Here is a 57,022-nt window from a genome sequence, read left to right as displayed (position 1 = left end):
GGTGGTGGCGACCCGGCGGCAGGTGGCGGCTCGATCGTCGCGGCGCTGGCGCGGCTCGCCGAGCGGGCGGCCGGCGACATGCTCGTGTGGCGGCTGGCGGGCAGCGCGCTCAACGCGCTCGCCGTCTGTGCGGGGACCGGCGCCGTCGAGGCGCTGCACCGCCTGCGGCGGACGATCACGTCCGGGGCGCTGCTCAAGCAGGTCGACACGGCGCTGGCCGTCGCCGCCGCGGGTGCGGGCGTCACCGCCGCCCAGCTCGTCGAGCGCAACGTGCCCCGCCACGGCCTGGCCAACGACGGCACCCGCACCTGGGAGCTCGGGGAGCGGACCGTGACGCTGGCGGTGCGCGATCCGGCCGCCGTGCGGCTGACCGCGGGCACGGGTGCCGGCCGCACCAGGCTGCCCGGCGACGCTTCCCACGTCAGGGCCGTCGCCAAGGAGGTCCGGCGGACGCTGGCGGCCGAGCGGGCCCGCGTCGAGGCGCTGTTCGCCGTCGAGCGCGCCTGGCCGTACGAGGAGTGGGCGCGCCACTACCGCGACCACCCGATCACCGGCGCGGTGACGAGAGGCCTCGTCTGGCAGGCCGGGGACGGCGCCACGTTCCTCCCCGGGGACCCCGCCGACCCCGGCCGGGGCACGGTGCGGCTGTGGCATCCCGGCCGTGCCCGGCCGGAGGAGGTGGCAGCCTGGCGCGAGACGGTGACCGGGCGGCGCCTGCGCCAGCCGGTCAAGCAGGCCTTTCGCGAGGTCTACCACCTCACCCCGGCCGAGGAGGAGGCCGGGGTCGCCTCCATCCGCTTCGCCGGCCACATCGTCGACCAGCGGCGTGTCTACGCGCTGGCCAAGGGACGCGGCTGGCGGCCCGGATGGCTTGACCCCTTCCACGACGGCGGCGCGGCCGAGGCGAAGAAGGAGCTGGCCGACGGAGCGTGGCGGGCCCGGTTCGGCTACGAGGCGGTGGGTGGGGACGACCTGGCCGTGACCGGCGAGGTGCGCTTCGACCGCCGCCACGGCGCCAGGTGGCGGGAGAGCGGCCTGGCCGAGGTGCCGCCGCGGGTGTTCAGCGAGGCGATGCGCGACGTGGACCTGTTCGTGGCGGTCGCCTCCATCGCGGCCGACCCCGACGGTCTCCGGCGCGCCGGAGACCGGCACGCGGCCTACTGGCGCGAGGCGGCCTGCGGCGAGCTGGCGCCGTCGGCCGTGACGCGCGCCGACGCGCTGGCGCGGCTCCTGCCCCGCACCGCCATCGCCGGGCGGTGCGAGCTCACCCCCCGCCACCTGGTGGTCCGCGGCGACCTGCGCACCTACCGGATCCACCTCGGCACCGCGAGCGTCCTCATGGACCCCGGCGACGTCCACCTGTGCGTCGTGCCCGCGCGGCGGCCGAGGCGTGGCCTCTTCCTGCCGTTCGAGGAGGACGGCCTGCTGGCCCTCATCCTCAGCAAGGCGTTCCTGCTCGCGGCCGACGCCTCGATCGCCGACGCGTCGATCCGGCGGCAGATCGTTCCTCCGGAGACGCCGGTCACTTCTTGATGGTGTAGCTGTCGCCGTACACCTTCCAGGTCAGCGGCGGATCGAGGTCGAGGTTGCCCTTCTTGAGGAAGACCCGCTGCGCGGTGTCCACGCGGCTGGTGTCCTCGTGCGCCTCCTCCGCCTTCATGGCCGCCTTGCGGGCGTCGAGGAACGCGTTGAGGTACGTGGTCTCGTTCCCGCCCTGCGCCGGGGGCCTGGCCTTGGCGAGGGCCGACTTGCGGATGCCGCCGAAGCTCAGCCGGTCGCCGCCGGGCCCGTGCATGACCATGGCGTCGTAGTAGGCGAACTGCCCCAGCGCCCGCAGCCCGTCCTTCTTGGCCTGCTCGACCGCTGGGTTGAAGTAGACGCGGTCGCGCTCGTCGTTCTGGGCCCGCTGGAAGACCGGGTCCTTGGCCGCCGTCTTCCAGTCGCGGGTGAAGTGGGGGTCGAGGCCCTTGTGGGAGGCCGTGCCGTTGACCTTGCGGAGCGCGGGCAGGTACCTGGCCAGCACGTTGCCCGGTTTGCGTGCGGTGTACAGTTCGACGAGTTCGAGCATGTCGCCCGTCCCGGAGCAGAACCCGATGATGCCGGCCGTGTACCCGCGGTCGTCCTTGATGTCCTCGATGTAGCCGTACTGCGCCTTCCAGTCGAGCGAGGAGTTCTCCGCGCTCGACACCAGCCGCATGGCGATGTCCTTCTTGTGTGGATCGGTGAGATCGGCGGGCGCCTGGCCCGTTAAGGACAGCGTGAGGGCGAGGGCGGAGGACGCGAGGGCCGTCAACGACATGAGTGGTCCGTTCGTTAGGAAGCTTTCCTAACGAACGGTACTCGTCCGAACGGGGCGCCGGGGGCGAATCCGACAAAACCCGGTCACGGCCGGAGCGCGGCCAATTGCTCCTCGAACGGCACGACCGCCTCCACCTCGTCGCCGGACGCGGCCGGGCGGGGGCGGGTGGCGGCCCGGCCCGTCATGAGGTCCGCCAGCTCTCCGCCCGCGCGCCCGATCCGCTCGGCGAGGCCCTCGGTGAACGCGTCACCGCCGCCGCCCCAGTCCTCCGACGCCGCGTACACGGCCGTCGGCGCCACCACGGCCCGCAGGTAGGCGAACAGCGGGCGCATCGCGTGCTCCAGCACCAGCGAGTGCCGGGCCGTGCCGCCCGTGGCGGCGACCAGCACCGGGGTGCCCGCCAGCGCGTCCGGGTCGAGGACGTCCACGAACGACTTGAACAGGCCGCTGTAGGAGGCGGTGAACACCGGGGTGACCGCGATGAGGCCGTCGGCGCCGGTGACGGCCTCGACCGCCTCGCGCAGCCTGGCGTTGGGGAACCCGGTCACCAGGGCGTTGGCGATGTCGGTGGCGAGGTCGCGCAGCTCGATCACCCGCACCTCGGCGGGCGCGCCGGCGGCCGGAGTCTCGTCCAGGCGCGCGCGGGTGGCCTGGGCGAGACGGTCGGCGAGCAGGCGGGTGGAGGACGGCTGGCTGAGCCCCGCCGACACGGCGACGAGCTTCATGGATGATCTCCTCTTCGGTCTCGGGGTGCGGTCCCGCATCGCGGTCCCGGGTGGCGGTCTCAGGCGGCGGAGGGCTCCGCCGCGCGCGTGGCGTGGGTGGGCGCGCCCGGCACGCCGGCGGGACGGTTCTTGGCGAACTCCCGGCGCAGCACCGGCACGACCTCCTCGCCCAGGATGTCGAGCTGCTCCAGCACCGTCTTCAACGGCAGCCCGGCGTGATCCATGAGGAACAGCTGGCGCTGGTAGTCGCCGAAGTGCTCGCGGAAGGCCAGCGTCCGGTCGATCACCTGCTGCGGGCTGCCGACCGTGAGCGGCGTCTCGGCCATGAAGTCCTCCAGGGAGGGGCCGTGGCCGTAGACGGGGGCGTTGTCGAAGTACGGGCGGAACTCGCGGACGGCGTCCTGGGAGTTCTTGCGCATGAACACCTGGCCGCCCAGGCCCACGACGGCCTGCTCGGGCGTGCCGTGCCCGTAGTGCGCGTACCTCTGCCGGTAGAGGGTGATCAGCCGGATGAAGTGCTCCTTCGGCCAGAAGATGTTGTTGGCGAAGAATCCGTCACCGTAGTAGGCGGCCTGCTCGGCGATCTCCGGGCTGCGGATGGAGCCGTGCCAGACGAACGGCGGCACCCCGTCGAGCGGGCGCGGCGTCGAGGTGAAGCCCTGCAGCGGTGTGCGGAAGCGGCCCTCCCAGTCGACGACGTCCTCGCGCCACAGCTTGTGCAGCAGCGCGTAGTTCTCGATGGCGAGCGGGATGCCCTGCCGGATGTCCTGCCCGAACCACGGGTAGACGGGCCCGGTGTTGCCCCGGCCCAGGATGAGGTCCACCCGGCCGTCGGCCAGGTGCTGCAGCATGGCGTAGTCCTCGGCGATCTTGACCGGGTCGTTGGTCGTGATCAGCGTGGTGGCCGTGGACAGGATGAGCCGCTCGGTCCGGGCGGCGATGTAGCCGAGCAGGGTGGTGGGGGAGGAGGGGACGAACGGCGGGTTGTGGTGCTCGCCGGTCGCGAACACGTCGAGCCCGACCTCCTCGGCCTTGAGCGCGATCGTCACCATGGCCTTGATGCGCTCGCCCTCGCTGGGAGTCCGGCCCGTGGTGGGGTCGGTGGTCACGTCCCCGACGCTGAAGATTCCGAACTGCACCTTTGGTCACCATCCCTGACTATTGAAAGTTGAACAGCCACTCCAGCGTGGATCCGCTCCCTTTTATTCCACAATCCGGCGCCGCGCGGGACTCCGCCTCCGCCGCGTCCTTCGGGGGTGTGTCTCGGCGAGGCGTCTCAGGGGCTCGACTCAGGGGTGCACCGACCCCTCGGCGAGGGCGTTGATGGCGGCCGGGCCGAGCACCCGCTCCGGCGCCCCGCGCTCGGCGACCGCGATCATGGCCTGGCCGATGCGCTCGGTCGTGGTCACCGCCCCCGGCAGGAGCCGGCGCAGCACGGGGTAGAACGGCACCGTCACCACGTACGCCAGCCGGTACCACCGGGTCCGTGAGGTGACCCCGTGGACCGGCTGGATGTAGCCGGGCCGGAACAGGCAGGTCCGCAGCGGCAGCGCCAGCAGCGCGTTCTCGGTGGCGCCCTTGACCCTGGCCCACATCGCCCGGCCCTGCGCGTCGGTGCCCATCCCCGAGACGTACACGAACGTCGAGCCGGGGCTGAGCCGGGCCAGGGTGGTGCCCGCCGCCAGCGTGATGTCGTAGGTGACCCGCCGGTACTCCCGCTCGCTCATTCCGGCCGAGGAGACGCCGAGGCAGAAGAAGCAGGCGTCGTGGCCGGCCAGCTCGTCCTCGATCGGTGACAGGTCGAGCAGGTCGGCGTGGGCGATCTCGCGCAGCTTGGGATGTGCCCGGCCGGTGGGCGACCGGCCGACCGTGAGCACCCGCTCGACCCGGTCGTCGAGCAGGCACTCCCGCAGCACGCCCTGCCCGACCATGCCGGTGGCGCCAAAGATGATCACTCGCATGTCAGGCTCCGTTCCTGGCCCGCATGCTACTCACGATCGGCCCGCCAGGCGCTCCCCTCGGCGGCCCGGCAGGTCCGCCACGCCTTCCGGCGCCTTCCGGGGCCTTCCGGCGCCGACGGGCGGCGCCGGTCAGGCGATCTCCGGGGCGGTCAGACCTTGACCCTGCCGCCCCAGTCCAGGAGCGCGCGGGCGGTGTCGAAGCGGCGGCTGGAGACCGACTCGCCGAGCAGCACGCCCACCAGCAGCCGGCCGTTGCGCTCGCCCGCGAACGCCAGGCTGAACCCGGCCGCGCGGGTGAACCCCGTCTTCAGGCCGACCGCGCCCGGGCTGCCGAGCAGCCTGTTGGTGTTGGCCCAGGTGTAGGAGCGGTGCGTGGCCGTCCTGGCGGCCGTGTGGCGGCGCGTGCTCGCCACCTGGCGCAGCAGCGGGTCGCGCAGCGCCTGCACGCCGAGCACCGCCTGGTCCTTGGCGGTCGAGTAGCCGTCGCTGCCCGGCATCGGCAGGCCGTCGGCGTTGACGTAGTACGTGTCGTTCATGCCGAGCTGCTTGGCCGTGGCGTTCATCCTGGCCACGAATCCGCCGACCCCTGGGCCGTAGGTGCGGGCCAGCGCGTGGGCGGCGTCGGCGCCGGAGGGCAGCATCAGGGCGTACAGCATGTCCTTGACCGGGAGCCGGTCGCCGGCGCGCAGGTAGGCGGTGGTGCCGCCGCCTTCCCTGGCGTAGCGCGTGTCCTCGGGCCTGACCTCCACCAGGTCGCCCGGCTTGGCGGACTTGAGCACGAGGTAGGCGGTCATGGTCTTGGTGAGGCTCGCGATCGGCATGCGCCGGTTGGTGGCCTCGCCGAACCGGACGGCGCCGGTCTCGGCGTCGACCAGGATGGCCGCCTTCCCGTACACGGTGGGCGGGTCAGCGGCCACGGCCCGGGAGGCGGGCACGGAGGCGGGCACGGAGGCGGGCACGGCGGCGTGTGCTGTGGCGTGTGCAGAGGAGGTCTGCGGCGGCGCGGTCTGGGCATGGGCAGGCGCCGCGACGCCCGCGACCAGCGCGAGGGCGCCGGCGCAGAGCAGCAGGGGAGCTTTCCGGTCATGCATGGGTCACAGCCTGCCGGAAAATTGATGCCCGTTTGACTGTTTTGGGCGATTTGTCTGGTTTAAGCGTTGCTTGTCGGGCCTCCACCTGGGCTTTCGCAAAGGTAAATCTTTAGGGTGGCACGCCCTACAGCGGCCCCCGCCCCCACGGGCCGCGGATGGCGTACGTCCGGCCGGGCGGGTCGAGCGCGGCGGTCGAGCCGAGCTGGTTGACGAACAGCGTGGCGCCGTCGGGGCTGAAACAGGCGCCGGCGAACTCGCTGTCGTCGGCGATGTTCACCGCGAACTCGAAAGGTTCGCCGCGCCGCGGGTCGAGCCCGATCAGGCGGTTGACGTTGACCAGCCCCGGGGCCAGCGGATGCGGGTCGGCGTCGGCCGAGCCCGCGTCGTCCTCGCACAGCACGATGCCGCCCCGCGGCGTGAACGTGAGGTTGTCGGGCGAGTCGAGCTGCTTGCGCCCCGGTGACTCGTACACCAGCACCAGCGTGCCCCCGTCACGGCGGCCGGGGACGTAGCGCCAGACCTGGCCATAACCCTCCAGGTAGCCGTCGGCGCCCGGCGCGTCGCCGTTCTTGGCGTCGCCGCCGCTGGTCGAGTTGAAGAACACGCCGCCGTCGCCGTACCAGCAGCCCTCCAGGCGGTTGAACTTCGCCGCGCCCTTGGCCAGGCCCTGCTGGGCGCACGTGGGGGCGCCGCCCTCCAGGTCGGGGTCGGGGTCGTCGATCGTGACCCACTCCACCGGCAGCCGCGCGCCCGTCGTCTGGCCCTCGCGGCAGTCGTAGCCGTCGACGCCCCTGACCTTGAGCATCTCCAGGACGCCGCCGGCCGACAGGTCGAGCGGGTCGCGGGGGCGGAACCGGTAGAAGCCGTCGGGCCGGCCCGCGTCGTCCTCGGTCTCGTACACGTAACCCGTGCGCGGATCGACGGCGACGGCCTCGTGCGAGAAGCGGCCCATCGCGGTGAGCGGCATGGACGCGGCCGGCCTGCCCGGCTCGGGGCCGCGCAGCGGCACCTCGAAGACGTAGCCGTGCTTGCGCTGCCAGCCCCGGGCCGGCCCGGCCGTGGTCTCCTCGCAGGTCAGCCAGCCGCGCCGGTGCAGCATCATGCCGCCGGCGCAGTTGACGATCGTGCCGTTGAGGCTGACGAAGTGCCGCACCACCTCGCCGCTGCGCGGGTCGACCTCCAGCGTGGTGGTGCCGCCGACGCCCAGCTCGTCGTAGCGGGCCGAGCCGGGCACGTGCACGCGGCCGACGGGCGAGCCGGGCCCGGTGCGCACCTCGTGGTTGCGGACGAGCCGGACGGTGTGGCGGCGGGTGCCGGGAAAGGCGGCCATGCCGTCGTGCGCGATGGGCGTCGGCACCCCGTCGGACATGGGCGTGCCGGTGCGGCCGAGCACGGTGTAGGAGAAGCCGGCCGGCAGCGCCAGCAGCTCCTCGCCGGTGTTGCGTGACGCGACCCGGCGCAGCGCGCCGTATCCCGCCTCGCCCGGCCGGGACGGCCTGCGGCCGGCCTCGGCCCAGGCGGCGTGCCGGCCCAGCGTCTGCACGGCCAGGCCGCTCGCCAGGCCGGCCGCGAGGGTGCCGCCGAGGAAGGATCGTCGGTCGGGCGCGGTCATGGGCTGCTCCTCGGGGACGTTCATGGAGATGAACGGGGGCTGTCGTCAGCGTAAACGCGATCTTGAATCGCCAGGAGGCCCAATCGGTGTGTCGCGCTCCTGGAGCACCCACCCGGGAGCGCCCCTGAGGTGCCCGCTCGGAAACACCTCGGTAACGCCATTGCATTATTAATAAAATACCAATAATGTCTCTCACCAGCCGGAACGCGAGGTCGTGCGTTCCGTTGGAAGGGAGTCAGCATGGGATCCAAGCTTCCCCGGGTGGTCAGGATGGTGGCCGCCGCCACCGCGATCGGCCTCGCCGCGGCGTGCGGCGGGGGCGGCGGGCAGGCGAGTCCCGCGGCGGGCGGTGACCCGGCCCAGCCGGTCGAGCTCACGTTCTGGTCGTGGGTGCCCGACATCCAGAAGGCCGTCGACCAGTTCAACGCCGCCCACCCCGGCATCAAGGTCAAGCTGGAGACCATCACCCCCGGCCCCGACGGCGGCTACGCCAAGATGCTGGCCGCGGTCAAGGCCGGCAACGCGCCCGACGTGGCCCAGGTCGGCTACGACTCCCTGCCGTCGTTCCTCGTCAACGGGGCCCTCGAGGACGTGACCGAGCACGCCCGCGACGACGCGGCCACGTTCGTCGACTGGCAGTGGCAGACCGGCGTCTTCGGCGGCAAGGTCTACGCGATCCCGCAGGCCAGCGGCCCGATGGGCTTCTACTACCGCAAGGACCTGTTCGACAAGTGGGGCATCGAGGCGCCCAAGACGTGGGACGACTTCGCCGCGGCCGCCGCCACCATCCGCCAGAAGGACAAGGACGCCTACATCTCGACCTTCGCGGCCAACCAGGCGCCGTGGATGATCTCGCTGGCGCAGCAGGCGGGCCGGCAGTGGTTCAGCACCGAGGGCGACGCCTGGAAGGTGACGATCGACAACCCCGACACCCGCCGGATGGCGGCCTTCTGGCAGAAGATGCTGGACGACAAGCTGCTCAAGACCGAGGCCGACCTGTCCAACGCCTGGTACAAGGACCTGCAGACCGGCGGCATCGTGGGCTGGATCGGCGGCTCCTGGGGCGATGCGATCATCCGCGGCAACGCCCCCGACACCTCGGGCAAGTGGGCCGTCGCGCCGATGCCGCAGTGGGCCGGCGCCACGACGTTCACCTCGGCGAGCTGGGCCGGCGGCTCGGCCTCGGCCATCCTCAAGGGCACCGACAACCCCGCGGCGGCCACCGAGTTCGCCGTCTGGCTCAACAGCGACCCCCGGAGCGTCAACACGCTGCTGTCGGCGGGCTACGGCTGGCCGTCCATCAAGGACACCAGCCAGATCACCAACCTCCAGAAGGACGACACCGTCTTCCCCTTCTACGGCGGCCAGAACATCTGGGACGTCTTCAAGGAGTCCGACGCGGCCGTGACCATGGACTGGCGCTGGCCCCCCGTGAGCGACGCCCTCTACGCCTCGCTCACCGACAACGCCAAGGCCGCCGTCCAGGGTCAGGGCACGCTCACCGACGCCTTCGTCAAGACCCAGCAGGCCATGGTGGAGCAGCTCAGGGCCAAGGGCCTCAACGTCGTGACGGGAGGCTGACGGTGGCGGGGGTGCTGCAGCGGACACCGACGACACCGGCCAGGGCGGGCGTGGCCCCGCGGCGCCCCCCGCGTCGCCGGGCGCACGTGGCGGTCTTCGTCGCGCCGTTCTTCGTGGCCTTCGCGCTGTTCTTCCTCGCGCCGATCGGCTACGCGATCCACCAGAGCTTCTTCCGGCTCACCAGCAGCGGCCTCGGCCTGACCGAGCCGGTGCTGGAGTTCGCCGGGCTCGGCAACTACGTCACCGCGCTGACCGACGGCGCCTTCCTGGCGAGCATCGGCCGGGTGCTGCTGTTCAGCCTCATCGAGGTGCCGACCATGGTGGCCTGCGCCCTGGCGCTGGCGCTCCTGCTCGACTCGGCGCGGGCCCGCTTCCGGGCGTTCTTCCGGGTGTCGTTCTTCCTGCCGTACGGCGTGCCCGGCGTGATCGCCTCGCTGCTGTGGGGGTTCCTCTACGTGCCGCAGACCAGCCCGCTCATCGACGTGCTGGCGGCGGCCGGGCTGCCCCACGACTTCCTCGGCCCCGACACGATCCTGCTGTCCATCGCCAACATCTCCACCTGGCAGTTCGCCGGCTACAACATGCTGGTGCTCATCGCCGGGCTGCAGGCCATCCCGCAGGAGCTGTACGAGGCCGCCCGGGTCGACGGGGCGAGCGAGACGCGCATCGCCTGGCACGTCAAGATCCCGCTGGTGCGGGCGCCGCTGATCCTCATCACGGTCTTCACGCTCATCGGCACGCTGCAGCTGTTCGTCGAGCCGCTCATCCTCAAGCCGCTCACCACGGCCGTCAACAGCGACTACACCCCCAACCTGGCGGCCTACAACCAGGCGTTCGGTCAGGCCAACATCCATCTCGCCTCGGCGGAGGCCACGCTCATCGCGGTCATGGCGTTCGTGATCTCGTTCGGCTTCCTCCGGCTGGTCAACCGGAAGGGGAACAGGGCGTGGTGACACGGATCCGCCCGGCCACGGTCGTGGTGCTCGCGCTGCTGTTCGCGGCGGCCGGCTACTTCCTGCTGCCGGTCGTCTGGGTGGTCATCGCCGCCACCAAGAGCACCGCCGACCTGTTCGGCACGTTCGGCCTGTGGTCGCCCGACCCGCAGCTCGGCGCCAACCTCGACCGCCTGTTCGGCACCGGCGACGGCCTGTTCGGCCGCTGGATCCTCAACAGCTTCCTGTACGCGGGGCTCGGCGCGCTGGTGGCCACCCTCCTGTCGGCGGGAGCGGGCTACGCGATGGCGAAATACCCCTTCCGCGGCCGGGAGGCGCTGTTCAACCTCGTGCTGGCCGGGGTGCTCGTGCCGTCCACGGTGCTCGCCCTGCCCACCTATCTGATCTTCAGCGAGGTGGGCATGACCGGCACGTTCTGGTCGGTGCTGCTGCCCAGCATGGTCAGTCCGTTCGGCGTCTACCTCGCCCGGATCCAGGCCCACGCCGCCATCCCCGACGCGCTGCTGGAGTCGGCCCGGCTCGACGGCGCGGGGGAGTACCGCATCTTCTTCCGCATCGCCCTGAAGATCATGAGTCCGGCACTGGTGACGATCTTTTTGTTCCAGTTCATCGGCATCTGGAACAATTACTTCCTGCCCCTGGTCATGCTGTCGGACCAACAGCTGTACCCCGTCACGCTCGGCCTGGCGCTGTGGAACTCCCAGACGTTCCGTGATCCCGCCTTCTTCGAGCTGACGGTCACGGGCGCGGCGGTGTCCGCACTTCTCCTCGTCCTCACCATGGCCTCGCTCCAGCGCTTCTGGCGAGCGGGGCTCACCGCAGGGAGCGTTAAGGGATGAATTTCCTGAGCAACCGGCTCGGCTTCGGCGCCGACTACAACCCCGAGCAGTGGTCGCCCGAGGTCTGGCGCGACGACATCCGCCTCATGCGCGAGGCCGGGGTCACCATCGTCACGCTGGGCATCTTCTCCTGGGCCACCGTCGAGCAGGAGCCGGGCCGCTACGACTTCGGCTGGCTCGACGAGGTCATGGACCTGCTCGCTGCGGCCGGCATCGACGTCTCCCTGGCCACCGGCACCGCCTCCCCGCCGTCGTGGCTGTCACGCCTGCACCCCGAGACCCTGCCGGTCAACCATGACGGCGTGCGCCTGTCGCCCGGCTCGCGCCAGCACTACTGCCCCAGCTCGCCGGTCTACCGCGAGGCGGCCGTGGGCCTGGCCGTCCAGATGGCCAAGCGCTACGGCACCCACCCGGCGCTGAAGCTGTGGCACGTCGGCAACGAGTACGGCTGCCACATCCAGGAGTGCTACTGCGACGTCTCCGCCGACGACTTCCGCGCCTGGCTGCGCGACCGCTACGGCGACCTCGACGGGCTCAACGCCGCCTGGTCCACCACGTTCTGGAGCCAGCGTGTCACCGACTGGGCCGACGTGCTGCCACCGCGCACCGCACCCACCCTGCGCAACCCCGCCCAGGACCTCGACTTCCGCCGCTTCAGCTCCGACGCGCTGCTGGCCTGCTACCGCGCCGAACGCGCCGTGCTGCAGGAGCTCACCCCCGGCGTGCCCATCACCACCAACATCATGGGCATGTGGGAGCCGGTCGCCGACTACGCCTCCTGGGCCGCCGACTTCGACATCGTGGCGCTCGACATCTATCCCGAGCCGAAGGACCCCACGGCCCACATCGACGCCGCCTTCTTCCACGACCAGATGCGCTCGCTCGGCGGCGGCCGGCCCTACATGATGATGGAGACCGCCACCAGCGCCATCAGCTACTGCCCGCCCAACCGCCCCAAGCGCACCGGCCTCAACCGGCTGTGGAGCCACCAGGCCGTGGCACGCGGCGCCGACGCGGTCATGTACTTCCAGTGGCGGGCCTCGGCCGGCGGGGCGGAGAAGTTCCACTCGGCCGTCGTCTCCCACGGCGGCGCCGACAACCGGATCTTCCGCGAGGCGGCCGCCCTCGGCGCCGAGCTGTCCTCCCTGTCCGACGTGGCAGGCGGCCGGGTGCCCGCCGACGTGGCCATCGTCCACGACTACGCCAACTGGTGGGCGCTGGAGCTGGACGCCCGGCCGGGCGAGCTGAAGATCCCCGAGCGGGTGCGCGCCCACTACGCGCCGCTCTGGCACGCCAACGTGACCGTCGACGTGGTGCCGCCCGAGGCCGACCTGTCGGCGTACAAGCTGGTCGTCGTGCCCAACCTCTATCTGTGCACCGACGCGGCCGCCGACGGCCTGCGGCGCTACGTCGAAGGCGGCGGCCACCTGCTCATGTCGTTCTTCAGCGGCATCGCCGACGAGTGCGACCGCATCCGGCTGGGCGGCTACCCGGGCGCCTTCCGCGAGCTGCTCGGGCTGCGGGTGGAGGAGTTCTGGCCGCTCAGCGACGGCGAGCGGGCCGGGCTCAGCTCCGGCGGCGGCGCCGACCTGTGGGCCGACCACATCGTGCCCGAGGGCGCCGAGGTGCTGGCCGCCTACACGGGCGGGCCGCTGCCGGGCCTGCCCGCGGTGACCAGGCACGCCTTCGGCGCGGGCACCGCCACCTATCTCGGCACCCGCCCCGACGAGCACTCCATGCGCGACCTCGTCGCCGACACCCTCCGGCTGGCGGGCGTCGCCCCCGTCGTGGCGGGCCTGCCCGCCGGTGTGGAGGCCGTACGCCGTGGCCGGCACCTGTTCCTGCTCAACCACAACGACCACGCCGTCCACGCGGCCGGCACCGACCTCGCGCCACGCGACGTCGCGGTCCTGCGCCTCGACCGCGACCCCGCGAGCGGCGCTGCGGCAGCCCCGTCGCTCCAGAGCGGTGCGGTGCCGCCCGTCGGGGAGGGCGCGTGAGCGGCCGCTTCGCCGGCCGGCGCGCCGTCGTGACGGGCGGCGCGTCGGGCATCGGCGCGGCCACGGCCCACCGCCTGGCCGCCGAGGGCGCCACCGTCCTGACCGTCGACCTCGCCCCTGCGGGACCCGACGTCACCGGCGAAGGACCTGAGCCCCGCTCCGTCCGTCCCGCGCCGCGCATCGACCACCTCCAGGGCGACGTCTCGGCCGAGGAGACCTGGGACCGCGTGGCCGCCTGGGGGCCTGCCGACGTGATCGTCAGCAACGCCGCCTTCGTGGAGGTGGCGCCCGCCCACGAGACCACGCTCGAGTCGTGGAACCGGCAGCTCGGCGTCGGCCTCACCGCCACGTTCCTGGCCGCCCGCAAGCTGCTGCCCGCCCTCGCCGCGACGGGGGGCGCCATGGTGGTCACCTCGTCGGTCCACGCCCTGGTGGGCCTGCCCGGCCACCCCGCCTACGCGGCGGCCAAGGGCGGGCTGACCGCACTCACCCGGCAACTCGCCGTCGAGTACGGTCCCGCCGTACGCGTCAACTGCGTCGTCCCCGGCCCGATCATGACGCCGGCCTGGGACCGGGTCGACGAGGAGAGCCGGGCCGGCAGTGTCCGGGCGACCGTGCTCGACCGGTTCGGCACCCCGGACGAGGTGGCCTCGGCCATCGCGTTCCTGGCCTCCGGGGAGGCGGCGTACGTCACCGGCGCCTGCCTCGTGGTCGACGGCGGCTGGAGCGTCGTGAAGGACTCGGCGTGATGGCGGCCTACAGCGGACGCGGCCTCCACGGGCAGACGGTCGAGGCGATCGCCGCGATGATCTTCGGTGGCGAGTACGAAGAGGGCGACCCCCTCGACGTCGTCGCCCTTCAAGACCGGCTCGGCGTCAGCTCCACCGCGCTGCGCGAGGCGATGAAGGTGCTGACCGCCAAGGGCCTCATCGAGGCCCGGCCCAAGCTCGGCACCCACGTGCGCGCCCGCGCCGACTGGAACCTCCTCGACGGCGACGTCATCCGGTGGAAGTTCGCCGGCCACCCCGACCCCGGATTCCTGCGCGACCTGCACGAGCTGAGGTCCATCGTGGAGCCGTCGGTCGCCCGGCTGGCCGCGTTGCGCCGCACCCCGGGGCAACTCGACGACCTGCGGCGCGCGCTCGACCGGATGAGGCAGGGCGGCGACCCGGTCGCGGCCGACCTCGACTTCCACCGCGCCCTGCTGGCGGCGGGCGGCAACGAGCTGCTCGTCCGGATGGACGTCGTCATGGGGGCGGGGCTGGCCGGCCGCGACCGGCTCGTGCACGCCTCCAGCGGCAGCGACGACCCGGTGCCCAGCCACCTGGCGGTGCTGGAGGCCATCACCCGGGGCGACGCCTCCGCCGCCGAGTCGGCGATGCGCGAGCTCCTGGCCAAGGCCTGGCACGACGTGGAGGAGCTGCTGTGACGCCCCACGGGGAGGCCGCGGTGCGGGACCTGGGAGAACTCCTTTGAAGATCGCCAGGATCGAGACGTTCCTGGTCCCGCCGCGGTGGCTGTTCTGCCGCGTGGAGACCGACGACGGCGTGGTCGGCTGGGGCGAACCCGTCGTCGAGGGCCGGGCCGAGGTCGTCCGCACCGCCGTCGAGGTCCTGTCCGAGTACCTGGTCGGCCAGGACGCCCTGCGCATCGAAGACCACTGGCAGGTGCTCACCAAGGGCGGGTTCTACCGGGGCGGCCCCGTCCTGTCGAGCGCCGTCGCCGGACTGGACCAGGCCCTGTGGGACATCGCCGGCAAACACTATGGCGCCCCCGTGCACGAGCTGCTCGGCGGTCCGGTACGCGACAGGATCCGGGTCTACGCCTGGGTCGGCGGCGACGACCCAGGCGAGCTGCGCGAGGAGATCGAGAAGCAGGTCGAGGCCGGGTTCACCGCGATCAAGATGAACGGCTCCGGCCTGCTGCCGCGCTCGCTCACCGCCTCCGACCTGGCGGCGGCGGCCACCCGTGCGGAGGTCGCCAGGTCCGTCCTCGGGCCCGGCCGCGACTTCGCGATCGACCTGCACGGACGGGCGAGCGTGGCCGACGCCAGGCGGATCGTGGCGGCGGTCGCGGGGCTGCATCCCCTGTTCGTGGAGGAGCCGCTGGCCCCCGGCTACCTGCACCGGCTCGCCGACCTGACCGCCGCGACGGAGGTGCCGATCGCGCTCGGCGAACGCCTCTACTCCCGCGGCGACTTCCTGCCCGCGCTGACCTCCGGCCTCGCCGTGGCCCAGCCCGACCTGTCCCACGCGGGCGGCATCTCCGAGGTGCGGCGCATCGCCTCGCTGGCGGAGACGTTCGACGTGCAACTCGCCCCGCACTGCCCGCTCGGCCCCATCGCCCTGGCCGCCAGCCTGCAGGTCGGCTTCGCCACACCCAACTTCCTCATCCAGGAACAGAGCATCGGCATCCACTACAACGGCGACACCGGGTTCCTCGACTACGTGATCGACCCCGCCCCGTTCACCTTCGCCGCCGGCCACGCCCACCGCACCTCCGCACCGGGCCTCGGCGTCGAGGTCGACGAGCAGGCCGTACGGCGGGCCGACCGCCACCCGCACGCCTGGCGCAATCCGGTGTGGCGCCACGAGGACGGCTCCATGGCCGAATGGTGACCCCGCCCGCAGCCGACGGACCCGACCACCAGGGGGACGGTCGACACGCCCAGCCGTCGGACGAGCCACATGGCGGGCGGCCGGGTGACCCTGTGGGCGTGGGCGTGGGCGTGGGCGTGGGCGCGGGCCCGGCCGGACCGGCGGTCGGGCGGCGAACGAACCGATGGGAGAGGAACGATCCTGTCCCCGGCAGAGGTTGAGGCCAACACCGTTGCGTTTGTTCGGCCGACGGTTCGTCAAGCCGGTGATCACGACGAACGGGACCTCTGGTAGATCACTTGTGTCGAGCAAGATGATCAAGAACCAGGGGTCCCGTTGCAGGAGAAGTCTGCCATCACCCGCACGATCGAGACAGCCGCGGGCGTCCACGCGCCCGGACATCTGGGCGAGCTGACCCAGATCGTCGACTTCACGCTGGTGGATGCGGTGCTGGAGGAGACCGGGGCACGGGAGAAGCGGTTACGGCTGCTGCCCGCCCGGGTAGTGGTCTACTTCACCCTCGCCCTGGCCCTGTTCGGACACTGCTCCTACCGGGCGACCTGGGGCAAGCTCACCGCCGCTCTGGGCCAGCTCGCGCCGGTGTGCCCGGCCGCCTCCTCGCTCGCGCGAGCGCGACGCCGGGTCGGCGCGGCCCCGCTGCGCCGCCTGTTCGAGATCCTCGCCGGGCCGGTAGCCGGCCCTAGCCAGGCAGGCTCGTTCTACCGGGGACTGCGCACGGTGGCGCTGGACGGCACCCACCTGCACGCCCCCGACGACGAACAGGTCACCTGGCGCTACCCGAAGCGATCCGGGGACGTGCTGGAGTTCGGCTACCCGCTGGTGCGCCTGCTGGTCGTGGTCGAGTGTGGGACCCGGGCCGTGCTCGCGGCCTGTTTCGGCCCCGAGAACCAAGGCGAAGTACCCTACGCACAGCGCTTGCTGGGCTGCTTGGACCGCTCGATGCTGCTGTTGGCGGACGCCGGTTTCGACGCGGTGGAGTTCCTGCGCCAGGTAGGCGCGACAGGCGCGCAGTTCCTGGTGCGCTCCTCCGCCCGGCGCCGCCCGGCCATCCAGCGCCGCCTGCCCGACGGCTCCTACCTGGCCCGCCTGTGCGGCGTCTACCGGGCCAGCGAGGGCTACCGGGCGCTGCCCGTCCGCGTTATCGAGGCGTGGATCACTGTCACCCTCGCCGACGGCACCACGCGGCGTGAGCCGTGGCGCCTGGTCACCAGCCTGGTCGATCACGAGCGCTACCCCGCCGGTGAACTGGTCGCCCTCTATCACCGCAGGTGGCAAGTGGAGACCACCTACTTCTCGATCAAGGTGGCCATGCTCGACGGCCGCGTCCTGCGCTCGCGCAGCGTTGCGGGCCTGGACCAGGAGGTTTACGCGCTACTGACGGTTTACCAGGCCCTCATTCGCACCGCCGCCGACGCGGCGGCCTCCCGGCCGGGTCTGGTCATGGAGCGGATCAGCTTCACCATCCTCCTCCAGACGGCCCGAGACCAGGTCACCACCGCCACCGGCATCCTCCCGCCGGAGCCGGTGGCTCTCGTGGGCGCGATCGGCCGAGCCGTCCTGAACGACCTGTTGCCCGCCGAACGCCGCCAGCGTGTCAAGGCCCGCAGCCGCAAGAACCCGACCAGCAAGTACGGACCGAACGCGGGAAAGCACCCCCAGCAAGCACAGACCTACACCCTCGAAGTCCAGATCCAGATCATGGACCATGGACTTGCATCCCGTCGGCGCCGGTAAACGCAACGGTGTTGAGGTTGAGGCGAGGTAGCGATCATGGACTTGCTCGGAGTGCTCGGCGGCAGGCGGCTGCTGGCCATCGTGCGCGGGCGTGACCCCGAAGCGGCGATGCGCACCGCGCACGTGCTCGTGGAGGAGGGGATCGACGTGCTGGAGGTGTCGCTGAGCGGCGCCGACGCGCTCGCCGTCATCGCCGGGATCCACGCGGAGCTGGGCTCCGACGTCGTCCTCGGCGCCGGGACCGTCCTGACCGCCGCCGACGCGGACGACGCGGTGGCGGCCGGCGCGTCGTTCGTGGTGACGCCCGCGCTGAGCGAGGGGGCGACGCGGGCGGTGTCCCGCGGCGTGCCCGCCCTGATCGGCGCGCTGACCCCGACCGAGCTGTGGAACGCCGCGCAGGCGGGCGCCGCGGCGGTGAAGGTGTTCCCGGCCTCCCTTGGCGGGCCGCCCTATCTGGCAGCGCTGCGTGACCCGTTCCCCACGGTGCCGCTGGTGCCGGTCGGCGGCGTCGCGGCGGACCAGGTGCGGGCCTACCTCGACGCGGGCTCGGTGGCGGTGGGCGTCGGTTCCCCGCTGACGGGCGACGCGCCCCACGGCGGTGACCTCGCGGCCCTGCGCACCCGGGCCCGCCGCTTCCGTCGCGAACTGGACGCAGGATGACCACCGAAAAGGCGGGCCCGGCCGGCGGCCCGCGACCCACGATCCCCGCCGAACGTTCCAGACATGCGGACGAACCCGGCGAAACGCCCGACCGTGATCCGTGGACCGCGACCGGCCAGGTGACCGCTCCATGATCGACGTCCTGACGTTCGGCGAGGCGATGGCCTCCCTCCACGGGCCAGGGCCGCTGCGCCTGGGCGGACACCTGGAGCTGTCCGTGGCGGGCGCCGAGGCTAACGTGGCGATCGGCCTCGCCCGGCTGGGTCACACCGTCCGCTGGACCGGCGTGGTTGGCGACGACGAACTCGGCCTGCTCGTCCTTCGCACCCTCCGCGCCGAAGGCGTGGACGTGTCCACCACCCGAACCGACCCCGCCCACCCCACAGGGCTGCTCATCCAGGAGCGCAGGGTCGCCGCCGTCACCCGGGTCCACTACTACCGTGCCGGCTCGGCAGGGTCGCGGCTCGCTCCTGCGGACGTGGCGGCGGCCCTGGCCGACGTGCCGAGGATCCTGCACGTCACCGGCATCACACCCGCCCTCGGCCCCGATCCGGCCGCAGCGGTGACGCGCGCCGTGCGGCAGGCCCGTGAGCTGGGCGTACGCGTCTGCCTGGACGTCAACTACCGGGCCAGGCTCTGGGACCCGGCGACCGCGTCACGGACCCTGACCCGGCTGCTCCCGTACGTCGACGTCCTGGTCGCCTCGGCGGACGAGCTTCCCCTCGTGACGCCGGGCGACCTTCCCCTCGTGACGCCGGACGAGCTTCCCCTCGTGACGTCGGGCGACCTCGCCTCGCAGCCCGAGGCGGAAGGGCCGCCCGCGAATGGCCTCGCGTGGGAGCGTACCGGCGAGGAGACCTTCTCCGAGGTGGGTGCCCGGGTGGCCCCGCTGCTTGCCGCAGGGGTCGGCGAGGTGGTGGTCAAGCACGGCGCGGCGGGCGCCGAGGCGTGGACGCACACCGCGCGCGTCACCTCCGCCGCTGTGCGCGTCCCCGTCGCCGACACGGTCGGCGCCGGCGACGCCTTCGTCGCCGGGTACCTCTCGGGCCTGCTGGAGGGGCTGCCGCTGGGGGAGCGCCTGCGGCGCGGGGTGACCGTGGGGGCGTTCGCGGTCGCCGCCGAAGGCGACTGGCACGGCCTGCCCGACCGTTCCGAACTCGCGCTCCTCTCCCTGGAAGAGGGCGGCACCGTCCGCTGACCGGTGAGAAGCCGGTACTCCCGCCGTCGCGGCGTCGCCTCGGCCGGCCCGGGGCAGCCGGCAGGCGCCTCCAGAGCGGACGCGGGCGTGGTGGTCCGGTAGGTGTCGTCTCCACCCGTAGGGGGTGCGGCGAACGGGGATATGTGTCTTCGTCATGCGCCGAGTGCGGCGAGGCGCCGTGCGGCGAGTGCGCCGAGTGGGGAGCGCGCCGAGTGCGGCAAGTGGGGAGTGCGCCGTGGGGCGAGTGCGCCGTGCGGCGAGTGCGGCAAGTGGGGAGTGCGCCGTGCGGCGAGTGCGCCGTGCGGCGAGTGGGGAGATGTTCGTCTCCGCCTGGGCGATTGGGTGTGGCGACCTGGACCTCTCTGCCCGTACGGAGGTGTGGGGGGATCGGGCAGTGTCATCTCCCCTGCCTGCACATGAGCGGGAGCGAGTGTCACGTCTCTGCCCGTACGGCGGTCTCCCTGCCCACAGGTGAGCGGGGGCTAGGTGTCCTGTCGTGTTGGACGAGGGCATGACCGTGCCGGCGACGGCCGGTCGGGCTCGGTTGCCAGTTACCTGGTGACCCTGGCGGCGTGTTCCAGGATGCGGGTGTTGACCACGTCGGGGATGTCGAGCGCGACCGAGTGTCCGACGTCAGGCACCCGGCCTCGACGAGCCCTCAAGGTCGGACATGGCCCGATTCTTTCGCATATTGGCTTTCCGGCCACTCCCGGTGTGTCGCGGCTCGCGCAACCATTGCAGGCACCGTTAGAAGGCGGGTGCAACTACAATGGAGGTTTCGACATGCCTATCGGGCTTCTCGCCCTGGCACTGGGGGGTTTCGGCATCGGGCTCACCGAGTTCGGGATCATCGGTCTGCTGCCAGAGGTGGCGGCCGACTTCAGGGTCACCGAGCCGGTGGCCGGATACCTGGTCTCGGGTTACGCGCTGAGCGTGGCGATCGGCGCCGTCGCGCTGACCGCGGCGATCGCGCGGTTCGACCGCAAGAAGGTGCTGCTCGCGCTGATGGTGCTGTTCATCGCGGGCAACCTGATCTCCGCGATCGCGCCGAGCTACCCGATGCTGATGGTGGGCCGGATCGTCGCGGCGCTGTGCCATGGCGCGTTCTTCGGCGTGGGCTCGGTGGTCGCCGCCGACATGGTCGCGCCGAACCGGCGCGCGGGCGCCATCGCGCTGATGTTCGCCGGGCTGACCGTGGCGAACGTGCTCGGCGTTCCGCTGGGCACGCTGCTCGGCCAGCAACTCGGCTGGCGCTCGACGTTCTGGGCGATCACGGTCATCGGCGTGGTCGCGCTGGCCGGGATCCGGGTGCTGGTGCCGGCGACTCCGGCGCCCGCCGAGACGAGCCTGCGAGGCGAACTCGGTGTGTTCCGCAGGCCGCAGGTGTGGATCTCCGCCGCGGTCACCGTGCTGGCCTTCGGCGGCATGTTCGGCGCGTTCACCTACATCGCGTTCACGCTCACCGAGGTCAGCGGGTTCGCCACCACCACGGTGCCCTGGCTGTTGGTGCTGTTCGGCCTCGGCACGTTCGCAGGCAACTTCGCCGGCGGCAAGGCCGCGGACCGGGCGCTGAACACCTCGCTGATCGTGATCCTGGCGCTGCTCGCCGCGGTGCTCGTGGTGTTCGCGCTGACGGCGCAGAGCAAGGTCATGACCGTGGTGTCGTTGCTGCTGCTGGGCGCGGTCGGGTTGGCCACCGCCCCCGGACTGCAACTGCGGATCATGGGGTATGCCCAGGACGCCCCCACGATGGCCTCCGGCGCCAACATCGCGGCGTTCAACATCGGCAACGCGCTCGGCGCCTGGCTGGGCGGGCTGGCCCTCGGCGCCGGATACGGGTTCGTCTCGCCGCTCTGGGTGGGTGCCGGGATCACCGTCGCCGGACTCGTCGTCCTGATGGCCGGATCAGTGTGGCCACACCGCCGCGCCCCGGACACCGTCCCGGCCGTTGCCACCCGCTGACCCGACGCGGAAGACCAGAGCCGGCACGGCCGGACGCTGGGACGGGCCGGTGCGGTCGGACGGGGTCCACGCTGATCAGACTCAGATCCACTTTTCGCGTGAGGCCGCTTCGGCGACCAACGCCGTCCGTCAGGGCCTGGAAGACGCCCCGCCCGGCCCACCGCGGGAACCGGTGCTACACCGTCTGCCAGGCCCCGTGCTGCTCGGGCATGTCCCGCCATCGGCTGCCGGTGCGAAAGCGCCACATCACCCCCTGCAACTGCTTTCGCAGTCGCTCCGGGTACGGGCCGAACCGCCCAATCGGTGCGTGGTGCCTGCTGGCAGGCTCAGGGTCGGGCCTGTTCCAGGTGCCCGTCGCCCAAACCCTGGGCGACCTGCCCGCGGACCTGCGTGGGCGCGGCGTTGGCCGGTCAACGCGCCGGACCGGAGCCACCGCCGGTGTAAGGCTTCGACCAGGGGATGAAACACTTCGCGAGGGTGCCGGACACCTGCTGGTGTGTTCCAGCACCTTTCGCTTAGGAGACACCTGTGCAGGATCCACGCGTGCCCTCCGGCGCGCGCGATCGTTTCGAGGCGCTCTATCTCACTCACTACCCGGCGATCTATCGCTATGCGCTACGCCGTACCGAGTCGCCCGACGACATCGCCGACGTGATTGCGGAGACCTTTCTCGTCGCATGGCGGCGGCTGGACGACGTCCCCACCGGGGAAGCCACCGTGCTGTGGTTGTACGGCGCGGCCCGTCGCGTCCTGGCCAACCACCGGCGTGGAAAGTCACGCCGCAGCGCGCTGGCCTCGCGGCTGCGTGACGAACTTGCCGCCGGTCGGGGGACGCCGTCCGCTCATCCACGAGCCGACGCCGTCCACGCCGCGCTCGTCACGTTGCCCCCGGCGGAGCGGGAGGTACTCGCGCTGACCTACTGGGAGCAGCTGACCGGCCCGCAGATCGCCCAGGTACTGGGTTGCAGCAGTACCGCCGTCCGGCTGCGTCTGCACCGGGCCCGCAAGCGGCTGGCCCGGTTGCTCGCGACAACAGACGAGTTTCACATGACCTCCGTCCTGAGGGGAGAGACCCGATGAGCACGATCGACCGCATGATGTCGGCCATCGATCCTGCCGCAGGCTCCGCCGAGCCGCGCCTGAGCCAGGGGGTCCACGACCTGCTTGCGGAGATCGTGGCGACGCCGCCCGCGCGCCGTCGGCTGTCCTGGCTCCGGTTGCGGCGGAGCAAGTCGGGCCGGCGCCGCCTGGCCTGGGGATGGGTACTGGGGGCGGCCGCGGCCACAGTCGCCGTCGTCATGGCCGTCGTCACGGTGATGGTGAACGTGACCGCTGTTCCCGCACCGGTAATCGTCCCGGCCAGGGGAAACGATGCCCTGCTCCGATTGGCGGACCGCGTCGCACGGCTACCGGACGGCAGCGGAGCCTACTGGCGCAGGTCGCTGCTCAGCAACGGGCTGATCCGAGTCCGGGCGGGCGGCAAGAAGTTCAACGTGCTCCACTCGACGCGGACCGACCTTTGGCAGCCGCGCGACCCCGGCGACCCCACCCAGGTGGTGAGCCGGGAGCAGTCCATCCGGCCCGCCACTCCCGCCGACGAGCGCATCTGGCGGGCGGCCGGCTCTCCAGGCACGGTCCATCGGGTGTGCCTGCTCGGCACCCCCGCGCAGTACTGCAAACAGCTACGACTGCACACGACCGCTCCGGCATGCGAGTACGTGCGGGGGATCGTGCCCGGCGGCAGGCTCGGCGGCGGATGGCTGGGAGGACTCACGCGCACCGACCTCGCGGCGATGCCCGATGACGCCGTCAAGCTGCGGGAGAGACTCCGGGCCTACTGGAAGGGGGAGGAGAGTTACGAGGAGTTCCTCCGCGGAGCCTGGGTGCTGCTGGACCTGCCGGTCAAGCCCTCGGTCCGGGCGGCCACCCTCCGCCTTCTCGCCGCGCTGCCGACCACCACCGTGGGCGGCTCCGTCACCGACCCGCTGGGGCGCTCGGGCATCGCGGTCACCTTCGTCAAGAGCACGGGATTCACCGCCGACTTCGGCGGTGTCGACGTAGCCGAACGGTACTCCACCATCCTCAACCCGCGGACCGGAACCATCCTCGCCGAAACCTCCAGCGCCGCCGGGAGCGTGGAAGGCCTCGCGAAGGGGACGGTCATGCGATACGAGGCGCGGACGCCGGAGGCCGGCTGGACGAACGAACGCCCCGAGCGGCCCCACGGCTGCCGGATCAGCGACCGCCTGCGGCCCTGACCGGTGCCCCGTACGCGGGGCGCGCATGTCAGGCGGTCAGCCACTTCCTACGGAAACGCAGGCACAGGCCGAGCGACTCGTGCCGGGAGGCGCCGGAGTCGCTCGGCAGCCCGGCGCCGCGCTGCTGGCGCTCCTGCTGGTCGGCGCGGTCATCTGGTCCAGCCAGTGGATCCTGCTGGGGGTGTTCGGTGAGCGCGTCGTGCTCGACGCGCGAGTCCTTGCTCCGCATGCATGGCCAAGGTGCCCAGGCGGCCCACCGGCGAGTCTCCCCGGTGTGTCTGCCGCATCTGACAGGAGCCCCGGACGGGGCCACGCTTCCCGACGGGAAGGAACGGTCTGGCCAGTGCCCCCGGATCTCCACGCGCAATCCCGGCCCTCTACCAGGCCGCGCCTCCGCCTGGCAGGCGGCCCGAACTCCAAAGATCAGAACCCAAAGCAGGACCTGGCCGGTACGGTCGGACGAGACCGGCGTGGGTGGGTCGAGTCGGGGTGGCCGGACGGGCGATGTGAGCGGTCGGCGGCGGCGGATCCGCGTATCGTGGCAGAGCGCCGCCCCGGCCCTCTCCGGGGCGGCGCCTGCTGCCCGCCGATGGGCCGGGGCCTCGATCACACCGCGATCACTCTCCGCCGACGGCCACGAAGCCGGAGCCGGCGCGGTAGTGCGGTGACTGGTGGCGGAAGTAGGTGTTGTACACCTGGCAGTAGCGCCCCCCGCGCGCCAGGAGCGAGGGATGGTCGCCCTCCTCGACGACCCGGCCGTGGTCGAGCACGATGATCCGGTCGACGTGCTCGATCGTGGACAGCCGGTGGGCGATGACGATCGAGGTGCGGCCCGCCAGCACCACGTCGAGCCCCTCCTGGATCTGCGCCTCGGTCAGCGGGTCGACGCTGGCGGTGGCCTCGTCCAGCACCACGATCGCCGGGTCCTGGATGAGCAGGCGGGCCAGCGCCACGAGCTGGCGTTGCCCCATGGACAGGGCGCGGCCGTGCTCGCCCACGTCGGTGCGCAGGCCGTGGGGCAGGGCGTCGACCCAGTCGCCGCCGCCGACGGCCGCCGCGGCGGCCAGCACCTCCTCGTCGCTCGCCTCCGGGCGCGGGTAACGGATGTTGTCGGCGACCGTGCCGCTGAACAGGAACGGCACCTGCGGCACCGCGCCGATCTGGCGGCGGAAGCCGCCCAGGTCGAGGGTGCGGATGTCACGGCCGTCGACGAGCAGCCGCCCTTCCTGGAACTCGTAGAACCGGGTGATCAGCTTGCTGAGCGTCGACTTGCCGGCACCGGTGTGGCCGACCAGCGCCACGGTCTCCCCGGCCTCGATGAGCAGGTCGAAGTCGCGCAGCACAGGGCTGCCCGGGACGTAGCCGAACGTCACCTGCCGGAACTCGATGCGCCCCGCCAGCCTGCCCACCGGCTGCGGGTCGGTCTGCACCACCCGTGGCGGGGCGTCGATGAGGGCGAACACCCGCTCGGACGCCGACAGCCCCTGCTGGAACTGCGACCAGAACGCGGCGATGGACGTCAGCGGGAACCAGAACAACGCCACACCCTGCAGGAAGAGGTACCAGTCGCCGGCCGACAGGCTCCCGCCGAGCACCCGGGTGCCGCCGAACTGCACTAGAGCGACCGTCGCGAGCCCCGCCACCAGGAAGAGCACGGGGAAGATGGAGGAGAAGACGAACCCCTGCCCGAGCGTCACCCGGTAGCTCTGCTGGTTGATCGGCCGGAACTCGTCGTAGACCTGCCGCTCCTGGCGGAAGTTCTTGGCCACCGTGATGCCGCCCATGGTCTCCTGCAGGTTGGCGTTGACCCGGCCGAGCGAGCGCTGCGCCCTGCGGGTGCTGGTGCGGGCGACCCGCCGGAACAGCAGCGCGATGCCCATGATGACGGGCACCATGAGCAGGGTCAGCAGGGCCAGCTCGACGTTGCGCAGGAACAGCAGCATCGTCACGAGGCCCACCATCAGCACCTGGCTGATCAGGTCCATCGTCAGCGTGGACACCGTGGCGAAGTCGTCGGTGTCGGACGTCACCCGACTGACGATCTTGCCGGACGGCGTCTCGTCGTAGAACGACAGGTCCCGATCCAGGACCGCGTCGAACGCGTCCTCCCGGAGCCGCAGCACGACGTCACCGGTGACGCGCGCGCTCTGCCACTGGCGGACGAAGTTGAACCCCCACCCGAGCGCCCCGGCCAGCAGCAGCCCCAGCGTGATCTGCCAGCCCACGTCGCCGATCGTGCCGTACTGGATGGCGTCGACCGCCTCGCTCGCCAGGAACGGCATGGCGGCCTGGCTGAGCGAGCCCAGCACGATCATGACGGCGACCAGGGTCATCGCGCGGAGCCTGGGCCGGAAGTAGGACAGGATCCGGCGCAGCAGGTCGCGGTCGTTGTAGGTGCGGTCGTAGTCCTCGGCGTCGAGGCCGTCCATGATGAAGCCCATCAGGCCACCCCTCCCTGCTCGCCCGAGCGCCCGCTCGTCGCGGCCGTCACCCTGCCGTCATCCCCGGCCCCGGCTCCGCCGGAGCCCCCGTCTCCCGAACCGTCGCCCGCCGCCTGCTCGCCGCCGTTGCCAGGGGGCTCGCGGTCGAGGTCCACCTCGTCGTAGTGGGCGAAGATCCGCCGGTAGAGGGGGCTGCGCGTGAGCAGTTCGTCGTGCGTGCCGCAGTCGACCAGCTCGCCGCGCCGCAGCAGCAGCACCTTGTCCGCCCACCTGATCTGCGACAGCCGATGGGTGATCAGCAAGGTGGTGCGCCCGTCGAGGATGCGGCCGATCGCCTGCTGGATGAGGTCTTCGGTGGCCGAGTCGATGGCGCTGGTCGAGTCGTCGAGCACGAGGATCGCCGGGTCGGTCAGCAGCGCCCGCGCGATGGCCAGCCGTTGGCGCTGCCCGCCCGACAGGGTGACGCCCCGCTCACCGATGATCGTGTCGTAGCCGTCGCCCAGCTCGGCGATGAACTCGGCCGCCTGCGCGTCCTCGGCCGCCCGGACCACGGCCTCGTGGTCGGCCCGCTGGCCGAGGCTGAAGGCGATGTTCTCCGACACCGAGCGGGAGAACAGCACGATGTCCTGCTCGATCGTGGAGATCTGCGAACGCAGCGAGTCGAGCCGCCACTCGCGCACGTCGACGCCGTCGACCAGGATCCGGCCCGAGGTGACGTCGTAGATGCGGGGGACCAGCTTGGTCAGCGTGCTCTTGCCGGACCCCGTCTCGCCGACGATCGCGACGGTCTCGCCGGGCCGCACGGTGAACGACACGTTGCGCATGACCGGCTCGCCGTCCTCGTAGCCGAACGTGACGTCGTCGAAGACGATCTCGCCCTTGATCGGGGCGGCGTGGCCGTCGGGCCGCTGCTCCAGCTCGCTGTCGGACGTCATGAGGGCGAGGATCCGGCGCGCGGACACGAGACCGATCTGCACCAGCGAGAACGTGAAGATGGACATCTGCGTGGGGAACCCCAGCATGCCCATCAGGCCCATGAACGAGACGAGCTCGCCCAGCGTGATCGCGCCCGTGCCGTGCAGGTGGAGGCCGTGCCACAGCGCCGCCGCCATCGTGACGGCGAACAGCAGCGTGGGCAGGTAGCGGGCCTGGACCAGGCCGTTGCGGACGAAGGAGTCACGGTAGCGGCGCGCCAGCGAGCGGAACCGCAGCCGCTCCTGCCCCTCCTGCGCGGTCACCTTGATCACTTCGATGCCGCGCACGGCCTGGCTGAGACCCGCGTTGAGGTCGCCGAACTCCTCGCGCATCCGGGTCGCCACCGGGTTGAGCCGGCGCATGTAGCGCCACAGGGCGACCGCGAACACGACCGCGAACACGCCCGGCACCAGCAGCAGCCGCGGGTCTATCGCGCCGATGAAGAACAGCGGCACCAGCCCGGTGAGCCCGGAGTCGACGATCAGGTCGAGCCCTGGAGTGATCATGATGGACAGCTGCCGGATGTCGTTGGCGGCCCGGGCCATCAGGTCGCCGACCCGCTGGCGGTTGTGGAAGGTCTGGCTCTTGCCCAGCAGGCTCACGTAGAGCTCGTCACGCGCGTCGCGCTCCAGCCGCTTGGCCAGGACCTCGCTCGACAACCGGGCGACCAGGTCGAAGACGCCGCGGGCCAGCACGATGGCCAGCAGCGCGAGGGCCACCAGCCCCAGCGCCGAGGCGGCGTCGCCGCGCCGGCCGAGGACGGCGTCGAACGCGGCGCCGGTCAGGTCGGTCACCATGGCGTTGAGCACCACCATGACCACCGACCCGCCGAGGAAGCCGAGCAGCTGCAGCGGATGGCGGCGCAGGTGCGACCAGAGCCAGCGCACCGGGCCCCGCCGATTGTGGCGCGGCCCGGCTACGGAGAACTCCGAACTGCTGGCGGTCACGGGCGGGCTCCCTGAAGGTCGGACCGGTGATATCGAAACTGTTTTCTAGCATCCGGCACCGACGGAATTCCAATGGTTATCGCTCGCCCGGGAACGCCGAAGGGCCCCGGTGTGAACCGGGGCCCTTCGTGTGGTGGACGATACTGGGATTGAACCAGTGACCTCTTCCGTGTCAGGGAAGCGCTCTCCCGCTGAGCTAATCGTCCTCGCCGAGGTGGAGACGGGATTCGAACCCGTGTAGACGGCTTTGCAGGCCGCTGCCTCGCCTCTCGGCCACTCCACCGAGCCGGAAGCTCCGAGCGGAAGACGGGATTCGAACCCGCGACCCTCACCTTGGCAAGGTGATGCTCTACCACTGAGCCACTTCCGCGTCGCCGCCGCGTGATGCGGTGACGAGAGAACTCTAGCGAATCCTGGCCGAGTCCCCAAACCGGAGGTCGCGGGCCTCCTCGGGTGTGCCAGGTGATGCCGGGTGGCCGTCCGGGCCTCCCGCCCGATGCGCCGCGTCCGGCCTCCCGGAGCCCAGGATGGCGGGACGCTTCGACGCGGCCCGAAATGTCCGCGCGTTAGGGTCGGGGGCATGGCAGCCGAGCACGTCGCACGCGACGCCGACATCGCCCCCGTGGCGGCGCTCATCGCCGACCCCACCAGGGCGGCGATCCTGACGTCCCTGCTCGGCGGCCGGGCTCTCGCCGCGGGCGAGCTCGCCCGGCTGGCCGGGGTCAGCGCCGCCACCGCCAGCGCCCACCTGTCCCGCCTGCTCGACGGGGGGCTCGTCGACGTCGTACGGCAGGGCCGGCACCGCTACTACCGGCTCGCCGGGCACGAGGTGGCCGAGGTGCTGGAGGTGCTGGCCAGGGTCGGCGCCCGCCCGCCCGTGCGGTCGCTGCGCCAGTCACGGCAGGCCCGGCTGCTGGAGGAGGCCCGCACCTGCTACGACCACCTGGCCGGGCGGGCCGGCGTCGGCCTGCTGGACAGCCTCCGCGAGGGCGGCCACCTCGACGGGGAGGTGGTCACGCCCGCGGGGGAGCGGCTGTTCGCCCGCCTCGGCGTGGACGTGGCGGCGGCACGGCGCGCCAGGCGGCGCTTCGCCCCCGAGTGCCTCGACTGGACCGAGCGCAGGGCCCACCTCGGCGGGGCGCTCGGCGCGGCCGTGACCAGCGCGCTGTTCGACCTCGGCTGGTACGCCAGAGGTCCGGTGCCCAGGACGGTGACCCTGACCGACGAGGGCAGGGGAGGGCTGGCCGCACTGTTCTCCGGTAAGGAGCTAACATCGCATACGCCGGTTACTTAGCGAGAGAGAGCACCATGCGCGACAACGGAGTCGTGAACGTCGGCCCAGAGCCCCTGACCTTCGACGACGTCATCCGGGTGGCCCGCCACGGCGCCCCCGTACAGCTCACCGACGACGCCGTCGCGGCGATCTCGGCAGCCCGGCAGCGGGTGGACGAGCTGGCCGAGAGCCCCACACCCGCCTACGGCGTCTCCACCGGGTTCGGCGCGCTCGCCACCCGGCACATCGACCCGGCGCTGCGCGCCCAGCTCCAGCGTTCCCTGGTCCGCTCCCACGCGGCGGGCAGCGGCCCGGAGGTGGAGACGGAGGTGGTGCGCGCCCTCATGCTGCTGCGCCTGCACACGCTCGCCACCGGCCACACCGGCATCCGGCCGACCACCGCCAAGACCCTCGCGGCGCTCATCAGCGCGGGGATCACGCCCGTTGTGCACGAGTACGGCAGTCTCGGCTGCTCCGGCGACCTCGCACCGCTGGCGCACGTCGCGCTCACCCTCATGGGCGAGGGCGTCGTCCGCGACGCGTCGGGCGAGCTCACCTCGGCCGCCGAGGCGCTCAAGCAGGCGGGCGTCGAGCCCGTCGAGCTGGCCGCCAAGGAGGGACTGGCGCTGATCAACGGCACCGACGGCATGCTCGGCATGCTGATCCTCGCCATCGACGACCTGACCAGGCTCGTCCGGACCGCCGACATCAGCGCCGCGATGAGCGTCGAGGCGCTCCTGGGCACCGACCGCGTCTTCGCCCCCGAACTGCAGGCCCTGCGCCCGCAGCCGGGCCAGGCCCTCGCCGCCGCCAATATGACGAGGATCCTGGCCGGCTCCGGGATCATGGACAGCCACCGCGACCCCGGCTCCTGCACCCGCGTTCAGGACGCCTACTCCCTGCGCTGCGCCCCCCAGGTGGCCGGTGCGGCCCGCGACACGATCGCCCACGCCGCCAACGTCGCCTCCTGGGAGCTGGCCAGCGCCGTCGACAACCCGGCCGTGCTGGCCGACGGCCGCGTCGAGTCCAACGGCAACTTCCACGGCGCTCCCGTCGCGTACGTGCTGGACTTCCTCGCGATCGTGGCCGCCGACCTGGCCTCGATGTCGGAGCGCCGCACCGACCGGTTCCTCGACGTGGCGCGCAACCACGGCCTGCCCGCGTTCCTGGCCGACGACCCGGGCGTCGACTCCGGCCACATGATCGCCCAGTACACCCAGGCGGCCGTCGTCTCCGAGCTGAAGCGCCTGGCCGTGCCCGCGAGCGTCGACTCGATCCCCAGCTCCGCCATGCAGGAGGACCACGTCTCGATGGGCTGGTCGGCGGCGCGCAAGCTGCGCAGGTCCGTCGACGGGCTCACCCGCGTGCTCGCCGTCGAGGTGCTCACCGCCGCCCGCGCGATCGACCTGCGCGCGCCGCTCGCCCCGGCGCCGGCCACGGCCGCCGTGGTGCGGGCACTGCGCGAGACGGTGCCGGGGCCCGGTCCCGACCGCTTCCTGGCGCCGGAGATCGAGTCGGCGGTCCGCCTGGTGGCGGACGGCTCCGTGGTGGCGGCCGTGGAGTCCGTCACCGGCCCGCTCGCCTGACCCGCCGCCGTCCTGCCCCGCCGCCGTCCTGCCCGGCCCCCGTCAGCGGACCGGGGCGCCGGACCCCGCCAGTGGACCGGGCGTCCGGCACGGTCGGCGGGCACGGTCGGCGGGCACGGTTGGCGGGCACGGTCAGGGCAGGGCGACGACGAGGTCGACCTCCAGCAGCAGCCCCGGCACGAACAGCCGCGGCACCTCCACGGTGGTGCTGGCCGGCGGCGTGCCGGTGATGTACTTGCGGCGTACCGCGCCGTACTCGGCCCGCCTGTCCATGTCGGTCAGGTACGTCCTGATGAACGTGATGTCCCCGAACCCGGCGCCCTGGTCGGCGAGGATGTGCGACAGGCTCCGGAAGACGTGCTCGGCCTGGGCCGTCATGTCGCCCTCGCCCACCACGGCGCCTCCCTCGCCGAGGGCCACCTGCCCGGAGACGTACAGGGTGTCGCCGGCCCGCACCGCGTGCGAGTACATGCCGTTGGTGGCGGGCACGGCCGGCGGGTTCAGCGGCACGGCCCTGCGGCGGGGCACCGGCGGCGCGGCGGACAGGTGGGCGGCGATCGCCGTCAGGTCGTGGTCGCCGAGGCCCGCCGCCTCCGCCTCCTGCAGGCGCCTCCTGGCCGCCGTGGCCAGCGAGGCGCCCTCCCACGCGGCGAGGGACAGGTCCTTGGCCGCCAGGCCGAGCGCGTACCGGGTCTGCCCGGCGGGGGTGCGCAGCCGCTCGGCGAGTCCGCCCAGCGGGGTCGCCGCCAGCACGTCCGCCAGTGCTCCGCGCGGCACGCCGTGCGCCTCGCCGTACGCGAACGTCTCGGCGAGCAGCACCTGGGCCGGGACGAGCGCGCTCATGACGGCGAGCTTGAGCGCCGCGCCGGCGCCCAGCGGACCCGCCTCGCGTACCGTGCCGAACACCTCCAGCACCGCCCGGCACCCCGCCCCGTCCACGCCCGGGCCGGACAGGCCGCCCGCCAGGACGGTGAGCGTGCCGTCGGCCGCCGGCCCCACGCTGCCCAGCACGGGAGCGTCCACCAGCCCGACGGAACCGGGCAGCGAGGCGCGCAGCTCGCGCACCGCCTCCGGGCCGACGGTGGACATCTCCACCACAGTCGCCCCGGCACGCAGCCCGGGCAGCGCCGCCGCCAGCACCTCGCGCACCGCCGCCGGGTCGCGCAGCATGGTGATCACGAGGTCGGCCCCGGCGACCGCCTCGGCCACCGGCACGTCCGTGCCGCGCCGCCACACCGTCACCCGGTGCCCGGCCTCCCGCAGCCGCCGCGCCATGGGGACACCCATGCGGCCCTGTCCGAGAAATGCAATTTTTCCCTGATAAGTCGTCATGTGAGCAGTGAAGCCCACCCCGAGAGATTCCACCAACGACTAGATTGCATGCCAGCCATGACCAACACGCATGACTTCGACACCGGTGCCCTCCGCCTCCTCGACGAGGTGGCCATGAGCGGCTCGTTCACCGCCGCCGCCGAGCTGCTCGGCTACACCCAGTCGGCCGTCTCCCGGCGCGTCGCCGCGCTGGAGCGCGCCGCCGGAGGCCCGCTCTTCGAGCGGCTGGCCCGCGGAGTGCGGCTGACACCCGCCGGGCTGGCGCTGCACCGGCACGCCGTCGCCGTGCTCGACCGCCTCGACCGCGCCGGGGAGGAACTGGCCGCCATCCACCGCGGCAGCGGCGGCACGCTGCGGGTCGGCGCGTTCGCCACCGCGAACGTCGACCTGGTTCCGGGCGCGCTCAGCAGGTTCGCGGCGGCGCGGCCGGAGGTCGAGCTGCGGCTCGTCGAGGGGCTGACCGGCCGGCTGATGGAACGGCTCGGCGCCGGCGCGCTGGACGTCGCCGTGATCAGCGACTACCCGGCCGGGCTGCCCGCCGAGGCGGGCCACCTGGTCCGGCTGCGCGAGGACCGGCTGCTGGTGGCGCTGCCCGCCGCCCACCGGCTGGCCGGCGAGGAGCGTGTGCGGCTGCGCGACCTGGCGGGGGAGACCTGGATCGAGGCCGCGCCGCGCGGGCAGCCGACGCTGCTGGCCGCCGCCTGCGCCGCCGCCGGTTTCACGCCGCGCGGCGGGCTGCGGGTGGCGGAGTGGACGGGCAAGTTCGGTTTCGTGGCCGCCGGGCTCGGGGTGACGCTGGTGCCCGAGCTGGCGGCGCGGGCCGTGCCCGCCGGAGTGGTGCTGCGTCCGCTGCACGGGACGGCGCCCGCCCGCACCGTGTACGCCGCCCTGCCCCAGGTTCGGCTGCCCGCCGCGCTGGAGCTCGTCCGGCTGCTGGGAGAATGGCAGACGTGCACGACGGTTTCGCCCACGTAGGCCGGCTTCTCGCCACGGGCCTGCGCGACCTCACCACCGACCTGTCCGCCCTCGACGGCGAGGGCTGGTGGGCCGTGGTCGTCGACTTCGAGGGCAAGGTGACGTGCGCCCGCTTCGAGCACGTACGGCCGGCGCCGCTGCCCGCCCCGCGCGGGACGTGGCACGGCCCCCGCCCGCACGAGTGGCGCAGCTCCCTCGACCGGCCCGCCTACGAGCGGGGCGTGCGGGCCATCCGCGCCTCCATCGAGCAGGGCGACGTCTACCAGGCCAACCTGTGCCGGGTGCTGTCGGCGCCCGTGCCGCCCGACGCCGACCCGCTCGCCCTGGCCGCCCGCCTGGCCGAGGGCAACCCCGCCCCCTACGCCGCCGTCATCCATGTCCCCGGGCTGAGCGTGGTGTCGGCCTCCCCCGAGCTCTACCTGTCGCGCGACGGCGACGTGATCGAGTCCCGGCCCATCAAGGGCACCGGTGTCACCGCCGCCGACCTGCTGGACAAGGACTACGCCGAGAACGTCATGATCGTCGACCTGGTCCGCAACGACCTGGGCCGGGTCGCCGAGGTCGGCTCCGTCGAGGTGCCCGCCCTGTGCGTCGTCGAGGAGCACCCCGGCCTGGTGCACCTGGTGTCCACCGTGCGTGCCAGGCTGTTGCCCGGGGCCGGCTGGGCGGAGCTGTTCGCGGCGACGTTCCCTCCCGGTTCGGTGACGGGTGCCCCCAAATCGTCGGCGCTGCGCATCATCAACGAACTCGAACCCGAGCCCCGGGGGCCCTACTGTGGGGCTGTGGGCTGGGTCGACGCCGACCGTCGCAGGGCGGCGCTGGCCGTGGGCATCCGTACATTCTGGATCTCCGCCGAGGAGATCCGGTTCGGCACGGGAGCGGGCATCACGTGGGGCAGCGATCCCCGTCGTGAGTGGCTCGAGACCGAGCTGAAGGCGTCCAGGCTCATCTCACTGGCATCCACAGGAGGCATCTGAATGAACATCCCTGTCTGGGTCAACGGGGAGCTGTTCGACCCCCGGCAGGCCGTGGTCTCGGTGTTCGACCACGGACTGATGGTCGGCGACGGCGTGTTCGAGACCGTGAAGATCGTGCACGGCCGCCCGTTCGCCCTCACCCGCCACCTCGACCGGCTCACGCTCTCCGCGCAGCGCATGGACCTGGCCGCGCCGGACGTCGAGGCCATCGCCGAGGGCGTCGAGAAGCTGCTGGCCGCGGCGCCGGGCTGGGCGCTCGGCCGCATCCGCATCACCTACACCAGCGGCCCGGGCCCGCTCGGCTCCGACCGCGGCGACCAGGGCACCACCTCCGTCGTGATCGTGGACGAGCAGAAGCCGTTCCCCGCCACCGCGAACGTCACCGTCGTCCCCTGGCCGCGCAACGAGCGCGGCGCGCTGGCCGGCGTCAAGAGCACCTCCTACGGCGACAACGCCAAGGCCCTCGCCTACGCCAAGGCGCGCGGCGGCGGCGAGGCCGTCTTCGGCAACGTCGCCGGCGACCTGTGCGAGGGCACCGGCTCCAACGTGTTCATCGTGCGCGACGGGCGGCTGCTCACGCCGACGCTGGCGTCCGGCTGCCTGGCCGGCGTCACGCGGGCGCTGGTGCTGGAGTGGTGTGGCGGCGAGGAGGCCGACGTGCCCCTGTCGGCGCTGTACGACGCCGAGGAGGCGTTCCTCACCTCCACCACCCGCGACGTCCAGCCGATCCGGCTCGTCGACGACCGCGAACTCCCGGTCGCGCCCGGCCCCGTCACGACCGAGGCGATGCGCGTCTTCGCCGAGCGTTCGGCCGCCGACCTCGACCCCTGAGCCCGCTGCCGGATTTTCCGTACTCTTCGTGTGAGGTGAGGTCGGGTTGGCCACTGGCGTGCTCCGGAAGGGAGACCCGGAGCGGTTAGGTGTCCACCGGGTCGTCGGCAGGCTCGGCGAGGGCGGCCAAGGAGTCGTCTACCTGGGTGTGACACCCGCCGGCGAGCGGGTCGCCATCAAGGTCATGACGGGCGCCCTCGACCGTTCCTTCGAACGTGAGCTGGCCGCGGCCCGCCAGGTCGACGAGTTCTGCACCGCCCGGATGATCGCCGCCGACCTCGACCACGACCCGCCGTACGTGGTCAGCGAGTTCATCGACGGCCCGCCACTGGCGGCCGTCGCGCCGCTGGGCGGAGCGGCGCTGACGCGGCTGGCCATCGGCACGGCGACCGCGCTGACCGCCATCCACCGGGCCGGGGTGGTGCACCGCGACCTCAAACCCGGCAACGTGCTGATGGGGCCGGACGGCCCCCGCGTCATCGACTTCGGGATCGCCCGGCTCGCCGACGTCACCACCAGGAGCGGCCTGGCGGGCACACCGGCCTACATGGCGCCCGAGCAGTTCGGCGACGGCCCGGCCGGCGCGCCGGCCGACGTGTTCGCCTGGGGCTCGACCATGGTGTTCGCCGCGACCGGGCGGACCGCGTTCGGCGGCGACACGATCGGGGCGGTGATCCACCGGATCATCCACGCGGAGCCCGACCTCGGCGGGGTGCCCGGGCCGCTGCGCGGCGTGGTCGCGCGGTGCCTGGCCAAGGACCCGGCGGCCCGGCCGTCCGCCCGCGACGTGCTGCTCGACCTGCTCGGCGAGGACCGGTCGGCCGGCGGAGGGCGGTCGGCCGTCCAGGGAATGTCGGCCGCAGAGAGAATGCCGGGCGGCGAGGGAATGCCGGGCGGCGAGGGGCGGCCGGCGCGAGGGCGGCCGGTCGGCGCGCCGGGCCCGGCCGCCGTTGCGGGGGTCGCGGGGCCGCCGGAGGGGCCCGCGACGCGGCCCGTGTCCCGCAGGCGCGTGCTGATCGGCGGCGCCGCGGCGGCGCTCGCGGTGACGGCTGCGGGCGGCGGTCTGCTCTGGCGGTCGGCCCAGCGCGCACCGACCGGCCGGAGCGGCCCCTCCCCGCACGCCGGCACCACCGGACCGCCCGCCACGGGGGTGCCCGCCACCGGCGAGCCGGCCGCGAGCCGGTCGCCGGACACCGGGACGTCACCCCCCGCCGCCGAGCGGCTGGCGCTCATGTCGGCGATCCAGAGCGCGCTCGCCGCCACGCCGATGGCCGACCTCGTCTACCGGGGCGGCCTCGACCAGAGCGCCTTCTACGCCGACGCCACCGGACGGCTCGCCTACGACCCGAGCGCACCCTCGGCCGACTCGGCCGTGAACTTCGAGCTGTCCATCACCGCCCCGGACATCAGCGGCCGGCAGGGCGAGATCACCGTCATCCAGTGGGGCGAGGACTCCGGCAACTACCAGGGCGGCAAGAAGGTCGGCAAGGGCGCGGAGGACCTCCTCAGCCACGCCGAGCTGATCACCCTCATGGCGTCGGTGGCGACGCTCACCGAGCTCATCGCGCTGACGCAGGTGCCGCGCCGCTCGAAGCGCACCTACAGCGGCGCGCTGCGGGCCACGGCGAGCCACCTGCAGATGCGCGACACCCTCATGAGGATCGCGGGCGGGTGGACGGAGCAGGAGCTCGACCGGACGACGCTCACCTGGAAGACGGAGCTCGACGCCGACGACCGGCCGACGATGTTCCTGCTGAACTGGAAGTACCCCATCGAGGGCACCGTGCTGACCTCCACCTGGCAGACCCGCTACCGGGGCTGGCGCGACGGCACGATCTCCGCACCCCGGTAGCGGGCCGCCCTCAGTAGGCCCGCTGCGTCTGCACGTTGAAGTCGGCCATCTCGACCTGCTCGGCGGGATCCGTCAGCGGGTCGTCGATGGCGATGACGTCCAGCCCCTTCTGGATGTCGCTGGAGTAGATGTAGCCGTTGTAGTAGTACGCCGACCAGGACCCGGCGATGCCCTCCCGCTCGAACGGCCCGCGCTCGAAGTAGCCGATCTCCTTCGGCGCCGACGAGTCGGTGAAGTCCCAGACCGAAACCCCGCCCTGGTACCACGCCTGAACCATGATGTCCTTGCCCTTGACCGGGATCAGGGAGCCGTTGTGGGCGACGCAGTTCTCGCTCTGCTCCTGCTCACGGGAGATCTTGAAGTAGCCGCGGCGCTCCAGCTTGCCGTCCACGATGTCGTAGATCGCGTTGGCGCCCTTGGTGGCGGGCGTCTGGCTGTTGCAGGTCGGCATCATGCCGCCGCCCAACTCGTCGCCGAAGACGACCTTCGTGGCGTCGTTGTTGAACGTCGCCGAGTGCCAGATCTGGAAGTTCTCCTCGTCGCGGATCTGCTGCAGGACCTTGGGCTTGACCGGGTCGGTGATGTCGAGCAGCACGCCGTCGCCGAAGCAGGCCGCGGCCGCGAGATTCTTCTCCGGGTAGGCGGTGACGTCGTGGCAGCCGCCGGTGTCCTTCTGCCGGTCGGGGAAGATGTCCGGCCTGGCGACCAGCTTGGCGGACTCGGGGTCCCGCACCGGGATCTCGACGACCTGGATGACCTGGTGCGGGGGCGGGCACGTCGCCGAGTCGGGCTCGGGGCCGGGCGAGGAGACGTACACGTACAGGGTGTCGCCCTTGGGCACCATGGTGTGGGTGTGCGAGCCGCAGTCGGTCCGCACCGCGGAGACGAACTTCGGGCTCTTCTTGTCGCTGATGTCGAAGATGCGCAGCCCCTCCCAGGCGCGCCGGCCGGCGGTCGAGGAGCACTTCTCGTCGCTGCGCGGCTCGTCGATCGACAGGATCAGCAGGTCGCCGTGGACGGAGACGTCGTTCTGCTGGGCGGGGCAGGACACCTGGCTGACCGTCTTCGGCGCGGTCGGGTCGCTGATGTCGTAGATCGAGAACCCGCCGAAGTTGCCCACGAACGCGTAGTCGCCCTGGAACGCCAGGTCGGTGTTCCAGTCGTTCTCGCCGTTGAGCGGGGCCGCCCGGGGCACGTTGGTGACGAGCCTGACGTTCTCGCTGGTCTTCACGTCCCCGGCGGGGCTGGCGGCATCGGAGGCGGCCGTGCCGCTCGGTGTCCCGGCCGCCTGTGGCGGCGAGGTCGCCGGGTCCGCGCCGCCTCCGCACGCGGACACCAGCAGGAGGGCCGCGCACAACACCGCCCCCCGTACCATGGCAGAGATCACGCGCGCACCTCTCTTCTCGTGGGCTCAGTATGGAAGCTATGCCAGTACGATCCCGGCCGTGCACGCTCTTTGTCACAGTTGCGGCGATTTTCGTGCTGGCCGGCTGCTCCGAGAAGGCTGGCGAGCCGGCCGCGATCACCGGCGACAACCCGGTGATCGTCCCCGACGGGCCCGGCACTCCGGCCCGTACGGCGACGCCCGGCGAGCGCATCGGGCAGCCGTCACCGGAGCCCGCGGCGGCCGACGTCCGCTTCGCCGAGGGCATGATCCCGCACCACCGCCAGGCCCTGGAGATGACCGGCCTGGTCGCCCAGCGCACGACCACGCCGGTGATCAGACGGTTCGCCGAGCAGATCGCGCTGGCACAGCGGCCCGAGATCTCGCTGATGTCGTCCTGGCTGTCGTCCGTGGGGCGCCCGGTGCCCGCCGGTCACGACCACGGCCCCGCCGGCTACGGGATGGCCACGCTGGAGGAGATGAACGCGCTGCGCACCGCGCGGGACACGGCGTTCGACCGGCGCTTCCTGACGCTCATGATCAGGCATCACGAGGGCGCGTTGCGAATGGCTCAGGAACAGCTCACCGCCGGCCGCGACCAGGCGATGCGCCGCATGGCCCGCGACGTCTACGCGGGGCAGAGCATCGAGATCGCCAGGATGCGCCGGGCGCTGGAGAGGATCGCGGCCTGAACAGCCGTCAGGACGGCCAGAGCATGTTGGTCAGCTCGGCGTCGAGGTCCATGAAATCGGTCTCCCGCCCGGCGGGGACCTTCTCGTAGGTCCGGTGCAGGAACTCGGTGAGCGGGGCCAGCGGGACCTCGAACAACGCCTGACCGAACGGGGACGTCAGGCTGATGTGCAGCGTGCGCTCGCCGTCGGCGCGGGCCGGCCACACCTGCACGTCGCCGTCGCCGACGCGCCGCACGATCCCCACGGTCAGCAGCTCACGGGCGAAGATCCACTCGACCGGCTCGTCGTTGCCCACGTGGAAGGCCATGCGGATGGCGTAGGGGTCGTCGGCCGTGTAACTCAGTCCGGCGAGCAGGGGGACGGTCGTACGGTCGGGGACCACAAGCCGAAGGCCAAGCTCGGCGGAGACGGTGGTGCTGTTCATCGTCAGCCAAACCTTTTCGTTCGTAGGTCCCCTCTTCGGGGCTTTCGCTGCTCGGTACGGACTTCGTCCTGAGCTATGACGCGGAACGAAGAAACCTGTAGGAAAGATTCCGCCCTCGGGGCCTTCTGTAACACACATCACAGCTGGACATTCGGGCATCTATCTGGTCAAACGGGGATCATTTGGGTCGTATTTGCGAGGGTTTTGCGTGTTCCGGAGCCGGTCCCGGGGGAGCCGCCATGAACGTTTCTGGAGAAAGGATCACGATCGGGGCCCTTCCGGAACACGACGATGGTATGCCACCGACCCGTCATGCCGACGGGCAACCACATCCATTCCCCCGAATCCTTCCCTCGACGCCGCTCGCTTCGCCAGTAGGTGCCAGAGTGCGGTATGGTTTTCCCGTCGGCACCGCCAGGGGCCGCACAGGGCGGGCGATTAGCTCAGCGGGAGAGCGCTTCGTTCACACCGAAGAGGTCACTGGTTCGATCCCAGTATCGCCCACACAGCTCAGAGGCCGTCTCCCTCTCCGGGGAGGCGGCCTTTCTGATCGTTCGGGGAGAATCCGGGGACAACATGATCTTCCCGGACGGCGCGGGAGCGTCGCTGAAGGGGCCGCTGGGCCAGGGGCCGAAGGCTTGCCCGCCGGCGTGGACGTCGAGCGCGGCGCCGGAGCCGGTCGGCATCGACTCCGGACGGCGCATCGGTGGGCGTGATGGCGGCGTCCTGGTGTGACGCGAGGGGCGAGCAGTGAAAACCGCGGGATTTTGTCGGTGGGGCACGGCATGATGATGCCCATCATGGTCATCTCCCCGCCTCTTCCGTTCACCGCCATCCGGTCGCCGCTCGGCGAGATCGTCGTGTTCTACGTCGGTCCCGAGCCGCGGCTCACGCCCGAGCAGGCCGTCGCCTTCGCCGACCAGCTCCGCGAGCTGGCGACCGAGACGCCCCGCGCCGCCATGGACGACGCGCTGGCCGCCATGTGCCCCGTGGCCTGACGACGCCCGGTCCCCTGCCGAGCAATAGACATCGGATGGCTCTCTTGTTATGTGGGGATTTGGGTGCTATGTCCTTGGATCACATCCCTCGGTGATCGGAGGAATCCGTTTGCGACCCGCCACGAGCGTCCACGGGCACGCGTCCGCCGCCCCCGGACCCGACGACCTCACGCTCTGGTACGACCGGCCGGCCACCGACTGGGAGACCCAGGCCCTGCCCATCGGCAACGGGCCCCTCGGCGCCAAGGTGTTCGGCGGGGTCGCCTCCGAGCGGATCCAGTTCAACGAGAAGACGCTGTGGACCGGCGGGCCCGGTTCGCCCGGCTACGACTTCGGCAACTGGAGACGGCCGCGGCCGGGGGCCGTCGAGGAGGTCCGCGAACGGATCGATCGGGATGGCAGGATGGCGCCGGAGGCGGTGGCGGCCCGGCTGGGCCTGCCCAAGAGCGGGTTCGGGGCGTACCAGACGTTCGGCGACCTGCACCTCGACCTGCACCTCGACCAGGCCGGCGCGCCGCAGGCCCCTTCCGGATACCGGCGTGAGCTCAGCTTGCGGGAGGCCGTGGCGCGGGTCGGCTACAGCGCCGACGGTGTCGCCCACTCGCGCGAGTACTTCGCCAGCAACCCCGGCAACGTGATCGTCGGCCGCATCTCGGCGGACCGGCCGGGCACGGTGTCCTTCACGTTGCGCCACAGCTCGCCGCGTGACGACAAGACGGTCACCGCGGCCGACGGCCGGTTGACCATTCGCGGCGCGCTGTCGGACAACGGGATGCGGTTCGAGGCGCAGGTGCAGGTCATCGCCCACGGCGGCACCCGCACCGACGACGGCGACAGGGTGACGGTCCGTGGCGCCGACAGTGCGGTGCTGGTGTTGTCGGCCGGTACCGACTACGCCGATGCCCACCCCGCGTATCGGGGCGAGGATCCGCACGCCGAGGTCACCGCCGCGGTGGACGCCGCATCCGCCAGGAGCTACGACGACCTGAAGGCCGTGCACCTGGCGGACTATCGCCGGTTGTTCGACCGGGTGCGGCTGGACCTCGGTCAGGGCGTTCCCGCGGTGCCGACCGACCGGCTCCGCAGGGACTACACCGGTGGGTCCGCCGCTGATGATCGGGCGTTGGAGGCGCTGTTCTTCGCCTACGGCCGCTACCTGTTGATCGCCTCGTCCCGGGAGAACGACCTGCTGCCGGCGAATCTGCAGGGGGTGTGGAACGACTCGACCAGCCCGCCGTGGTCGGCCGACTACCACGTCAACATCAATCTGCAGATGAACTACTGGCCGGCGCACCAGACGAACCTGGCCGAGACCGCCGTGCCCTACGACCGTTACATCTCGGCTCTCGTCGCCCCCGGCGCCCGGACGGCGCGGGAGATGTTCGGGGCGAGGGGCTGGGTCGTCAACAACGAGACCAATCCGTTCGGTTTCACCGGCGTGCACGACTGGGCCACGGCGTTCTGGTTCCCCGAGGCCGCCGCGTGGGCCACCCGGCACCTGTACGACAGCTACCGCTTCACCGGCGACGAGAGGTATCTACGTGACACCGCCTACCCGGTGATCAAGGGCGCCGCCGAGTTCTGGCTGGACTTCCTGCACACCGACCCGCGCGACGGCAAGCTCGTCGTCTCGCCCAGCTACTCGCCGGAGCACGGTGACTTCTCGGCCGGCGCGTCGATGTCGCAGCAGATCGTCCGCGAGGTGCTCGCCCACGCCCTGGCGGCGGCCGAGCGGCTGGACGTGGACCAGGACTTCCAGGCCGAGACGAGGGCCGCGCTGGAGCGCCTGGACCCGGGACTGCGCGTCGGCTCCTGGGGCCAGCTCCAGGAGTGGAAGAGCGACTGGGACTCCCGCACCGACACCCACCGGCACGCCTCCCACCTGTACGCCCTGCACCCCGGCGACCAGATCGCGGCCGGCAGCCCGCACGCCGAGGCGGCCACGGTCTCGCTGACCGCGCGCGGCGACGGCCGGACCGGCTGGTCCAAGGCCTGGAAGATGAACTTCTGGGCGCGGCTGCTGGACGGCGACCGCGCCCACCGGATGCTCGCCGAGCAGCTCAAGGGTTCCACCCTGGACAACCTGTGGGACACCCATCCGCCGTTCCAGATCGACGGCAACTTCGGCGCCACCTCCGGCATCGCCGAGATGCTGCTGCAGAGCCGGCACGACGCCATCCACGTGCTGCCCGCCCTGCCCGGCGCGTGGCGCACCGGCTCGGTGTCCGGGCTGCGCGCACGCGGCGACGTCACCGTGGACGCCACCTGGAAGGACGGCGCCCCCGACACCGTCACCGTCCGCCCCGGCAGGAGTGGCCCTCTCCGGCTCCGGTCGTCCCTCATCGCGGGCCGCCACCGGATCCTCGACGACCGGGGACTCCAGGTCGGGGCGCGCCGCGACGGCGACACGCTCACCTGGGACGCCGCCGCCGGCCGGGCGTACACGATCCACAGAGAGACCGCGGCTGCCGTCAACGCCACCGCCGCGCCGGGCGTCCCCGCCGAGGCGTAGATCGCGGCGCGCGCCGGGTGGACTCCGTCCCGGCCGCGAGACCTCACCCGGGAAGCCCCCGCCCGGAGCCGTCCCGCCTGGGGAGCGCCCGCAGCCTCGTGCGCCGCGTCAGTCCTGGAGGCCGCCGCCGACGTCGCGGATCAGCTCGGTCAGCCGGGCGAAGACGCGCTCCTCGCCGACGCCGTCGTGCTCGTACTCGTTGGTCACCCACGCCTGGGCGTTGCCGACCCGGGCCGCCGTGTCGAGTTGCAGGCCCGAGTCGACGTACATGTCGTCGAAGTAGACGGCGGCCGCCAGCGGCACCTCGTTGCCGGCCAGCCGCCGCGGGTCGTACAGCGGGGGCCAGTCGTCGCGCTCGGCGAGCAGCTCCACGGCCGCACGGAAGGGGCGCAGCGCGCGGATCTCCTCGAACATCCAGGGATACATCATCTCCCCGGTGAACAGCAGCGGCCGGGCCGTCTCGGCGAAGCGCGGATGCCGGGCGCGCTCCCGCTCGGCCGCCCATCCGGTGGCGCCGGGCCCGGAGCCGTAGATGCTCTCCTGCAGCGCGGCGAAGAGCGGGTTGTCGGCGTAGGAGGTACGGGCCAGCACCTGGTGCAGGAACGTCTCGGTGACCTGACCGCCGTCCAGCGCCTCGTCGAGCAGCCAGTGCATGCGCTCGTAGCCGGGCTTCATGCCGAAGTCGATGCCCAGCGTCTGCAGCCGCCGCACGGTCAGCGGGTCGCCGTCCGGCAGCAGGACGTCGCCCTCGGCCAGCCGGTCGGCCAGCCGGGTGACGGTCTGCGCGTGGTGCGGGTAGCGGCGGTAGAACGCCGCGTTCTTCGCCTCGACCCGCGGGTACGTCCGCCGGTAGACCTCCGCCGCGTCCGGCTGCAGCGTGGGCAGGCCGCCCGTGACGTAGCACGCGCTGAGCCCCTCCGGCGCCCGCGACAGGTACGTCAGCGTGATGAACCCGCCGAAGCTCTGCCCCAGCGTCGCCCAGCGCCGCCCGCCGAAGACCGTGCGGCGCAGGTGCTCGGCGTCGGCCACGATCGAGTCGGCGCGGAACAGCGCCAGCAGCTCGGCGCCCGCCCGCGCGCCGAGCGTCGCCATCCGCCGCCCGTCGAGGCGGGAGCTGCGGCCGGTGCCGCGCTGGTCCAGCAGGACCACCCGGTGGGTGCGCAACGCCTGGCCGAGCCAGCCGGCCGTGCCGACCGGCCGCGGCCCCTTGCCGCCCGGGCCGCCCTGCAGGTAGAGCAGGCAGGGCAGGTCCTCCCGGTCGCGTACGGGATCGACCAGTTCGCGGGCGAACAAGGTGATCGTCTCGCCGCCGGGACGGGACCAGTCGAGCGGCACCTCCTCGACGTGGTCGCGTACCCGCATGCCCGGGATCGTGTAGCTCGCGGTGATCACCCGGCGGCCTCCAAGCCCTCAGTAAAATGTGCCATTGCACAGGCACTCTAGGAGGGCGGCCGTCGTGCTGCCAAGGGGTCCTCAGGTACGAGGCGAATGTCGGCCAGAGGTCTGATGAAGACCGGCCTACGGAGATGGGACGATCGGTGGGGGATTCATCCCCGAGCATCCCAGCAGGACGGATTACGATGTCAGACTCAGAGTTCCCCCTAGTCCAGTTCATGCGCGAGGGCTTCGACCCGGTGGTGGAGCTGGCCCGCATCCAGACCGAGCAGCCGGTCTTCCCCATGGAGATCCCCGGGGGGCAGACGGTCTACCTGGTGACGCGCTACAACGACGTGCGGACCGTACTCGGCGACCATGATCGTTTCAGCAACGACTTCGGCAACGTGATCGGCCTCGGCTCCACCCAGGAGGACCCGGGCGGGCTGGGCTTCCGCGACCCGCCCGAGCACACCCGGCTGCGCAAGTACCTGACGCCCGAGTTCACCATGCGCCGGCTGCGCAGGCTGGAGCCGCGCATCGAGGCCATGGTCGAGGAGCACCTCGACAAGATGGAGGCCCAGGGCTCACCGGCCGACCTGGTGGAGTCCTTCGCGCTGCCCATCCCGTCGCTCGTCGTCTGCGAGCTGCTCGGCGTGCCGTACGAGGAGCGGGCCGGCTTCCTCAAGATGAGCACCGACCGCTTCGACTTCACCGCCGGGCCCGAGGCGTCGCTGCAGGCCATCAACGACGCCATGACCTACCTCACCGAGCTCGTCGCCCGCGAACGGCTCGACCCGGGGGAGGGCCTGCTCGGGCACCTCCTGCGCGAGCACGGCGACGAGCTCGACGACCGCACACTGGCCAGCATGGCCGACGGCATGCTCACCGGCGGCCACGACACCAGCACCAGCATGCTCGCCCTCGGCACGCTGTGGCTGCTCGAGAACCCCGAGCAGGCCGCCAAGGTGCGCGAGGTCGACGGCCACGTGGTGCAGGTCGTCGAGGAGCTGCTGCGCTACATGTCGGTCGTGCAGGTGGCCTTCCCCCGCTTCGCCCGCGAGGACCTGGAGATGCACGGCCGGCTGATCAAGAAGGGCGAGATGGTGCTCTGCTCGCTCGCCGCCGCCAACCGCGACCCCAACCTCGGCGGCGACATGAACGAGGTCAAGCCCTACCGCGACACGGCCGGCTCCCACCTGGCCTTCGGCCACGGCATCCACCGCTGCATCGGCGCGCCGCTGGCCCAGATGGAGATGCGCATCGCCTTCCCGGCGCTGCTGCGCCGCTTCCCCGGCCTGCGCGTCGCGGGTGAGGTGCCGTTCAGGAAGCTCGCCATCGTCTACGGCGTGGAGAAGCTACCCGTCGCGTGGTGATGGGGTTACGTTCACAGGTGTGAACGCACCCGTCATCGACCTGACCACGATCAGCGCCGTCGTGTTCGACACCGACGGCGTGGTCACCGACACCGCCCGCGGCCACGCGGCCGCCTGGAAGCACGTCTTCGACGTGTTCCTGCGCGGCCGCTCGGCGCCCTTCGACATCGAGGCCGACTACCTGTGCCACGTGGAGGGGCGGCCGCGACTCGACGGCGTCCGCACCTTCCTCGCCTCACGCGGCATCGAGCTGCCCGAGGGCGCGCCCGACGACGAGCCGGGCTCGCCCACCGTCCACGGGCTGGGCCTGGCCAAGGACCGCCTGTTCGTCGCGCAGGTGGACAAGTACGGCGTGGCCGCGTTCCCGTCGACCGTGGCACTGCTGCACGAGCTGCGCCACCGGGGCGCCCGCACCGCGGCCGTCTCGGCCAGCCTGCACGGCCGCAAGCTCGTCGCGTCGGCGGGCGTCCTGCACCTGTTCGACCTGGTGGTCGACGGCGGCGACGCGGCCCTGATGAACCTGCCCGGCAGACCCGACCCCGCCCTGTTCCTGGAGGCCGCGCGCCGGCTGGCCGTCCCCGCCGCCAGGTCGGCGGTGATCGACGCCGCGCTGCCCGGGATCGAGGCGGGCCGCAAGGGCGGCTTCGGCCTGGTCGTCGGCGTCGACCGGCCGGTCCGGGCGCCCGGCGCCGGCCTCGCCGTCGGCGGCGACGGCCGTGGCGACGAGCTGCGCGAACGTGGCGCCGACGTGGTGGTGGCCGACCTCGGCGAGCTGGAGGTGCGCGGCAGGGTCCTACCCTGGAGCCCGTGACGGTGCTCATCGACCCCCCGCAGTGGCCCGGCCCGCGCGGCCTCATGTGGTCGCATCTGGTCAGCGACCACTCCCTGGACGAGCTGCACTCCTTCGCCGGGCTGCTCGGCGTGCCGGGGCGGGCGTTCGACCGCGACCACTACGACGTGCCGGAGACCGTGCACGCCCTGGCCGTCTCGCTGGGGGCGCAGGCGGTCAGCTCGCGCGAGCTGCTGCACCGCCTCATCGCCGCCGGCCTCCGGCACCGCAAACGCCGCTGACCCGGCGGCCCGGGTTGCTTTCCCGGGCCACCCGTGGCCGCCGGACGGGGCGTCAGCCAGTGGGAGGCGGGGCGGCCGCGGTGAGGGCGGCCAGCTCGGCGCTCATGTTCGCCCGCGCCCGCGTCTCCCACAGCTCGTACGCCCGCGGGGTCCGGTAGAGCCGCGGCGTGGCCAGCAGCCGCCGCAGCACCCCCGCCCTGCCCTGGCGGAACAGGTCGCCGGGCACGTGCGCGTACTCCTCGCGGACCCGGGCCGCGTAGTCGCCGTACCCGTCGCCGCCCAGCACCGACAGGTCGGCGTCGCACAGCACGGCCCCGTCGGCGTCGCCGGGGGCCAGCCGGTCGTGCGCGGCCGTCAGCCGTACCAGCCGGGCCACCGCGGCGACCCGCGCGGCGGGCACCCCGCAGCGCGGCAGCCGGGCGAGTGCCAGCCACGCGCTGCGCTCCTCGTCCCAGCCCGGCCTCCCGTCGTAGACGGCGTCGTGGAACCACGCCGCCAGCCGCACCGCCACCGGGTCGGCCGCCTCGGCCTCCAGCCGGTCGATCGCCGCGAGCACGGCGGCCAGATGGTCCAGCGTGTGGTAGCGGCGGTGCGGCTCCGACCAGCGGGCGACCAGCTCCGCGCCCAGGGCCGCGGCGGCGGGGGAGCGGCCCGCCAGGGCGAGCCAGCGTGTCTGCATGCCGCCACCCTAGACATGCGGCCCCCCAACCGTGCGGCCCCCAGTCGTGCGGCCCCCAACCGTGCGGCCCCCAACCGTGCGGCCCGCCAGACACGCGGCCCCCAGAGTCTGCGGCCCCCGGCCGTGCGGCCGGGCCGGTGGGGACTAGCGGGGTGCCAGTTCGGGGGCGGGCCGGTCGGGGACGCCGGTGCGGCCGAGGTCGGCGCGCCGTCCGGCCTCGGCGCCGTCGTGGTAACCGGTGCCGCTGGTCCGCGGCACGCTGAGCCGGATGCGCGGGTAGCGGGCCGCCACCGCCCGCTCCACCTCCGCCCGCCGGTCGGCCAGGACGAGCGCGGTGCCCGTCGCGGGAGCCTCGGCGTCGGCCCGCTCCTCGGCCAGCCGCTCGGCCTCGCGCAGCAGCCGGTACACCTCGTCGGTGAACCCGAGCAGCCACGAGCGCCGGTAGGCCCGCGCCGCCCCGCCGCCCGCCTCCGGCGGACGCACCCGCGCCAGCCCCGAGGCCATCTGCAGCAGCAGGGAGGTGGCCAGCACGTCGGCACGTTCGAGATCGGCGGCGAACCCGAAGACGTGCACCCGCTGCCCGCCGTCGCCGTGCCCGAGCAGCAGCGGGCGGCAGCGCAGCGCCTGCGCGACCAGGCTCACCAGGCGGGCCTTCTCCCGCGCCCACGGCGGCGGCAGCGTCACGATCCGGTCGCCGGGTGCCTGGCGCGGACCGGCCGGGGCGAGGGAGTCGATGCCGTGCTTGGCCATCAGCGCCGACGCCGCCGCCATGAACGTGGCGCGCTCGTGCTCGTTGTCGGTGCGCTCGGCCTTGGCCAGCAGCTTCCTGACCCGTTCGAGTGTGCGCTCCCTCACCTACGGCCCTCCGCCCGCGCCTAGGACTTGGTCAGCACCCGCCCGTCGGCGTCGATGGCCGGGAATGCTCCCGTGTCGACGATGCCGTGCTGCTGGAACAGGGCCTCGATGAGCGCGTGCGCCTCGGGCTCCAGCTTCCACAGGGCACGATACTGGCGCGCCGTGGCCAGCGAGATGCCGATCTCCTGGGCGATGTCGACGGTGCGCGGCACGATGCCCTTGGCGATCTGCCGGTCCCAGTAGGCGCGGGCGGCCCGCATCAGCGCCGCCCGCTGGGCCGTGTCGACGACCTGCGGGGTGGTGTCGAGCACCTCGACGTCCTCGTCCTCCTCCTCGACCAGCTCGGCCAGCGCGGGCGGCAACTGGGGGCGCGCCGGGACGGGGCGGTGGTCGGCGTTCGGCTCCCACGGCACGCGCGGGTCGGCGTCGATGAGCGCGGAGGTGTTGTACAGCGCGGCGATCTGCGCGAGCAGCGCCTCCTGGCGGGCCGGGTCGACGGCCAGGCCGGTGTGCTCGACGGCCTGGTCCATGGCCTTGTCCAGTCTGGCCAGCGCGGCGCGGACCTTGCGCTCCGGCGCGCCCTGCTCGCGCAGCGCCTTGGCCTTCTTGGCGGCCAGGGCCACGCGGGTCAGCCGGCGGTGCGCGTCGACCTCGCTCGCGGTGCGGTCGCTGACCTCGGCCAGGCCCACCCGGACCAGCAGCCGCTCGGGGGTGAGCCGCCAGTTGATGCGGCCGGTGCCGCGGATGCGGTGCCGTTCGATGGCCATGCCGCGCTCCCACAGCCAGGCGGCGACCAGCGGGGCCGCCAGCCGGAAGACCGCCTCGGGCAGGCTGCGCGCGTCCATGCTCGACAGGACCGCCGTCAGGCAGGTCAGCGCCCACACGGCGATGCCGTCGATGCCGGCGGAGAAGTTCTCGCGCATGTTGCGGCGGGCCCGTACGGCCGAGGTGATGATGGCCACCTCGATGAAGGCGAACAACAGCAGCCGCAGCGGCCCGTCCAGGCCGAGCACGTCACCGGAGAAGAGCCACATGCCCTGGGCCGACACGGCGGTCGCGATGGACGCGGCCACGATGGTCAGGACGTCCTCGACCGGGCGGGGGGTGACGTAGCGGCGCCACAGGAAGCAGGTGGCCCGCCAGGCGATCCTGAGCAGCAGGAACGCCAGGCCGAGCGCGACCAGGCCGAGCAGCGCGATGACCGCGGTGGCGGCAGGCTTCTCCGTGACGAAAGTGGCGATTTCCTCGAATGTCGGCATCTGTCACTATCCGTGAGGCTCAAACTCCAGGGGGATTCGACAGATCATCGCAGAATGTCGCCACCTTGTACGCCAAACAGCCGCTCCAGCCCCAATTTCCGCAGGTGTCACCCCAGAGCCGACGACACCAGCGCTCGGGCCTCCTCCTGCACCTTGGCCAGATGGTCGGGGCCCCGGAACGACTCTGCGTAGATCTTGTAGACGTCCTCGGTGCCCGACGGGCGGGCCGCGAACCACGCGCTCTCGGTCGAGACCTTCACCCCGCCCAGCTTGGCGCCGTTGCCGGGCGCGGCCGTCAGCACCGACGTGATCGGCTCGCCGGCCAGGCTGGTCGCCGTCACCTGCTCGGCCGCCAGCCTGCCGAGCACCGCCTTCTCCTCGCGCGTGGCCGGGGCGTCCACCCGGGCGTAGGCGGGCTCGCCGAACCGCTCGGTCAGCTCGCGGTAATGGGCGCTCGGCGACCTGCCCGTGACGGCGAGGATCTCCGAGGCGAGCAGCGCCAGGATGATGCCGTCCTTGTCGGTCGTCCACACCGAGCCGTCGCGGCGCAGGAACGACGCCCCGGCGCTCTCCTCGCCGCCGAAGCCGAGCGACCCGTCGAGCAGCCCCGGCACGAACCACTTGAACCCGACCGGCACCTCGAACAGCCGGCGCCCCAGCGACTCGGCCACCCGGTCGATGATGCCGCTGCTCACCATCGTCTTGCCCACCCCGGCGTCGGCCGGCCAGCCGTCGCGGTGGGAGTAGAGGTAGGAGATGGCCACGGCGAGGTAGTGGTTGGGGTTCATCAGGCCGCCGTCGGGCGTGACGACGCCGTGCCGGTCGGCGTCGGCGTCGTTGCCGGTGGAGACGTCGAAGCGGTCGCGGCCCGCGACCAGGGAGGCCATCGCGTACGGCGACGAGCAGTCCATCCGGATCCTGCCGTCCCAGTCGAGCGTCATGAACCGCCAGGTCGGATCCACCAGCGGGTTGACCACCGTCAGATCGAGCCGGTGGCGCTCGGCGATCTCCCCCCAGTAGGCCACGCTCGCCCCGCCCAGCGGGTCGGCACCGATGCGCACCCCGGCCGCGCGGACGGCGTCGAGGTCCACCACGGAAGGCAGGTCGTCCACGTACGAGCCGAGGAAGTCGTAGCGGCCCGCCTCGTCCACGGCCCTCGCGTAGGTCACCCGCCGCACGCCCTTCAGGCCGGCGGCCAGCAGCGCGTTGGCCCGGTCCTGGATCCACGACGTGGCGTCGGTGTCGGCGGGGCCGCCTTGCGGCGGGTTGTACTTGAAGCCGCCGTCGGCCGGCGGGTTGTGCGACGGCGTGATCACCACGCCGTCGGCCAGGCCCGCCGAGCGGCCCCGGTTGTGGGTGAGGATCGCGTGCGAGACGGCCGGCGTCGGCGTGTAGCCGTCGCGGGAGTCGACGAGCACGGTCACCTCGTTGGCCACCAGCACCTCCAGCGCCGAGACGCGGGCCGGCTCGGACAGCGCGTGCGTGTCGATGCCCAGGAACAGCGGCCCGTCGACGCCCTGCTCCGCCCGGTACTCGCAGATCGCCTGGGTGGTGGCCAGGATGTGGTCCTCGTTGAACGCCGTGGCCAGGGACGACCCACGGTGCCCCGACGTGCCGAACGCCACCCGTTGCGCCACCTCGGCCGGATCCGGGTGCAGGCTGTGGTAGGCCGTCACCAGCCGGGCGACGTCCACCAGGTCGGCGGGCTGGGCGGGCTGTCCTGCGCGGTCGTGGGTCATGGAATCCACCTTACAAACGCCGCAAACGACGCCTCGGCTAGACTCGCGCCGACACGAACCAGAATGGAGTTCGGTATTCATGCGCATCGGACTGACGCTCAACGAATCCACCGGCCCCGAGCCGCTGCGTGACCTGGCCGACGCGATCGCCGCCGCGCACGCCGACGGCTTCGCCTCCGCCTGGCTGTCGAACATCTTCGGCCTCGACGCGATCACCGCCCTGGCCGTCGCCGGCCACGCGACGCCCGGCATCGAGCTCGGCACCGCCGTGGTGCCCACCTACCCGCGCCATCCGGCCGTGCTGGCCCAGCAGGCCATGACGGCCAACGCCGCACTCGGCGGCCGGCTGGCGCTCGGCATCGGCCTGTCGCACCGGCTCGTCATCGAGGACATGTACGGCTACAGCTTCGAGCGCCCCGCCCGGCACATGGCCGAGTACCTCGACATCCTGCTGCCCGCGGTCCGCGGCGAGCAGGTCAGCTACCAGGGCGAGACGCTCAAGGCCAACATCCGGCTCACCACGCCCGGAGCCGGCCTGCCCGTGCTCGTCGCCGCCCTCGCCCCGCGCATGCTCAGGCTCGCCGGCTCCCGGACCGCCGGCACCGTGCTCTGGATGACCGGCCCCAAGACCGTCGCCGAGCACGTCGCGCCCGCCATCACCGCCGCCGCCGAGGAGGCGGGCCGCGACCGCCCGCGCATCGTCTGCATGCTGCCCGTGTGCGTCACCGACGACCCCGCCGCCGCCCGGGCGCGCGCCGAGCAGATCTTCGCCGTGTACGGGCAGCTCCCCTCCTACCGCGCCATGCTCGACCGGGAGGGCGCGGCGGGACCCGGCGACGTGGCGATCGTCGGCGACGAGGCGAGCGTCCGGGCGCAGATCGACGAGCTGGCCGAGGCCGGCGTGACCGACTTCGGGGCCGCCGTCTACTCCGCCCGCGAACGCACCCGCGACCTTCTCAGGAGCCTGCTCTGACCTGGGACGTCCCGGCGCGTCGGGGGCGTGATCGGGAGGCATCCGAATAAACTCCCGCAAGGTGAAACGCTTGCTGAACGGCATAGACGTGTCCAACTGGCAAGGCAGGGTCGACTGGGCCGCGCACGCCCGCGCCGGAGTCGCCTTCGCGTTCGCCAAGGCGACCGAGGGCGGCGACTTCACCGACAAGCACTTCGCCCGCAACTGGGAGGGCATGCGGGAGAACTGGATCGTCTGCGGCGCCTACCACTTCGCCCGCCCCAAGGGCGACGCGGCCGAGCAGGCGCACCACTTCCTGCGCGTGCTCAAGGAGGCGGGCGGGTTGCGCCGCGGCGATCTGGTCGCGCTCGACCTGGAGACCAACGACGGCCTGCGTCCCGAGAGGGTCGCCCGGCACGCCCGCCGCTGGTGCAGCCACGTCGAGCGGCACGCCGGCATCCGGCCGATCATCTACACCTTCCCGGCGTTCGCCCGCGGCGGCCACTGCGCCGGGCTCGGCGACCACCCCCTGTGGATCGCCGACCCCGACCGGCCACGCGGGCGCCCGGTGACGCCCGGACCGTGGCGCGAGTGGACAATCCACCAGTACGATCACAAACCGCTCGACCGGAACATCTTTCTCGGCAGCCGTCAAGGGCTGACGAGGCTGGGCTTCGACCCGCGATAGCATCGATGTTCACCGGCGAACGCGCCGCGGGGCGCCCACCGGCCGGAACATCCACCACACCCGCACACCGACCCACAGGGAGCAACCGTGTCAGCCGAGCTACGCATCACCCTCGCCGGAGCCGAGCGTGTGGTCGCGGCCGGCACGACGGCCGGTGACGCGCTCGAGGCCGACGGCCGCACCGTCATCGCCGCCCGGGTCAACGGCCAGCCGTGCGACCTCGCCCACCCGCTCGCCGACGGTGACGTGGTCGAGCCGATCGACGTCTCCAGCGAGGAGGGTCGCGCGATCGTGCGCCACTCCACCGCCCACGTCATGGCCCAGGCGGTGCAGGAGCTGTTCCCCGACGCGAAGCTTGGCATCGGCCCGCCCGTCGACAACGGCTTCTACTACGACTTCGACGTCGCCCAGGCGTTCCACCCCGACGACCTCAAGCGTGTCGAGAAGCGCATGCGCGAGATCGTCAAGCAGGGGCAGCTGTTCGCCCGCCGGCCCGTCACCGACGAGCAGGCCCGCGAGGAGCTGGCCGCCGAGCCGTACAAGCTGGAGCTGATCGGCCTCAAGGGCGGCGCCGCGGCGGAGGAGGCGGTCGAGGTCGGCGCGGGCGAGCTGACGATCTACGACAACCTCGACCCCAAGAGCGGCGAGCTGCGCTGGAAGGACCTGTGCCGCGGCCCGCACGTGCCGTCCACCCGGTCCATCCCGGCGTTCAAGCTCATGCGCTCCGGCGGCGCCTACTGGCGCGGCAGCGAGAAGAACCCGCAGCTCCAGCGCATCTACGGCACCGCATGGGAGTCGCGCGACAAGCAGGACGAATACCTCAAGCTGCTGGAGGAGGCCGAGAAGCGCGACCACCGCAAGCTCGGCGCGGAGCTGGACCTGTTCAGCTTCCCGCCCGAGCTGGGCAGCGGGCTGCCGGTCTTCCATCCCAAGGGCGGGATCATCCGCAAGGAGATGGAAGACTACATGCGCAGGCGGCAGGGCGAGGCGGGCTACGAGTTCGTCAACACCCCGCACATCACCAAGTCGACGCTGTTCGAGACCTCCGGTCACCTGCCGTGGTACGCCGACGACATGTTCCCGCCCTTCGAGCTGGAGGGCGTCGAATACCGCGTCAAGCCGATGAACTGCCCGATGCACAACCTGATCTTCCGGGCGCGCGGGCGGTCCTACCGTGAGCTGCCGCTGCGGCTGTGCGAGTTCGGCTCCGTCTACCGCTACGAGAAGTCGGGTGTCGTCCACGGCCTGACGCGGGTGCGCGGCATGACGCAGGACGACTCCCACATCTACTGCACGCGCGAGCAGATGGTCGGCGAGATCAAGAGCCTGCTCACCTTCGTGCTCAGCGTGCTGCGCGACTTCGGCCTGTCGGAGTTCTACCTGGAGCTGTCCACCCGCGACGACTCCGACAAGTTCATCGGCGACCCGGCCGACTGGGACGAGGCCACTGCGGCGCTGCGCCAGACGGCCGAGGAGTCGGGGCTGGAGCTGGTCGACGACCCGGGCGGCGCCGCCTTCTACGGCCCCAAGATCTCGGTGCAGGCCAAGGACGCGATCGGCCGCACCTGGCAGCTGTCCACCATCCAGCTCGACCTCAACCAGCCCAAGCGGTTCGAGCTCGAGTACCAAGCCGCCGACGGCAGCCGCCAGACGCCCGTCATGATCCACCGGGCGCTGTTCGGCTCGATCGAGCGCTTCCTCGGCGTGCTCACCGAGCACTACGCGGGCGCCTTCCCCCCGTGGCTGGCCCCGGTGCAGGTCGTCGGCATCCCGATCGCCGACGCGCACGCCTCCTACCTTCAGGACGTCGCCAAGCGGCTGCGTGAGCGGGGCATCCGGGTCGAGGTCGACACGGCCGACGACCGGATGCAGAAGAAGATCCGCAACGCCCAGAAGGCCAAGGTGCCGTTCATGCTGCTGGCGGGCGACGAGGACATCGCGGGTGGCGCGGTGTCGTTCCGCTACCGCAGCGGCGAGCAGAAGAACGGCGTGCCGGTGGACGAGGCTGTCGCCGAGATCGTCGACGCGGTCGAACGCCGCATCCAGGTCTGACCACCCCGGCAGGCCGCCCGGGGTGAGCGCCGCCGGCCCGCACCGGGCCGGCGGCGGCGCCCGACCCAGACATGCCTGTCAGACATGCCTGACCAGATGTGTCCGACCAGACATGACTGAGCAGGCGTGCCAGGCAAGGCGCGCCCGATGAGGTGGGTCAGCGGGTGTAGAGGCGGAAGGTGACGGCCGGCCGGCCGCCGAAACGGTCCGCCTCCTGGCGCACCGCGTCCTCGACGAACGCCCGCGCGTACGCCTGCGGGTCCTCGTCGGTGAGGGCCTCGATGTAGGCGCGGTGCTCCAGCAGCGAGCGCACCCCCCGCTCCAGCCCCGCGGTGACGTCCACCGCGTGGGTGGGAGAGGCGGTGGCGGCCACGGCCATCCAGCGCACTCCGTCCCACGGCTCGCCGCCGACGCCGGGGAAGATCCACCGGTTGCCCGCGTCGGCCGCCGCGTCCAGCGTGGCCCTGCCGACGGCCCGGTGGTCGGGTGTGTTCCAGGCGATGCCGCCGGGCCAGGTGTCGTCGAAGTTCAGCGTGATCAGCAGCTCCGGCCGGTGCCTGCGGATGGCCGCGGTGATGTCACGCCGCAGCCGCGGCCCGTACTCGACCACCCCGTCCGCGTGGTCGAGGAACTCGACGCTCGACACGCCCACAGCGGCGGCGCCGGCCCGCTGCTCGCACTCGCGCAGCGGTGCCGCCTTCTCCGGGGTCAGGCCGTCGATGCCGGCCTCGCCGCGCGTGGCGAGCAGGTAGGAGACCTCCCGTCCCTCGGCGGTCCACACGGCCACGGCCGCCGCGCAGCCGTACTCCAGGTCGTCGGGGTGGGCGACGACGGCGAGCGCGCGCCGCCAGTCACCGGGCATGGGTGCGAGCATGCGCTCACCCTAGCGAGGCGGCAGGCCGGCGACAGTGGGCGGCGGGCGCTTGGTCCGGCCGGGCACGGTCCAGGCCCGCCTGGACCACACCCGACGGCGTCGCGCACGGACACCGTACGCGACCTTGACGCGGGAGTGGCACCCCCTTGCAGCCGAGGCATGTTCACCCGTGTGTGGCTGACTTCCACGCGCTCGATCGCGTCGCGCTCGCCGAATTCCGCGAGATCGGGCGATGACCGTGATGTGACCTGGTCGCGACCCGGCCCTTGGGCAGTCGGCGTCAGGACGGCAGCCGCATGATGCGGAAGAAGGCGGGCAGCAGCCATGGCCGGGGGCCCGGCACGATGACGTCTCCGGTGAGCGCCGCCCTTGCCTTGCTGATCCGGCCGAACAGCATCAGGTTGAGCGTCACCGGGTCGAAGAGGATGCGGGCATCGGCCGGCTCTCCCGGCCGTTCGACGGTCACCAGGCCGTTGTCGATCACTATGGCCCGGGTGACCGTGTACGGGGAGGCGAACTCCACGGCGACACGCCGTTTCGGCCAGGGGCCATGACCGTCGAGCAGCCGGCCGTAGCCGTAGTGGGTGACGCCGATCGAGGATGCCGGGCGCGGACCCCTGGCTTCAGCCATGGGGGTAGGCCCGGCGCGGGAGTGCCCGCCAGGGGGTGAGCGTGCATTGACGGGAACGGGCTGCGGCAGCGCGCCCGGCGCCGGTATGGGGGGTCGTGGTCGAACATGTGAGTGATATCCAAGCTCGCGGGGGAGGCCGAGGCAGGATCTCCTCACCGCCGGGAGGGCGGAGTTCGCGCGGCCCGGACCGGGTGTGCGGGCTGGGGCGTGGAAACCCGTGGGAGCGGGGCCGGAAGGTGAATCGCCAAGCGACAGCGTCGCGACCATGCGCGTGGCCGCACGGTTGGGACGGCTGGAATCCCCCGGATTCATCCGTGGGAGCGCTTCAAGAGGAACAGGTCGAAGAACAGGGCGGCCTCTCGCGCAGGCACCGGCCAGCGCGTCCGCACCGTCCGGGCGATGTCCCGGCCGTGGATCTGCAGCTCGTTCAGCAAGTGAGGTGCGTGTCAGCTGCCACTTGGCGTCCGTGATCGCCACGATCATGCTCGTTTCACTCTCCTGCCGGCCATCAGTCTCCGGTGAGCCGCTCCGGCGAGAGGCGCGATGGCGAAGGCCAGAAGCGCCAGCACGGCCAGGAACAGGAACGCCGTGAAGATCCATTCGGTTGAGCCGTCCGGCCCGTACACCCGGTTGGGCAGCCCGACGTCGATCGCCCCGGTCCGCCCGCCCGCGCGGTGGGTGGCCCGGTCGCTGCCGGCGAAGGTGACTCCCGTGCGACGGACGACGCCGTCATGGGAGCTGAAGTCGCCGGTCCAGGCGCAGCTTTCGTGGCCGGGGTGCCG

General features: G+C 72.3%; 51 protein-coding genes and 4 tRNA genes (2 of these 55 running past the window's edge). 31 read left to right on the top strand and 24 right to left on the bottom strand.

Features of this window, described 5'->3' with window-relative positions; translation table 11 throughout:
* A protein-coding gene (locus FHU36_RS46520; protein WP_185086399.1) for a DUF4132 domain-containing protein crosses the window boundary here: on the top strand, positions 1–1,533 show its 3' portion. Its footprint begins 753 nt before the window's first position; 1,533 of the gene's 2,286 nt are visible here — the last part of the coding sequence; the start codon falls outside the window, past its left edge; the stop codon is at positions 1,531–1,533.
* On the opposite strand, the gene FHU36_RS25655 is transcribed toward FHU36_RS46520, so the two are convergent.
* The 6 genes from FHU36_RS25655 to FHU36_RS25630 all read right to left on the bottom strand — a co-directional run bounded on the left by FHU36_RS25655 (position 1,523) and on the right by FHU36_RS25630 (position 7,688).
* The gene (locus FHU36_RS25655) at positions 1,523–2,299 is read right to left on the bottom strand and encodes a chitosanase (protein ID WP_185086398.1); all 777 of its coding nucleotides are present in this window, start codon (positions 2,297–2,299) and stop codon (positions 1,523–1,525) included. The two genes, FHU36_RS46520 and FHU36_RS25655, sit on opposite strands and share 11 nt — an antisense overlap.
* An 83-nt stretch (positions 2,300–2,382) precedes the next feature.
* Entirely contained in the window at positions 2,383–3,024 is a 642-nt protein-coding gene (locus FHU36_RS25650) for an FMN reductase (RefSeq protein ID WP_185086397.1), read from the bottom strand.
* 59 nt (positions 3,025–3,083) lie between these two features.
* Entirely contained in the window at positions 3,084–4,163 is a 1,080-nt protein-coding gene (locus FHU36_RS25645; protein WP_185086396.1) for an LLM class flavin-dependent oxidoreductase, read from the bottom strand.
* Positions 4,164–4,313: 150 nt separating this feature from the next.
* Positions 4,314–4,985, bottom strand: coding sequence for an NAD-dependent epimerase/dehydratase family protein (locus FHU36_RS25640; RefSeq protein ID WP_185086395.1), 672 nt, complete (start codon positions 4,983–4,985; stop codon positions 4,314–4,316).
* A 149-nt stretch (positions 4,986–5,134) separates the two neighbouring features.
* Positions 5,135–6,076, bottom strand: coding sequence for a D-alanyl-D-alanine carboxypeptidase family protein (locus tag FHU36_RS25635; protein ID WP_185086394.1), 942 nt, complete (start codon positions 6,074–6,076; stop codon positions 5,135–5,137).
* A 124-nt stretch (positions 6,077–6,200) separates the two neighbouring features.
* Positions 6,201–7,688, bottom strand: a complete 1,488-nt coding sequence (locus tag FHU36_RS25630; RefSeq protein WP_185086393.1) for an alkaline phosphatase PhoX — start codon at positions 7,686–7,688, stop codon at positions 6,201–6,203.
* A gap of 240 nt (positions 7,689–7,928) precedes the next feature.
* Between FHU36_RS25630 and FHU36_RS25625 the strand changes: the two genes are divergently transcribed.
* From FHU36_RS25625 to FHU36_RS25575, 11 genes are all read left to right on the top strand, one after another.
* The gene (locus FHU36_RS25625) at positions 7,929–9,269 is read left to right on the top strand and encodes an ABC transporter substrate-binding protein (protein ID WP_221496571.1); all 1,341 of its coding nucleotides are present in this window, start codon (positions 7,929–7,931) and stop codon (positions 9,267–9,269) included.
* Between the two features lie 2 nt (positions 9,270–9,271).
* Complete coding sequence (locus FHU36_RS25620) at positions 9,272–10,222, top strand: carbohydrate ABC transporter permease (RefSeq protein WP_221496570.1); 951 nt, start codon at positions 9,272–9,274, stop codon at positions 10,220–10,222.
* Entirely contained in the window at positions 10,216–11,061 is an 846-nt protein-coding gene (locus FHU36_RS25615) for a carbohydrate ABC transporter permease (RefSeq protein ID WP_221496569.1), read from the top strand. Before FHU36_RS25620 ends, FHU36_RS25615 begins: the two co-directional genes overlap by 7 nt.
* Positions 11,058–13,061 carry a beta-galactosidase gene (locus FHU36_RS25610; protein WP_185086392.1) on the top strand — a complete coding sequence of 668 codons (2,004 nt, stop codon included), beginning with the start codon at positions 11,058–11,060 and terminating at the stop codon, positions 13,059–13,061. The genes FHU36_RS25615 and FHU36_RS25610 overlap by 4 nt, the downstream gene beginning before the upstream one ends.
* On the top strand, positions 13,058–13,810 hold the full coding sequence (locus FHU36_RS25605; RefSeq protein WP_185086391.1) for an SDR family NAD(P)-dependent oxidoreductase: 753 nt from the start codon (positions 13,058–13,060) through the stop codon (positions 13,808–13,810). Before FHU36_RS25610 ends, FHU36_RS25605 begins: the two co-directional genes overlap by 4 nt.
* Positions 13,810–14,490, top strand: coding sequence for a FadR/GntR family transcriptional regulator (locus FHU36_RS25600; protein ID WP_185086390.1), 681 nt, complete (start codon positions 13,810–13,812; stop codon positions 14,488–14,490). Before FHU36_RS25605 ends, FHU36_RS25600 begins: the two co-directional genes overlap by 1 nt.
* Before the next feature lie 43 nt (positions 14,491–14,533).
* Positions 14,534–15,679, top strand: a complete 1,146-nt coding sequence (dgoD, locus tag FHU36_RS25595; RefSeq protein ID WP_185086389.1) for a galactonate dehydratase — start codon at positions 14,534–14,536, stop codon at positions 15,677–15,679.
* Between the two features lie 315 nt (positions 15,680–15,994).
* Positions 15,995–17,413, top strand: coding sequence for an IS4 family transposase (locus FHU36_RS25590; RefSeq protein WP_185081846.1), 1,419 nt, complete (start codon positions 15,995–15,997; stop codon positions 17,411–17,413).
* 36 nt (positions 17,414–17,449) lie between these two features.
* On the top strand, positions 17,450–18,073 hold the full coding sequence (locus FHU36_RS25585) for a bifunctional 4-hydroxy-2-oxoglutarate aldolase/2-dehydro-3-deoxy-phosphogluconate aldolase (protein WP_185086388.1): 624 nt from the start codon (positions 17,450–17,452) through the stop codon (positions 18,071–18,073).
* Between the two features lie 130 nt (positions 18,074–18,203).
* Positions 18,204–19,271, top strand: a complete 1,068-nt coding sequence (locus FHU36_RS44840) for a sugar kinase (protein ID WP_185086387.1) — start codon at positions 18,204–18,206, stop codon at positions 19,269–19,271.
* 783 nt (positions 19,272–20,054) lie between these two features.
* A complete protein-coding gene (locus FHU36_RS25575) occupies positions 20,055–21,233 on the top strand; it encodes an MFS transporter (protein ID WP_185086386.1) in 1,179 nt (392 codons plus the stop codon).
* Positions 21,234–21,408: 175 nt separating this feature from the next.
* Here the strand turns inward: FHU36_RS25575 and FHU36_RS46920 are convergent, their stop codons facing one another.
* Positions 21,409–21,666, bottom strand: coding sequence for a transposase (locus FHU36_RS46920; RefSeq protein ID WP_185086385.1), 258 nt, complete (start codon positions 21,664–21,666; stop codon positions 21,409–21,411).
* A gap of 95 nt (positions 21,667–21,761) precedes the next feature.
* On the opposite strand from FHU36_RS46920, the gene FHU36_RS25565 reads away from it, so the two are divergent.
* Both FHU36_RS25565 and FHU36_RS25560 read left to right on the top strand, forming a co-directional pair.
* Positions 21,762–22,313 (top strand): RNA polymerase sigma factor, encoded by a 552-nt coding sequence (locus tag FHU36_RS25565; protein ID WP_312891811.1) that lies wholly within the window; start codon positions 21,762–21,764, stop codon positions 22,311–22,313.
* On the top strand, positions 22,310–23,491 hold the full coding sequence (locus tag FHU36_RS25560) for a hypothetical protein (protein WP_185086384.1): 1,182 nt from the start codon (positions 22,310–22,312) through the stop codon (positions 23,489–23,491). The genes FHU36_RS25565 and FHU36_RS25560 overlap by 4 nt, the downstream gene beginning before the upstream one ends.
* Before the next feature lie 28 nt (positions 23,492–23,519).
* Here the strand turns inward: FHU36_RS25560 and FHU36_RS25555 are convergent, their stop codons facing one another.
* The 6 genes from FHU36_RS25555 to FHU36_RS25530 form a co-directional block, all read right to left on the bottom strand.
* The gene (locus FHU36_RS25555) at positions 23,520–23,720 is read right to left on the bottom strand and encodes a hypothetical protein (protein ID WP_185086383.1); all 201 of its coding nucleotides are present in this window, start codon (positions 23,718–23,720) and stop codon (positions 23,520–23,522) included.
* A 388-nt stretch (positions 23,721–24,108) separates the two neighbouring features.
* A complete protein-coding gene (locus tag FHU36_RS25550) occupies positions 24,109–25,932 on the bottom strand; it encodes an ABC transporter ATP-binding protein (RefSeq protein ID WP_185086382.1) in 1,824 nt (607 codons plus the stop codon).
* Positions 25,932–27,854: an ABC transporter ATP-binding protein gene (locus FHU36_RS25545; protein ID WP_312891810.1), complete on the bottom strand. Its 1,923-nt coding sequence runs from the start codon at positions 27,852–27,854 to the stop codon at positions 25,932–25,934. The genes FHU36_RS25550 and FHU36_RS25545 overlap by 1 nt, the downstream gene beginning before the upstream one ends.
* Before the next feature lie 131 nt (positions 27,855–27,985).
* Positions 27,986–28,060: transfer RNA gene (locus FHU36_RS25540), tRNA-Val, on the bottom strand.
* Positions 28,061–28,066: 6 nt separating this feature from the next.
* Positions 28,067–28,137, bottom strand: a tRNA-Cys gene (locus FHU36_RS25535).
* 15 nt (positions 28,138–28,152) lie between these two features.
* A tRNA-Gly gene (locus tag FHU36_RS25530) sits at positions 28,153–28,224 on the bottom strand.
* A 210-nt stretch (positions 28,225–28,434) separates the two neighbouring features.
* Between FHU36_RS25530 and FHU36_RS25525 the strand changes: the two genes are divergently transcribed.
* Both FHU36_RS25525 and hutH read left to right on the top strand, forming a co-directional pair.
* The gene (locus FHU36_RS25525) at positions 28,435–29,148 is read left to right on the top strand and encodes an ArsR/SmtB family transcription factor (RefSeq protein ID WP_185086381.1); all 714 of its coding nucleotides are present in this window, start codon (positions 28,435–28,437) and stop codon (positions 29,146–29,148) included.
* A 14-nt stretch (positions 29,149–29,162) separates the two neighbouring features.
* A complete protein-coding gene (gene hutH / locus FHU36_RS25520; protein ID WP_185086380.1) occupies positions 29,163–30,713 on the top strand; it encodes a histidine ammonia-lyase in 1,551 nt (516 codons plus the stop codon).
* Between the two features lie 132 nt (positions 30,714–30,845).
* Here hutH and FHU36_RS25515 read toward each other — a convergent pair whose 3' ends face one another.
* Positions 30,846–32,045, bottom strand: a complete 1,200-nt coding sequence (locus tag FHU36_RS25515) for a Rid family hydrolase (RefSeq protein ID WP_185086379.1) — start codon at positions 32,043–32,045, stop codon at positions 30,846–30,848.
* Positions 32,046–32,102: 57 nt separating this feature from the next.
* On the opposite strand from FHU36_RS25515, the gene FHU36_RS25510 reads away from it, so the two are divergent.
* The 4 genes from FHU36_RS25510 to FHU36_RS25495 are packed head-to-tail and all read left to right on the top strand — an operon-like array spanning position 32,103 to position 36,680.
* Positions 32,103–33,020, top strand: coding sequence for a LysR family transcriptional regulator (locus FHU36_RS25510; protein ID WP_246502564.1), 918 nt, complete (start codon positions 32,103–32,105; stop codon positions 33,018–33,020).
* Positions 32,987–33,997, top strand: a complete 1,011-nt coding sequence (locus tag FHU36_RS25505) for a chorismate-binding protein (RefSeq protein WP_185086377.1) — start codon at positions 32,987–32,989, stop codon at positions 33,995–33,997. The genes FHU36_RS25510 and FHU36_RS25505 overlap by 34 nt, the downstream gene beginning before the upstream one ends.
* Entirely contained in the window at positions 33,998–34,828 is an 831-nt protein-coding gene (locus tag FHU36_RS25500) for an aminotransferase class IV (protein WP_185086376.1), read from the top strand.
* A 58-nt stretch (positions 34,829–34,886) separates the two neighbouring features.
* Entirely contained in the window at positions 34,887–36,680 is a 1,794-nt protein-coding gene (locus FHU36_RS25495; protein ID WP_185086375.1) for a serine/threonine protein kinase, read from the top strand.
* A 10-nt stretch (positions 36,681–36,690) separates the two neighbouring features.
* On the opposite strand, the gene FHU36_RS25490 is transcribed toward FHU36_RS25495, so the two are convergent.
* Positions 36,691–38,067: an LVIVD repeat-containing protein gene (locus FHU36_RS25490; RefSeq protein WP_312891809.1), complete on the bottom strand. Its 1,377-nt coding sequence runs from the start codon at positions 38,065–38,067 to the stop codon at positions 36,691–36,693.
* Between the two features lie 38 nt (positions 38,068–38,105).
* Here FHU36_RS25490 and FHU36_RS25485 point away from each other — a divergent pair, with 38 nt between their 5' ends.
* On the top strand, positions 38,106–38,756 hold the full coding sequence (locus FHU36_RS25485; RefSeq protein WP_185086374.1) for a DUF305 domain-containing protein: 651 nt from the start codon (positions 38,106–38,108) through the stop codon (positions 38,754–38,756).
* A 7-nt stretch (positions 38,757–38,763) separates the two neighbouring features.
* Here the strand turns inward: FHU36_RS25485 and FHU36_RS25480 are convergent, their stop codons facing one another.
* Positions 38,764–39,180 carry an SsgA family sporulation/cell division regulator gene (locus FHU36_RS25480; protein ID WP_020547189.1) on the bottom strand — a complete coding sequence of 139 codons (417 nt, stop codon included), beginning with the start codon at positions 39,178–39,180 and terminating at the stop codon, positions 38,764–38,766.
* A 432-nt stretch (positions 39,181–39,612) separates the two neighbouring features.
* Here FHU36_RS25480 and FHU36_RS25475 point away from each other — a divergent pair.
* From FHU36_RS25475 to FHU36_RS25460, 4 genes are all read left to right on the top strand, one after another.
* A tRNA-Val gene (locus FHU36_RS25475) sits at positions 39,613–39,684 on the top strand.
* A gap of 72 nt (positions 39,685–39,756) precedes the next feature.
* Positions 39,757–39,915: a hypothetical protein gene (locus FHU36_RS25470; RefSeq protein WP_185086373.1), complete on the top strand. Its 159-nt coding sequence runs from the start codon at positions 39,757–39,759 to the stop codon at positions 39,913–39,915.
* Between the two features lie 50 nt (positions 39,916–39,965).
* A complete protein-coding gene (locus FHU36_RS25465; protein WP_185086372.1) occupies positions 39,966–40,178 on the top strand; it encodes a hypothetical protein in 213 nt (70 codons plus the stop codon).
* A gap of 109 nt (positions 40,179–40,287) precedes the next feature.
* Entirely contained in the window at positions 40,288–42,690 is a 2,403-nt protein-coding gene (locus FHU36_RS25460; protein WP_246502562.1) for a glycoside hydrolase family 95 protein, read from the top strand.
* Positions 42,691–42,798: 108 nt separating this feature from the next.
* Here FHU36_RS25460 and FHU36_RS25455 read toward each other — a convergent pair whose 3' ends face one another.
* Entirely contained in the window at positions 42,799–44,082 is a 1,284-nt protein-coding gene (locus FHU36_RS25455; protein ID WP_312891808.1) for an alpha/beta fold hydrolase, read from the bottom strand.
* Positions 44,083–44,270: 188 nt separating this feature from the next.
* On the opposite strand from FHU36_RS25455, the gene FHU36_RS25450 reads away from it, so the two are divergent.
* The 3 genes from FHU36_RS25450 to FHU36_RS25440 are packed head-to-tail and all read left to right on the top strand — an operon-like array spanning position 44,271 to position 46,511.
* Positions 44,271–45,440 (top strand): cytochrome P450, encoded by a 1,170-nt coding sequence (locus tag FHU36_RS25450; protein WP_185086370.1) that lies wholly within the window; start codon positions 44,271–44,273, stop codon positions 45,438–45,440.
* A 19-nt stretch (positions 45,441–45,459) separates the two neighbouring features.
* Positions 45,460–46,251 (top strand): HAD family hydrolase, encoded by a 792-nt coding sequence (locus FHU36_RS25445; RefSeq protein ID WP_185086369.1) that lies wholly within the window; start codon positions 45,460–45,462, stop codon positions 46,249–46,251.
* The gene (locus FHU36_RS25440) at positions 46,248–46,511 is read left to right on the top strand and encodes a DUF4031 domain-containing protein (RefSeq protein WP_185086368.1); all 264 of its coding nucleotides are present in this window, start codon (positions 46,248–46,250) and stop codon (positions 46,509–46,511) included. Before FHU36_RS25445 ends, FHU36_RS25440 begins: the two co-directional genes overlap by 4 nt.
* A gap of 52 nt (positions 46,512–46,563) precedes the next feature.
* Here FHU36_RS25440 and FHU36_RS25435 read toward each other — a convergent pair whose 3' ends face one another.
* The 4 genes from FHU36_RS25435 to pgm form a co-directional block, all read right to left on the bottom strand.
* Positions 46,564–47,190 (bottom strand): HD domain-containing protein, encoded by a 627-nt coding sequence (locus tag FHU36_RS25435; RefSeq protein WP_185086367.1) that lies wholly within the window; start codon positions 47,188–47,190, stop codon positions 46,564–46,566.
* A gap of 144 nt (positions 47,191–47,334) precedes the next feature.
* The gene (locus tag FHU36_RS25430; RefSeq protein WP_185086366.1) at positions 47,335–48,045 is read right to left on the bottom strand and encodes a DUF2786 domain-containing protein; all 711 of its coding nucleotides are present in this window, start codon (positions 48,043–48,045) and stop codon (positions 47,335–47,337) included.
* Positions 48,046–48,065: 20 nt separating this feature from the next.
* On the bottom strand, positions 48,066–49,304 hold the full coding sequence (locus tag FHU36_RS25425; RefSeq protein ID WP_185086365.1) for a hypothetical protein: 1,239 nt from the start codon (positions 49,302–49,304) through the stop codon (positions 48,066–48,068).
* Between the two features lie 107 nt (positions 49,305–49,411).
* Complete coding sequence (pgm, locus tag FHU36_RS25420) at positions 49,412–51,043, bottom strand: phosphoglucomutase (alpha-D-glucose-1,6-bisphosphate-dependent) (protein ID WP_185086364.1); 1,632 nt, start codon at positions 51,041–51,043, stop codon at positions 49,412–49,414.
* Between the two features lie 79 nt (positions 51,044–51,122).
* On the opposite strand from pgm, the gene FHU36_RS25415 reads away from it, so the two are divergent.
* The 3 genes from FHU36_RS25415 to thrS all read left to right on the top strand — a co-directional run bounded on the left by FHU36_RS25415 (position 51,123) and on the right by thrS (position 54,735).
* Positions 51,123–52,016 (top strand): TIGR03564 family F420-dependent LLM class oxidoreductase, encoded by an 894-nt coding sequence (locus FHU36_RS25415; protein WP_185086363.1) that lies wholly within the window; start codon positions 51,123–51,125, stop codon positions 52,014–52,016.
* Between the two features lie 61 nt (positions 52,017–52,077).
* Complete coding sequence (locus tag FHU36_RS25410; RefSeq protein WP_185086362.1) at positions 52,078–52,683, top strand: glycoside hydrolase family 25 protein; 606 nt, start codon at positions 52,078–52,080, stop codon at positions 52,681–52,683.
* Positions 52,684–52,770: 87 nt separating this feature from the next.
* Positions 52,771–54,735: a threonine--tRNA ligase gene (thrS, locus tag FHU36_RS25405; RefSeq protein WP_185086361.1), complete on the top strand. Its 1,965-nt coding sequence runs from the start codon at positions 52,771–52,773 to the stop codon at positions 54,733–54,735.
* A gap of 157 nt (positions 54,736–54,892) precedes the next feature.
* Here thrS and FHU36_RS25400 read toward each other — a convergent pair whose 3' ends face one another.
* The 3 genes from FHU36_RS25400 to FHU36_RS25390 all read right to left on the bottom strand — a co-directional run.
* Positions 54,893–55,609: a PIG-L deacetylase family protein gene (locus FHU36_RS25400; protein WP_221496568.1), complete on the bottom strand. Its 717-nt coding sequence runs from the start codon at positions 55,607–55,609 to the stop codon at positions 54,893–54,895.
* A 280-nt stretch (positions 55,610–55,889) separates the two neighbouring features.
* Complete coding sequence (locus tag FHU36_RS25395; RefSeq protein ID WP_185086360.1) at positions 55,890–56,240, bottom strand: hypothetical protein; 351 nt, start codon at positions 56,238–56,240, stop codon at positions 55,890–55,892.
* A gap of 479 nt (positions 56,241–56,719) precedes the next feature.
* A protein-coding gene (locus FHU36_RS25390; RefSeq protein ID WP_185086359.1) for a hypothetical protein crosses the window boundary here: on the bottom strand, positions 56,720–57,022 show its 3' portion. It continues 159 nt past the right edge of the window; the window shows 303 of its 462 coding nt (coding positions 160–462); the start codon falls outside the window, past its right edge — the gene reads right to left on this strand; it ends in the stop codon at positions 56,720–56,722.

Source organism: Nonomuraea muscovyensis (assembly GCF_014207745.1).
Classification (GTDB): Bacteria; Actinomycetota; Actinomycetes; order Streptosporangiales; family Streptosporangiaceae; genus Nonomuraea; species Nonomuraea muscovyensis.
This window is presented reverse-complemented; position numbering and strand designations above follow the sequence as displayed.

Bases quoted from the DNA above. Each gene is read 5' to 3' on its own strand.
- FHU36_RS25625 (WP_221496571.1), top strand. From the start codon at position 7,929: ATGGGATCCAAGCTTCCCCGGGTGGTCAGGATGGTGGCCGCCGCCACC.
- FHU36_RS25435 (WP_185086367.1), bottom strand. From the start codon at position 47,190: ATGCAGACACGCTGGCTCGCCCTGGCGGGCCGCTCCCCCGCCGCCGCG.
- FHU36_RS25500 (WP_185086376.1), top strand. From the start codon at position 33,998: ATGAACATCCCTGTCTGGGTCAACGGGGAGCTGTTCGACCCCCGGCAG.
- FHU36_RS25510 (WP_246502564.1), top strand. From the start codon at position 32,103: ATGACCAACACGCATGACTTCGACACCGGTGCCCTCCGCCTCCTCGAC.
- FHU36_RS25480 (WP_020547189.1), bottom strand. From the start codon at position 39,180: ATGAACAGCACCACCGTCTCCGCCGAGCTTGGCCTTCGGCTTGTGGTC.
- FHU36_RS25425 (WP_185086365.1), bottom strand. From the start codon at position 49,304: ATGCCGACATTCGAGGAAATCGCCACTTTCGTCACGGAGAAGCCTGCC.
- FHU36_RS25555 (WP_185086383.1), bottom strand. From the start codon at position 23,720: ATGCGGAGCAAGGACTCGCGCGTCGAGCACGACGCGCTCACCGAACAC.
- FHU36_RS25450 (WP_185086370.1), top strand. From the start codon at position 44,271: ATGTCAGACTCAGAGTTCCCCCTAGTCCAGTTCATGCGCGAGGGCTTC.
- FHU36_RS25470 (WP_185086373.1), top strand. From the start codon at position 39,757: ATGATCTTCCCGGACGGCGCGGGAGCGTCGCTGAAGGGGCCGCTGGGC.
- FHU36_RS25610 (WP_185086392.1), top strand. From the start codon at position 11,058: ATGAATTTCCTGAGCAACCGGCTCGGCTTCGGCGCCGACTACAACCCC.
- FHU36_RS25465 (WP_185086372.1), top strand. From the start codon at position 39,966: ATGATGATGCCCATCATGGTCATCTCCCCGCCTCTTCCGTTCACCGCC.
- pgm (WP_185086364.1), bottom strand. From the start codon at position 51,043: ATGACCCACGACCGCGCAGGACAGCCCGCCCAGCCCGCCGACCTGGTG.
- FHU36_RS25560 (WP_185086384.1), top strand. From the start codon at position 22,310: ATGAGCACGATCGACCGCATGATGTCGGCCATCGATCCTGCCGCAGGC.
- FHU36_RS25525 (WP_185086381.1), top strand. From the start codon at position 28,435: ATGGCAGCCGAGCACGTCGCACGCGACGCCGACATCGCCCCCGTGGCG.
- FHU36_RS25650 (WP_185086397.1), bottom strand. From the start codon at position 3,024: ATGAAGCTCGTCGCCGTGTCGGCGGGGCTCAGCCAGCCGTCCTCCACC.
- FHU36_RS25575 (WP_185086386.1), top strand. From the start codon at position 20,055: ATGCCTATCGGGCTTCTCGCCCTGGCACTGGGGGGTTTCGGCATCGGG.
- FHU36_RS25585 (WP_185086388.1), top strand. From the start codon at position 17,450: ATGGACTTGCTCGGAGTGCTCGGCGGCAGGCGGCTGCTGGCCATCGTG.
- FHU36_RS25395 (WP_185086360.1), bottom strand. From the start codon at position 56,240: ATGGCTGAAGCCAGGGGTCCGCGCCCGGCATCCTCGATCGGCGTCACC.
- FHU36_RS25505 (WP_185086377.1), top strand. From the start codon at position 32,987: ATGGCAGACGTGCACGACGGTTTCGCCCACGTAGGCCGGCTTCTCGCC.
- FHU36_RS25600 (WP_185086390.1), top strand. From the start codon at position 13,810: ATGGCGGCCTACAGCGGACGCGGCCTCCACGGGCAGACGGTCGAGGCG.
- FHU36_RS25400 (WP_221496568.1), bottom strand. From the start codon at position 55,609: ATGCTCGCACCCATGCCCGGTGACTGGCGGCGCGCGCTCGCCGTCGTC.
- hutH (WP_185086380.1), top strand. From the start codon at position 29,163: ATGCGCGACAACGGAGTCGTGAACGTCGGCCCAGAGCCCCTGACCTTC.
- FHU36_RS25415 (WP_185086363.1), top strand. From the start codon at position 51,123: ATGCGCATCGGACTGACGCTCAACGAATCCACCGGCCCCGAGCCGCTG.
- FHU36_RS25485 (WP_185086374.1), top strand. From the start codon at position 38,106: ATGCCAGTACGATCCCGGCCGTGCACGCTCTTTGTCACAGTTGCGGCG.
- FHU36_RS25640 (WP_185086395.1), bottom strand. From the start codon at position 4,985: ATGCGAGTGATCATCTTTGGCGCCACCGGCATGGTCGGGCAGGGCGTG.
- FHU36_RS25550 (WP_185086382.1), bottom strand. From the start codon at position 25,932: ATGGGCTTCATCATGGACGGCCTCGACGCCGAGGACTACGACCGCACC.
- FHU36_RS25515 (WP_185086379.1), bottom strand. From the start codon at position 32,045: ATGACGACTTATCAGGGAAAAATTGCATTTCTCGGACAGGGCCGCATG.
- FHU36_RS25630 (WP_185086393.1), bottom strand. From the start codon at position 7,688: ATGACCGCGCCCGACCGACGATCCTTCCTCGGCGGCACCCTCGCGGCC.
- FHU36_RS44840 (WP_185086387.1), top strand. From the start codon at position 18,204: ATGATCGACGTCCTGACGTTCGGCGAGGCGATGGCCTCCCTCCACGGG.
- FHU36_RS25635 (WP_185086394.1), bottom strand. From the start codon at position 6,076: ATGCATGACCGGAAAGCTCCCCTGCTGCTCTGCGCCGGCGCCCTCGCG.
- FHU36_RS25655 (WP_185086398.1), bottom strand. From the start codon at position 2,299: ATGTCGTTGACGGCCCTCGCGTCCTCCGCCCTCGCCCTCACGCTGTCC.